Origin of the sequence: uncultured Comamonas sp. (assembly GCF_964277875.1) — a bacterium.
GTDB lineage: Bacteria > Pseudomonadota > Gammaproteobacteria > Burkholderiales > Burkholderiaceae_C > Comamonas > Comamonas sediminis.
Genome location: NZ_CAXYJV010000034.1, coordinates 57672 through 112743, shown reverse-complemented (window position 1 = coordinate 112743; position 55072 = coordinate 57672). Strand labels below are relative to the sequence as shown.

General features: G+C 62.0%; 54 protein-coding genes and 1 pseudogene (2 of these 55 only partly in view). 25 read left to right on the top strand and 30 right to left on the bottom strand.

Annotation, left to right across the window (positions count from 1 at the left end):
* Nucleotides 1-586 carry the 5' portion of a 23S rRNA (adenine(2030)-N(6))-methyltransferase RlmJ gene (locus ACHWUQ_RS12470; protein ID WP_312410947.1) on the bottom strand. 302 nt of this gene lie to the left of the window's left edge, so 586 of the gene's 888 nt are visible here — the first part of the coding sequence; its start codon is at nucleotides 584-586; its stop codon lies off the left edge, out of view.
* Between the two features lie 334 nt (nucleotides 587-920).
* Between ACHWUQ_RS12470 and rplM the strand changes: the two genes are divergently transcribed.
* The 4 genes from rplM to mdtD all read left to right on the top strand — a co-directional run bounded on the left by rplM (nucleotide 921) and on the right by mdtD (nucleotide 3839).
* Nucleotides 921-1349, top strand: a complete 429-nt coding sequence (rplM, locus tag ACHWUQ_RS12465; protein ID WP_230780412.1) for a 50S ribosomal protein L13 — start codon at nucleotides 921-923, stop codon at nucleotides 1347-1349.
* Between the two features lie 11 nt (nucleotides 1350-1360).
* Nucleotides 1361-1753 (top strand): 30S ribosomal protein S9, encoded by a 393-nt coding sequence (gene rpsI, locus ACHWUQ_RS12460; RefSeq protein ID WP_021026900.1) that lies wholly within the window; start codon nucleotides 1361-1363, stop codon nucleotides 1751-1753.
* Nucleotides 1754-1945: 192 nt separating this feature from the next.
* Nucleotides 1946-2311: an iron-sulfur cluster insertion protein ErpA gene (erpA, locus tag ACHWUQ_RS12455; protein WP_021026899.1), complete on the top strand. Its 366-nt coding sequence runs from the start codon at nucleotides 1946-1948 to the stop codon at nucleotides 2309-2311.
* Nucleotides 2312-2414: 103 nt separating this feature from the next.
* Nucleotides 2415-3839 carry a multidrug transporter subunit MdtD gene (gene mdtD / locus ACHWUQ_RS12450; RefSeq protein WP_394681322.1) on the top strand — a complete coding sequence of 475 codons (1425 nt, stop codon included), beginning with the start codon at nucleotides 2415-2417 and terminating at the stop codon, nucleotides 3837-3839.
* A gap of 3 nt (nucleotides 3840-3842) precedes the next feature.
* Here the strand turns inward: mdtD and ACHWUQ_RS12445 are convergent, their stop codons facing one another.
* Both ACHWUQ_RS12445 and ACHWUQ_RS12440 read right to left on the bottom strand, forming a co-directional pair.
* The gene (locus ACHWUQ_RS12445; protein WP_394681321.1) at nucleotides 3843-4964 is read right to left on the bottom strand and encodes an anhydro-N-acetylmuramic acid kinase; all 1122 of its coding nucleotides are present in this window, start codon (nucleotides 4962-4964) and stop codon (nucleotides 3843-3845) included.
* 78 nt (nucleotides 4965-5042) lie between these two features.
* A complete protein-coding gene (locus ACHWUQ_RS12440) occupies nucleotides 5043-6407 on the bottom strand; it encodes a peptidoglycan DD-metalloendopeptidase family protein (protein WP_312834094.1) in 1365 nt (454 codons plus the stop codon).
* 247 nt (nucleotides 6408-6654) lie between these two features.
* Between ACHWUQ_RS12440 and tyrS the strand changes: the two genes are divergently transcribed.
* Nucleotides 6655-7887 carry a tyrosine--tRNA ligase gene (gene tyrS, locus ACHWUQ_RS12435; protein ID WP_312461538.1) on the top strand — a complete coding sequence of 411 codons (1233 nt, stop codon included), beginning with the start codon at nucleotides 6655-6657 and terminating at the stop codon, nucleotides 7885-7887.
* 871 nt (nucleotides 7888-8758) lie between these two features.
* On the opposite strand, the gene ACHWUQ_RS12430 is transcribed toward tyrS, so the two are convergent.
* The 4 genes from ACHWUQ_RS12430 to ACHWUQ_RS12415 form a co-directional block, all read right to left on the bottom strand.
* Nucleotides 8759-10297: a hypothetical protein gene (locus ACHWUQ_RS12430; RefSeq protein WP_394681320.1), complete on the bottom strand. Its 1539-nt coding sequence runs from the start codon at nucleotides 10295-10297 to the stop codon at nucleotides 8759-8761.
* A gap of 405 nt (nucleotides 10298-10702) precedes the next feature.
* Nucleotides 10703-11686 (bottom strand): Bug family tripartite tricarboxylate transporter substrate binding protein, encoded by a 984-nt coding sequence (locus tag ACHWUQ_RS12425; RefSeq protein WP_394681319.1) that lies wholly within the window; start codon nucleotides 11684-11686, stop codon nucleotides 10703-10705.
* Between the two features lie 129 nt (nucleotides 11687-11815).
* On the bottom strand, nucleotides 11816-12772 hold the full coding sequence (locus ACHWUQ_RS12420) for a DUF4240 domain-containing protein (RefSeq protein ID WP_394681318.1): 957 nt from the start codon (nucleotides 12770-12772) through the stop codon (nucleotides 11816-11818).
* On the bottom strand, nucleotides 12769-13743 hold the full coding sequence (locus ACHWUQ_RS12415) for a LysR substrate-binding domain-containing protein (RefSeq protein ID WP_394681317.1): 975 nt from the start codon (nucleotides 13741-13743) through the stop codon (nucleotides 12769-12771). Before ACHWUQ_RS12415 ends, ACHWUQ_RS12420 begins: the two co-directional genes overlap by 4 nt.
* 277 nt (nucleotides 13744-14020) lie before the next feature.
* Here ACHWUQ_RS12415 and ACHWUQ_RS12410 point away from each other — a divergent pair, with 277 nt between their 5' ends.
* Both ACHWUQ_RS12410 and glmU read left to right on the top strand, forming a co-directional pair.
* The gene (locus ACHWUQ_RS12410; protein ID WP_313334311.1) at nucleotides 14021-14437 is read left to right on the top strand and encodes a DUF2917 domain-containing protein; all 417 of its coding nucleotides are present in this window, start codon (nucleotides 14021-14023) and stop codon (nucleotides 14435-14437) included.
* Between the two features lie 157 nt (nucleotides 14438-14594).
* Complete coding sequence (gene glmU, locus ACHWUQ_RS12405; RefSeq protein ID WP_394681316.1) at nucleotides 14595-16013, top strand: bifunctional UDP-N-acetylglucosamine diphosphorylase/glucosamine-1-phosphate N-acetyltransferase GlmU; 1419 nt, start codon at nucleotides 14595-14597, stop codon at nucleotides 16011-16013.
* Nucleotides 16014-16102: 89 nt separating this feature from the next.
* Here the strand turns inward: glmU and ACHWUQ_RS12400 are convergent, their stop codons facing one another.
* Nucleotides 16103-17206 carry a diguanylate cyclase domain-containing protein gene (locus ACHWUQ_RS12400; protein ID WP_394681315.1) on the bottom strand — a complete coding sequence of 368 codons (1104 nt, stop codon included), beginning with the start codon at nucleotides 17204-17206 and terminating at the stop codon, nucleotides 16103-16105.
* 287 nt (nucleotides 17207-17493) lie between these two features.
* A complete protein-coding gene (locus ACHWUQ_RS12395; RefSeq protein ID WP_394681314.1) occupies nucleotides 17494-18003 on the bottom strand; it encodes an Lrp/AsnC family transcriptional regulator in 510 nt (169 codons plus the stop codon).
* Nucleotides 18004-18139: 136 nt separating this feature from the next.
* Between ACHWUQ_RS12395 and glmS the strand changes: the two genes are divergently transcribed.
* Entirely contained in the window at nucleotides 18140-20029 is a 1890-nt protein-coding gene (gene glmS, locus ACHWUQ_RS12390; protein ID WP_312834089.1) for a glutamine--fructose-6-phosphate transaminase (isomerizing), read from the top strand.
* A gap of 221 nt (nucleotides 20030-20250) precedes the next feature.
* Here the strand turns inward: glmS and ACHWUQ_RS12385 are convergent, their stop codons facing one another.
* Nucleotides 20251-21300 (bottom strand): bifunctional helix-turn-helix transcriptional regulator/GNAT family N-acetyltransferase, encoded by a 1050-nt coding sequence (locus ACHWUQ_RS12385; RefSeq protein WP_394681313.1) that lies wholly within the window; start codon nucleotides 21298-21300, stop codon nucleotides 20251-20253.
* Between the two features lie 140 nt (nucleotides 21301-21440).
* Here ACHWUQ_RS12385 and ACHWUQ_RS12380 point away from each other — a divergent pair, with 140 nt between their 5' ends.
* Entirely contained in the window at nucleotides 21441-23879 is a 2439-nt protein-coding gene (locus tag ACHWUQ_RS12380; RefSeq protein WP_394681312.1) for a membrane-bound PQQ-dependent dehydrogenase, glucose/quinate/shikimate family, read from the top strand.
* Between the two features lie 253 nt (nucleotides 23880-24132).
* A complete protein-coding gene (locus ACHWUQ_RS12375) occupies nucleotides 24133-24423 on the top strand; it encodes a putative quinol monooxygenase (RefSeq protein ID WP_394681311.1) in 291 nt (96 codons plus the stop codon).
* Nucleotides 24424-24469: 46 nt separating this feature from the next.
* Here the strand turns inward: ACHWUQ_RS12375 and ACHWUQ_RS12370 are convergent, their stop codons facing one another.
* Together ACHWUQ_RS12370 and ACHWUQ_RS12365 are read right to left on the bottom strand one after the other, a co-directional pair.
* Nucleotides 24470-25339 (bottom strand): hypothetical protein, encoded by an 870-nt coding sequence (locus ACHWUQ_RS12370; protein ID WP_394681310.1) that lies wholly within the window; start codon nucleotides 25337-25339, stop codon nucleotides 24470-24472.
* 6 nt (nucleotides 25340-25345) lie between these two features.
* Nucleotides 25346-25939, bottom strand: a complete 594-nt coding sequence (locus ACHWUQ_RS12365; RefSeq protein WP_394681309.1) for an L-lactate permease — start codon at nucleotides 25937-25939, stop codon at nucleotides 25346-25348.
* Nucleotides 25940-26384: 445 nt separating this feature from the next.
* Between ACHWUQ_RS12365 and ACHWUQ_RS12360 the strand changes: the two genes are divergently transcribed.
* The 4 genes from ACHWUQ_RS12360 to ACHWUQ_RS12345 are packed head-to-tail and all read left to right on the top strand — an operon-like array spanning nucleotide 26385 to nucleotide 29767.
* Nucleotides 26385-27353 (top strand): Bug family tripartite tricarboxylate transporter substrate binding protein, encoded by a 969-nt coding sequence (locus ACHWUQ_RS12360; RefSeq protein ID WP_394681308.1) that lies wholly within the window; start codon nucleotides 26385-26387, stop codon nucleotides 27351-27353.
* A gap of 10 nt (nucleotides 27354-27363) precedes the next feature.
* A complete protein-coding gene (locus ACHWUQ_RS12355; protein WP_394681307.1) occupies nucleotides 27364-28209 on the top strand; it encodes a fumarate hydratase in 846 nt (281 codons plus the stop codon).
* Nucleotides 28210-28226: 17 nt separating this feature from the next.
* A complete protein-coding gene (locus ACHWUQ_RS12350; protein ID WP_312834084.1) occupies nucleotides 28227-28793 on the top strand; it encodes a fumarate hydratase C-terminal domain-containing protein in 567 nt (188 codons plus the stop codon).
* 59 nt (nucleotides 28794-28852) lie between these two features.
* Complete coding sequence (locus ACHWUQ_RS12345; RefSeq protein WP_312531092.1) at nucleotides 28853-29767, top strand: LysR family transcriptional regulator; 915 nt, start codon at nucleotides 28853-28855, stop codon at nucleotides 29765-29767.
* 97 nt (nucleotides 29768-29864) lie between these two features.
* Here ACHWUQ_RS12345 and ACHWUQ_RS12340 read toward each other — a convergent pair whose 3' ends face one another.
* Both ACHWUQ_RS12340 and ACHWUQ_RS12335 read right to left on the bottom strand, forming a co-directional pair.
* Complete coding sequence (locus ACHWUQ_RS12340) at nucleotides 29865-30482, bottom strand: nitroreductase family protein (protein ID WP_394681306.1); 618 nt, start codon at nucleotides 30480-30482, stop codon at nucleotides 29865-29867.
* 45 nt (nucleotides 30483-30527) lie between these two features.
* Complete coding sequence (locus ACHWUQ_RS12335) at nucleotides 30528-31400, bottom strand: EamA family transporter (protein WP_394681305.1); 873 nt, start codon at nucleotides 31398-31400, stop codon at nucleotides 30528-30530.
* Between the two features lie 64 nt (nucleotides 31401-31464).
* Here ACHWUQ_RS12335 and ACHWUQ_RS12330 point away from each other — a divergent pair, with 64 nt between their 5' ends.
* Nucleotides 31465-32010: a MarR family winged helix-turn-helix transcriptional regulator gene (locus tag ACHWUQ_RS12330; protein WP_394681304.1), complete on the top strand. Its 546-nt coding sequence runs from the start codon at nucleotides 31465-31467 to the stop codon at nucleotides 32008-32010.
* Nucleotides 32011-32082: 72 nt separating this feature from the next.
* Here ACHWUQ_RS12330 and ACHWUQ_RS12325 read toward each other — a convergent pair whose 3' ends face one another.
* Entirely contained in the window at nucleotides 32083-32604 is a 522-nt protein-coding gene (locus ACHWUQ_RS12325) for a DUF6314 family protein (protein WP_394681303.1), read from the bottom strand.
* Between the two features lie 347 nt (nucleotides 32605-32951).
* Here ACHWUQ_RS12325 and ACHWUQ_RS12320 point away from each other — a divergent pair, with 347 nt between their 5' ends.
* Both ACHWUQ_RS12320 and ACHWUQ_RS12315 read left to right on the top strand, forming a co-directional pair.
* Nucleotides 32952-33518 carry a hypothetical protein gene (locus ACHWUQ_RS12320; RefSeq protein WP_312461549.1) on the top strand — a complete coding sequence of 189 codons (567 nt, stop codon included), beginning with the start codon at nucleotides 32952-32954 and terminating at the stop codon, nucleotides 33516-33518.
* 201 nt (nucleotides 33519-33719) lie between these two features.
* Nucleotides 33720-34127, top strand: a complete 408-nt coding sequence (locus ACHWUQ_RS12315) for a BLUF domain-containing protein (protein WP_239809476.1) — start codon at nucleotides 33720-33722, stop codon at nucleotides 34125-34127.
* A gap of 88 nt (nucleotides 34128-34215) precedes the next feature.
* Here the strand turns inward: ACHWUQ_RS12315 and ACHWUQ_RS12310 are convergent, their stop codons facing one another.
* From ACHWUQ_RS12310 to ACHWUQ_RS12265, 10 genes are all read right to left on the bottom strand, one after another.
* Complete coding sequence (locus ACHWUQ_RS12310) at nucleotides 34216-34776, bottom strand: hypothetical protein (protein ID WP_394681302.1); 561 nt, start codon at nucleotides 34774-34776, stop codon at nucleotides 34216-34218.
* A 212-nt stretch (nucleotides 34777-34988) separates the two neighbouring features.
* Nucleotides 34989-35390, bottom strand: a complete 402-nt coding sequence (locus ACHWUQ_RS12305; protein WP_313334340.1) for a DUF3224 domain-containing protein — start codon at nucleotides 35388-35390, stop codon at nucleotides 34989-34991.
* Nucleotides 35391-35457: 67 nt separating this feature from the next.
* Nucleotides 35458-35670, bottom strand: a complete 213-nt coding sequence (locus ACHWUQ_RS12300) for a hypothetical protein (RefSeq protein WP_239809473.1) — start codon at nucleotides 35668-35670, stop codon at nucleotides 35458-35460.
* Nucleotides 35667-36236 carry a sigma-70 family RNA polymerase sigma factor gene (locus ACHWUQ_RS12295; RefSeq protein ID WP_394681301.1) on the bottom strand — a complete coding sequence of 190 codons (570 nt, stop codon included), beginning with the start codon at nucleotides 36234-36236 and terminating at the stop codon, nucleotides 35667-35669. The genes ACHWUQ_RS12300 and ACHWUQ_RS12295 overlap by 4 nt, the downstream gene beginning before the upstream one ends.
* 12 nt (nucleotides 36237-36248) lie before the next feature.
* Nucleotides 36249-36713, bottom strand: a complete 465-nt coding sequence (locus tag ACHWUQ_RS12290) for a DoxX family protein (RefSeq protein ID WP_394681300.1) — start codon at nucleotides 36711-36713, stop codon at nucleotides 36249-36251.
* Nucleotides 36667-36948 (bottom strand): putative DNA-binding domain-containing protein, encoded by a 282-nt coding sequence (locus ACHWUQ_RS12285; protein WP_312461553.1) that lies wholly within the window; start codon nucleotides 36946-36948, stop codon nucleotides 36667-36669. Before ACHWUQ_RS12285 ends, ACHWUQ_RS12290 begins: the two co-directional genes overlap by 47 nt.
* The gene (locus tag ACHWUQ_RS12280) at nucleotides 36921-37703 is read right to left on the bottom strand and encodes a DUF692 family multinuclear iron-containing protein (RefSeq protein ID WP_239809469.1); all 783 of its coding nucleotides are present in this window, start codon (nucleotides 37701-37703) and stop codon (nucleotides 36921-36923) included. The genes ACHWUQ_RS12285 and ACHWUQ_RS12280 overlap by 28 nt, the downstream gene beginning before the upstream one ends.
* 36 nt (nucleotides 37704-37739) lie before the next feature.
* Nucleotides 37740-38063, bottom strand: a complete 324-nt coding sequence (locus ACHWUQ_RS12275) for a DUF4148 domain-containing protein (protein WP_394681299.1) — start codon at nucleotides 38061-38063, stop codon at nucleotides 37740-37742.
* A gap of 83 nt (nucleotides 38064-38146) precedes the next feature.
* Nucleotides 38147-38374, bottom strand: coding sequence for a hypothetical protein (locus ACHWUQ_RS12270; RefSeq protein ID WP_239809467.1), 228 nt, complete (start codon nucleotides 38372-38374; stop codon nucleotides 38147-38149).
* Between the two features lie 224 nt (nucleotides 38375-38598).
* Nucleotides 38599-39222: a TetR/AcrR family transcriptional regulator gene (locus ACHWUQ_RS12265; protein WP_394681298.1), complete on the bottom strand. Its 624-nt coding sequence runs from the start codon at nucleotides 39220-39222 to the stop codon at nucleotides 38599-38601.
* Nucleotides 39223-39455: 233 nt separating this feature from the next.
* On the opposite strand from ACHWUQ_RS12265, the gene ACHWUQ_RS12260 reads away from it, so the two are divergent.
* The 7 genes from ACHWUQ_RS12260 to ACHWUQ_RS12230 all read left to right on the top strand — a co-directional run bounded on the left by ACHWUQ_RS12260 (nucleotide 39456) and on the right by ACHWUQ_RS12230 (nucleotide 49181).
* Nucleotides 39456-41234, top strand: a complete 1779-nt coding sequence (locus ACHWUQ_RS12260) for an ABC transporter ATP-binding protein (protein ID WP_394681297.1) — start codon at nucleotides 39456-39458, stop codon at nucleotides 41232-41234.
* Nucleotides 41228-42997, top strand: coding sequence for an ABC transporter ATP-binding protein (locus tag ACHWUQ_RS12255; RefSeq protein WP_394681296.1), 1770 nt, complete (start codon nucleotides 41228-41230; stop codon nucleotides 42995-42997). The genes ACHWUQ_RS12260 and ACHWUQ_RS12255 overlap by 7 nt, the downstream gene beginning before the upstream one ends.
* Entirely contained in the window at nucleotides 42997-43947 is a 951-nt protein-coding gene (locus ACHWUQ_RS12250) for an iron chelate uptake ABC transporter family permease subunit (protein WP_312807488.1), read from the top strand. The genes ACHWUQ_RS12255 and ACHWUQ_RS12250 overlap by 1 nt, the downstream gene beginning before the upstream one ends.
* Nucleotides 43944-44912, top strand: a complete 969-nt coding sequence (locus tag ACHWUQ_RS12245) for an iron chelate uptake ABC transporter family permease subunit (protein ID WP_394681295.1) — start codon at nucleotides 43944-43946, stop codon at nucleotides 44910-44912. The genes ACHWUQ_RS12250 and ACHWUQ_RS12245 overlap by 4 nt, the downstream gene beginning before the upstream one ends.
* Nucleotides 44909-45670: an ABC transporter ATP-binding protein gene (locus tag ACHWUQ_RS12240; protein ID WP_133857485.1), complete on the top strand. Its 762-nt coding sequence runs from the start codon at nucleotides 44909-44911 to the stop codon at nucleotides 45668-45670. The genes ACHWUQ_RS12245 and ACHWUQ_RS12240 overlap by 4 nt, the downstream gene beginning before the upstream one ends.
* Nucleotides 45671-45682: 12 nt before the next feature.
* On the top strand, nucleotides 45683-46723 hold the full coding sequence (locus ACHWUQ_RS12235) for a siderophore ABC transporter substrate-binding protein (RefSeq protein WP_394681294.1): 1041 nt from the start codon (nucleotides 45683-45685) through the stop codon (nucleotides 46721-46723).
* A 187-nt stretch (nucleotides 46724-46910) separates the two neighbouring features.
* Nucleotides 46911-49181 (top strand): TonB-dependent receptor, encoded by a 2271-nt coding sequence (locus ACHWUQ_RS12230; RefSeq protein ID WP_394681293.1) that lies wholly within the window; start codon nucleotides 46911-46913, stop codon nucleotides 49179-49181.
* Nucleotides 49182-50225: 1044 nt separating this feature from the next.
* Here the strand turns inward: ACHWUQ_RS12230 and ACHWUQ_RS12225 are convergent.
* The 5 genes and pseudogenes from ACHWUQ_RS12225 to ACHWUQ_RS12205 form a co-directional block, all read right to left on the bottom strand.
* Entirely contained in the window at nucleotides 50226-51332 is a 1107-nt protein-coding gene (locus tag ACHWUQ_RS12225) for a beta family protein (protein ID WP_394681292.1), read from the bottom strand.
* Nucleotides 51333-51337: 5 nt separating this feature from the next.
* Nucleotides 51338-52567 carry an ImmA/IrrE family metallo-endopeptidase gene (locus ACHWUQ_RS12220; RefSeq protein ID WP_394681291.1) on the bottom strand — a complete coding sequence of 410 codons (1230 nt, stop codon included), beginning with the start codon at nucleotides 52565-52567 and terminating at the stop codon, nucleotides 51338-51340.
* A complete protein-coding gene (locus tag ACHWUQ_RS12215) occupies nucleotides 52564-52833 on the bottom strand; it encodes a hypothetical protein (protein WP_394681290.1) in 270 nt (89 codons plus the stop codon). The genes ACHWUQ_RS12220 and ACHWUQ_RS12215 overlap by 4 nt, the downstream gene beginning before the upstream one ends.
* A gap of 148 nt (nucleotides 52834-52981) precedes the next feature.
* Nucleotides 52982-53623, bottom strand: coding sequence for a plasmid pRiA4b ORF-3 family protein (locus tag ACHWUQ_RS12210; RefSeq protein WP_394681289.1), 642 nt, complete (start codon nucleotides 53621-53623; stop codon nucleotides 52982-52984).
* 14 nt (nucleotides 53624-53637) lie between these two features.
* A pseudogene (locus ACHWUQ_RS12205) lies at nucleotides 53638-53763 on the bottom strand (transposase domain-containing protein); the annotation flags it as partial.
* Nucleotides 53764-53850: 87 nt separating this feature from the next.
* Between ACHWUQ_RS12205 and ACHWUQ_RS12200 the strand changes: the two are divergent.
* On the top strand, nucleotides 53851-55072 hold the 5' portion of the coding sequence (locus ACHWUQ_RS12200; protein ID WP_394681288.1) for an anti-phage dCTP deaminase. 374 nt of this gene lie beyond the right edge of the window; the window shows 1222 of its 1596 coding nt (coding positions 1-1222); the start codon lies at nucleotides 53851-53853; its stop codon lies beyond the right edge, outside the window.

Genomic DNA, 55072 nt, shown 5'->3' with positions numbered 1-55072 from the left:
CATAGGTGCCGGTGGGGAAGCGCTGCATGCTGTCGGCCACCATGTCGAGCACGCGGCCATAGTCGGTCTTCATCTCGTAGCTCGGGTCGCACAGCAGGAACGCGCGGCGCGATGGCGGGGGCAGGAATTTCTTCACGCCTTCAAAACCGTCTTCCAGCAGCACCTGGACCTGGCGGCCGGCCTTCAACTGCGCGATGTTGCCCGTCAACGAACGGCAGTCGGTGGGGTGCAGCTCAAACAGCTTGAGCTTGTCGCGGTCGCCCAGCAGGCGCTGCGCGATGAAGGGCGAGCCCGGGTAGACCTTGTAGGTGCTGCTGGTGTTGAAGGCTTTGACCATGTCCACATAGTCTTGCAGCATGGGGCACAGGTCCTTGGCACCTTCGAGGCGGCGAATGCCTTCGTCGGCCTCGGCACTGGTCGTGGCGTAGTCGCCGTCCAGGCGGTACAGGCCCGCCCCGGCATGGGTGTCCAGCGCAACCAATGCCGCCTCTTTTTGCGTCATGTATTGCAGGGATGCAATCAGGATGGTGTGCTTGAGCACATCGGCGTGATTGCCGGCATGGAAGGCGTGGCGGTAACTGAACATAGGGCGCCAATGGTAGCGATATGCGCCGTGCTACGGCGCCAAAGGGGCATGCGGCAGCGGTTATGGACGCCAAAAAACCCCGGAATACACCCGAACCCGGCCCTTTGGGGGATGTGAGGAGGCACTTTACGCTTTGCGCAAAAGCTTTTATAATGGAGAGCTTCGCAGCGATTTTTATGAATCCCGCGGCGAAGACTGGTTGCAGTGGGCCCGCAAGGTTACGCGGCAACCGGGTATCCCGCCTAAGAGGCTTCCTGCGCAAGTTCCTGGCGTCTAGAAGAAGCACCGACCGCGGAAAAGGATTCGCCAAACCCTCTATTGAAAGAGAAAACTCATGTCTACATTCAGCGCAAAACCCGCTGAGGTGCAACACGAGTGGTTTGTGATTGACGCCACCGATAAGGTGCTCGGACGTGTCGCCAGCGAAGTGGCACTCCGTCTGCGCGGCAAGCACAAGGCCATTTACACACCTCACGTTGACACCGGTGACTACATCGTCATCATCAACGCCTCCAAGCTCAAGGTCACTGGTACCAAGAACACGGACAAGGTGTACTACCGTCATTCGGGCTTCCCCGGCGGCATCACTGCCACCAACTTCCGCGACCTGCAAGCCAAGTTCCCTGGCCGTGCGCTCGAGAAGGCTGTCAAGGGCATGCTGCCCAAGGGTCCTCTGGGCTACGCCATGATCAAGAAGCTGAAGGTCTACGGTGGTGATGAGCATCCTCACACCGCCCAACAGCCTAAAGTGCTGGAAATCTAAGGAGTCCCGAGATGATTGGTGATTGGAACAATGGCACCGGCCGTCGCAAATCCAGCGTCGCCCGTGTGTTTCTGAAGAAGGGCTCCGGCAAGATTGTTGTGAATGGCAAGGACATTCAACAATATTTCGGCCGCGAAACCTCGATCATGATTGCAAAGCAGCCTCTGGTGCTGACCGGCAATGTCGAAACCTTCGACATCCAGGTCAATGTGCACGGCGGCGGTGAATCCGGCCAGGCCGGTGCCACCCGCCACGGCATCACCCGCGCTCTGATCGATTACGACGCAGCACTGAAGTCGCAACTGAGCCAAGCTGGCTTCGTGACCCGTGACGCACGTGAAGTCGAGCGTAAGAAGGTCGGTCTGCACTCTGCACGCCGCGCAAAGCAGTTCTCCAAGCGTTAATTGCTGGCTACTTGCCAAGAACCGCCCCTCGGGGCGGTTTTTTTATGGCTGTTGAGACCGTCAACACGTTCTCGGAACCGATCGGGGTATTCCCACACTGCAATTGGCGTCACCCGGCGGGCGGGCTGCGTGAAGGTGGCGATTGGAGTACCATTCTTTGCAGTACATCAAATAAGACAGGAGTCGTCTCCCATGAGCGAAGTTGCAGAAAACACCATGACGGAAATGCCCACCCCGATTGTCTTTACCGACAGCGCAGCGGCCAAGGTGGCCGATCTGATTGCCGAGGAAGGCAATCCGGATCTGAAGCTGCGCGTGTTCGTGCAAGGCGGTGGCTGCTCGGGCTTCCAGTACGGTTTCACCTTTGACGAGATCGCCAACGATGACGACACGACCATGACCAAGAACGGCGTGTCGCTGCTGATCGATGCGATGAGCTACCAGTACCTGCTGGGCGCCGAGATCGATTACAAGGAAGACCTGCAGGGCGCACAGTTCGTGATCAAGAACCCGAACGCCACGACCACTTGCGGTTGCGGATCGAGCTTCTCGGTATAAGCCGCGCAGCACGTGATGGAAGGCATGGTGGCTCTGCTGCTTGCCTTCTGGTCCACCACCCCTTGCCTCAAGCCGCTGTTGACCAGCGGCTTTTGTTTTGCCCATGTCCGCTGAACTGACCCCACGCCCCGTCGCGCCCCACAAGGAGCGCCTGCTCTGGCTGGTGGCGATTGCCTTTTTTCTGCAGTCGCTCGATGCCACGATCCTGAACATTGCGCTGCCGGCGATGGCCCATTCGCTGGGCCAAAGCCCGCTGAAGATGCAGTCGGTCATCGTGGCCTACTCGCTCACCACGGCCATGCTGATTCCAGCATCGGGCTGGATTGCCGACCGCTTTGGCACGCGCCGCGTCTTCATGTGGGCGATTGCGCTGTTTGTGCTGGGCTCGGTGCTGTGCGCGCTCTCGCCCAGCCTGGGCTTCTTGATTGCTGCACGCGTGGTGCAGGGCGTGGGTGGGGCGATGATGCTGCCGGTGGGGCGCCTGGCGGTGTTGCGCAGCCACCCGAAAGGGGATTTCATCCGCGCGATGAGCTTCATCGCCATTCCCGGCCAGATCGGACCCTTGCTGGGCCCGACCCTGGGCGGCTGGCTGGTGGAGGTCGCCACCTGGAACTGGATCTTCTGGATCAATGTGCCGGTCGGCCTGTTCGGCGTCTGGGCGGCGCGCCACTGGATGCCCGAGACCACCTGGTCGGTGCCGCGCAAGTTCGACGGCCTGGGCTATGCGCTGCTGTCGTTCGGCATGGTGGCTATCTCGGTGGCGCTCGATGGCATGTCCGGCATGGGCCTGGGCATGGCCTTGGTGGTGGTGCTGATGGTGTTTGGCCTGGCCAGCCTGGCCAGCTACTGGATGCATGCGATGCGCGTGCCCGAACCCTTGTTTCCTTCGATGCTGTTTCGTGTGCGCTCGCTGCGCGTGGGCTTGCTGGGCAATCTGTTTGCCCGCTTCGGCACGGGGGCTGCGCCGTTTCTGATCCCGCTGCTGCTGCAGGTGGGCCTGGGCATGGCACCGATGAACGCCGGCATGATGATGCTGGCCACCGTGCTGGGCAGCATGCTGGTCAAGCGCTTTGCTGTGCAGACGGTGCAGCGCTTTGGCTACCGCCGCGTGCTGCAGGTCAACTCGGTGATGGTCGCGCTCATGCTGGCCAGCTTTGCCTGGGCCAGCGCCAGCCAGCCGCCGTGGTTGCTGCTGCTGCAGCTGTTTGTGTTCGGCGGCTTCAACTCCATGCAGTTCTCGGCGATGAACTCGGTCACGCTGAAGGACCTGGATGGCGAGTTTGCCAGCAGCGGCAACAGCCTCTTGTCGATGGTGCAGATGCTGGCCATGGGCATTGGCGTGGCCCTGGCTGGCGCGCTGCTGTCGGGCTACGCCGACCGCTGGATCACCGACCCGGACAAGTCGCTGCGCGCCATCCACGCGACCTTCCTGACCGTGGCCTTGATGACCTTGGCTGCCACCTTGGTGTTCAGCCAGCTCGACAAGGATGAGCCGGTCAAGCCGGCGCCCGATGGCGGGGATGCCTGACCGCTAGCGCGGGTAGATCGCGCCCAGCACCCGGGGCCCGCGCGCCCCGGTGACCGCCGGCAGGTTGCCGGGCAGGCTCTGCCAGCACTGGCGGGCCAGCCAGGCAAAGGCGCTGGCCTCGACCTGCACCGGAGGCAGGCCATGCTCGGCCGAGCTGTCCACGGCGATGCCGGGCAGCAGATCGGCCAGGCGCTGCAACAGATGCTGGTTGAGCGCGCCGCCGCCGCAGACGATCAAGGTCTGACCCTCGGCTGCGCCGTGGCGCTGCATGTCCTGCGCAATCGCCAGCGCGGTGAAGGCGGCCAGGCTGGCCTGCACATCGGCAGGCGCTGCACCGGGTGCATGGCGCTCGAGCAACGGCGCCAGCCAGGCGGGGTTGAACAGGTCGCGCCCGGTGCTCTTGGGGGGCGGCAGCTGGAAGAAGGGCTCTTCCATGAAGGCCGCCAGCAAATCCGGAATGACCTGGCCGCTAGCCGCCCAGCGGCCGCCGTCGTCATAAGGTTCGCCAGTATTCAGCTGGCACCAGTGGTCCATCAGCGCATTGCCGGGGCCGCAGTCCCAGCCCCGGATGTCGTCGCCTTCAAGGCGGCTGATATTGGAGATGCCCCCGATGTTGAGCACCCAGCGTGGGCTGCCCAGCGCGCCGGCACCGCCAAACACACTGTGGTGGAAAGCAGGCACCAGCGGCGCACCCTGGCCGCCTGCAGCCACATCGCGGCTGCGGAAATCGGCCACCACGGTGATGCCGCTCAGCTCCGCCAGCAGCGCGGGGCTGTTCAGCTGCAAGGTATAGCCGGTGCCATCCCACAAGCCTGGCTGGTGGCGCACGGTCTGGCCATGGGCACCGATGGCGGTGATATCACCGGGCTGCAACTGGCTGCGTGCGAGCAGCCGATCGACCACCTGCGCATAGCTGCGTGCCAGTGCATTGCCGGCCAGTGCAGCGCGGTGCAGCTCATGCTCGCCAGCGCTGTTGAGCGCCAGCAGCTCGGCCCGCAGCTCGGGGGCAAAGCCGGTGCTGGCGTACTGCAGCACCTCCATGCGGCCGTCCTGCCACTGGGCAATCACACCATCCACCCCGTCCAGCGAGGTGCCGGACATCAGGCCAATAAAGCGTTCAGTCATTGTTGTTAAGCCTGCAAAAGCAAAGGCCCCAACAATACCAAGATTGTGGGGGCCTGGGGGCGGGGGCGCCTTACAGGTTTACTGGTTGGCGTTGGTCTCGAGCATCAGCATCTGGTCGTTCAGGGCCAGGCGCATGCTGTTGGCGAGGTTGTCGAACTTGGCGCGGGCCTGGCGGCTGATGGGCTTGCTGGTTTCGCTCTCGGCCACCATCGCCAGCGGGTCACGCTGCTCGCCGGCGACGCGGAACTCAAAATGCAGATGGGGGCCCGTGGCCCAGCCGGTCTGGCCGACGGCGCCGATTTCGTCGCCCTTGCTGACACGTGCGCCTTGCTTGACGGCGATGCGGCTCAGGTGGGCATAGACGGTTTCGTGCTTGTTGCCATGGTCGATGTAGATCACATTGCCGTAGCCGTTTTGCACGCCGGCAAAGGTCACCAGGCCATCGCCGACAGTGCGCACCGGCGTGCCTTGAGGGGCTGCCAGGTCGGTGCCTTTGTGGGCGGACCAGGTCTTGTGGATGGGGTGCACGCGCATCGCGAATGCGCTGGAGACGCGGGTGTACTTGACGGGCGAGCCGATGTAGCTGCGCTCGCCGCTTTCGCCGGCAAAGTTGTAGTACGCGCCCTTGTCCTTGGGGGAGTCCTGGAACCACAGCGCCTCATGGGTCTTGCCGTTGTTGCGGAACTCGGCGCTCAGCAGACGGCCGGTGCCCAGCACTTCGCCATCGGCTTCGAGCGTTTCGTAGACCAGCGAGAAACGGTCACCGGCGCGCAGCGCACGGCGGAAATCGATCTTGTCGGCAAACACTTCGACCATCTGGTTCGAGACGTTGTCGGGCAAGCTGGCGGCATCGGTGGCTGCATACAGCGAGCTGCGGATGATGCCGCCCGACAGGCGCGTGCCACGGGTCAGCGGCAGGAATTCGGTCAAGGTGTCGAACTTGCCGTCGGCCTTGCGGATGCTGAAGCGCTGGAACACATCGCTGTTCTCGCCCGCCCAACGCACCGTCAGGGTCGTCAGTTCGTGGCTTGGCGTGGTCTCGGCGGTGATCTGGCGGCCAGCCTTGCCAATGATGGCGCTGCGGGCCTTGGCGTTGCTGCGGATGAAGGCCGCGGCAGCCGGGTCAGCCACGCCCAGGCGGCGCAGCAGGGACTCTGGCGTGTCGTTGCTGCGCACCTCATCGGTGCGGTACAAAGAAAAACCCGGTCCGTCGACCAGGTCTGCAATCGAAATGTCCGAAGCCAGCGATTCGACCGGGTATTCCACGGTCTGCACAGGCATGTCGGACGGATTGGGGCCCAGCTCTGCCACAGCGAAAGCGGCGCCGCCACCGGTCATCAACATGACGGCCAGTGCAGCAGCGAGACGCTTGGGGTGTGCTTGGGCGGTATTGACCAACTGGCGAATGACGAGGCTGCCAGCGGTGATGAATCCGTTGTTCAATGTTCCATCCCGGTTATGGAATGCCTCTTGCCGGCTGCGTTTACGGAGCCAAAACAAACCGCGTCTGCAGGCGCGGTGGGTGGTTTTTTAACAAGAAGGCACAAAAAAAACTTCATGTGCAGCGTTCGCGGGCCTGGATGAAGTCCCCTTGGGACATCGTCTGACAGACGCGGCTAGAATAAAACGCTGCAACGCAAGGGACGCAGTATAACGCCCTCGGCTTTGCTGGCAACCTGAGAAACCCCATATGAATCAATCGACTGTTACAACTTACCCTGTTACCGAACGTGTGCAAGAGGCTTTGCAGGTAAGTCTGCGTGGGGTGGATGAGCTGCTGCCACAGGAGGAATGGGTCAAAAAACTGGCCAAATCCGAGGCGACAGGCGTGCCGCTGCGCATCAAGCTGGGCCTGGACCCTACGGCCCCGGATATCCACATTGGCCACACGGTGGTGCTCAACAAGATGCGCCAGCTGCAGGATCTGGGCCATACCGTGATCTTCCTGATCGGCGATTTCACCACCTTGATTGGCGACCCCTCGGGCCGCAACAGCACCCGTCCGCCGCTGACCGCCGCGCAGATCCAGGTGAATGCCGAGACCTATAAGGAGCAGGCCTACAAGGTGCTCGACCCAAGCAAGACCGAACTGCGCTACAACAGCGAGTGGTGCGACAAGCTGGGCGCACGCGGCATGATCGAGCTGTCGGCCAAGTACACCGTGGCGCGCATGATGGAGCGCAACGACTTCCACACCCGTTTCCACGAAGGCAGCTCCATCAGCCTGCACGAGTTCCTGTACCCGCTGCTGCAGGGCTATGATTCGGTCGCGCTCAAGAGCGACCTGGAGCTGGGCGGTACCGACCAGAAGTTCAACCTGATGATGGGCCGCCATCTGCAGGCCGAGTACGGCCAGGAATCCCAGTGCGTGCTGACCATGCCGCTGCTGGTGGGCCTGGACGGCGTGCACAAGATGTCCAAGTCCAAGAACAACTACATCGGCATCACCGAAGACGCCAACACCATGTTTGCCAAGGTGCTGTCGATCTCGGACGATCTGATGTGGGACTGGTTCACCTTGCTGTCCTTCATGAGCCTGCCGGAAATCGCTGCGCTCAAGCTGGAGATCGAAGGCGGCCGCAACCCCAAGGACGCCAAGGTGCTGCTGGCCAAGGAAATCACCGCGCGTTTCCACAGCGCAGCAGCGGCCGATGCGGCCGAGCAGGATTTCATCAACCGCAGCAAGGGCGGCATTCCGGACGACATCCCCGACGTCGCGCTGAGCGGTGCGCCGCTGGGCATTGGCGCGCTGCTCAAGCAGGCCAACCTGGCCCCTTCCACCAGTGAAGCCAACCGCCTGATCGACGGCGGCGGTGTGCGGGTGGATGGCGTGGTGATCGAGGACAAGGGCCTGAAGCTGCCCGCCGGCACCTTTGTCGTGCAAGTGGGCAAGCGCAAGTTTGCCCGGGTCACCTTGGCCTAAGGCTGGGTTTGCCGGGCTGGTTTGGCCCGGCTGGCTGCTTTGTATAAAAGAGCCACTTCCCTTTGTGGGGGAGCGGCTCTTTTTTCTGAGCGCCTATTTTGGACTGCTGCTGGCATGCACCAGTGTGCCCACGGTGCCCCAAGCCTGGGCAAAGCCGGCCTCGAACGCGCTACCCTCTGGGCAGTGACTCCCGCCAGCGGTTATAGCCAAGCGGAGACCAGCTGGCAATGACGTGGCTATGTCGCCCGAGGACATGCAGATGCTGCGTGCGCGGTTAGGGCAGCTCCTGGCCAGCCGCGCTGCTTGGTGTTACATAGGCAAGGCTATGGTGGGAGTGAAGAATCGGTAGCTGCAGAGCACTATGGCATTCAGAAGCTCGTTCCGCATGGCCTCCCGCGTTAGTTAGGTACTGCTGACCAGCAGTTTGCTGGGCGTTGTGGGACCTAGCCGCAGTACTCGCTGTGAAAAGACCTGCTCTCCGGCGACAGGATGATGCGCGCTGATCTGAAGCGAGGCGTACACCACTGTACTGGTATCGGGAAACCCGCTGCCAAGCACACGCTGGTGCAGATTCGGCGCCGGCTAGGCATTCTGGCAGCAGTGGCCGTTACCGATAACCCTCGAACTGGGCATCAGCCTGTTTTGCAATCTGAACAAGCTGCGCATTCGCAACTGCAACCCCTTCATCGCCACCCGCACCATTTACTGGTGCCCACAGGAGGTGGCGCTGTTGCTGGTGGATACCCGCGCCACGGGACACACGAGTCTTCGAGGGTCACCTCGGTGTCCGCAATCCGGCCAAGTTTTGAATATTATTTGATTTGATATGTACTACCTTTTTGAAAGTTGGTGGTATTGTCTTTTTATTTAACTATATGGTGCGTTGTGAGAATGGTGTAGCTGTATTTAAATTGCAAAGCCCGCTTGAATAAAGTGCTTTCAATGCCTCAGAAATTTGCGATGCTGCGCTGGATTGAGGTGTGCTCTGTGCAACCACAATATACGTCTGAAGAGGAATCACATTTGGCTTTGTGAAATTGGATTTTATATTGAACACCATGTTTAATCCGGTTGTTGGGTCCAAATTCAATGGCCCTCCCCCTGTCGTGGCCGTCGTGATTACATTTCCAAAATTATCCCCTGGTCCTGTATATGATTTGGTACATGATGCAATTGCGTGGGCTGCTGATTTTAATGCGCCAATTGATAATACAATAGGAAGACTATTGCTTTGGCATTGAGAATATCCTGCAAAGCAGTTGAAGTGAGAAATTTCTGTATAGCTGTCTGGTGATATGTCTATCGACCCAGAAATTTTTCCCGATTGATGCCCTCCATAATAAACATTATGAAATATTTTATTTTCTGTAGGGTTATATATGGATGCTGTGTTGAAATCAATCGATAAATTCATGCTTGGTGCAGCTATTGTAGTGTAGTTGCCTGGAATGTCTGCTCGCAATAAAATGCGTGATGAAAAATCAATAATATTAGTGTAATATTTTTCATTCACTTGAGTGCCGATTTTTACCACTTTGTTGAAATCAATGTCGGACGCAACCACTGTTGTATTTACAGCCGGGGTGTAATAATCTCCGTTGCCGGTAACACAGGGGCTTGTTAAATCTTCTGGATGTTCCCAGAATGCAGGGTTATTACTGGTGGTTATGGTATTCCCGTTGGCGTTGCTTGAATTAAGTATGCTACTGGTGGCATCTCCCCTGTCATCTAAGCAATTTCCCGCTTCCGTTGGATTCCATCCTTGCCCATGAGCAGTGGCAACTAATGCAAGTTGAGCTTGACGACCATGGTCAACAGAATTGACGTACTCAACGTTGTTAACCACTAAACTGTCGATCGCTCCTGCAGTTCTTCTGCTGGTGGATATATAAATTTTGTAGTTCGCTGAACCATCATAGTTGGAGATGGTTGATCGTCCAAAATTTTTATTAATCCCATCATCGGTATAACCCACTCTACCTTCATTGAAACCATGGCTAATCCAGTGATTTATTGCTTGATGATATCTGTTTTGTAGTGTAGGTTTTTCTATATCTGGATTGTTGAATAAATATTGAGATGAGCTGAAGCCTGGGTGGGCCTGTCGGCCCTCTAGAAAACCATTATTTACCCAGTGGGTGCAGGCTGTGGTAGGAGTTCTAAATCCTCCAATGTTTAAATCTGTGTTTGAGTTCAGGTAAAAAAGCCAATTGAAAACTCTGTTGTCTACAATACTTGAGTAAGGGAAAGGTTCGCAGCCAATAGCTTTTTGTTCGGCTTGTGATGGCGTTGATTGAGTCGCTAGTAGTGTCAAAATTGCCAAGCTATATAAATATATTTTGGGACTTTTCACAATATCACTCCTTGGTGAAACTGAATTGATGAGATTTAGGATTTTTGCTTCCTGCATGTTTCAAATCAATATTTAATTTTTGTTTTTACTATTGTTTTGTGATTTTGTGATTTTTGATGATTGAGTTTCACCTTTGCTGACAGTGTTGGACGTGCTTTTAACTATTGGTTAATGCTTTTTTGTATAATTCTATGCTTAGATTTTTTTGAAAAATGTTTGTATTTAATCGTTCGATGATGTAGGGTTGTGTTAAAAATAATAAACCGCCCATCTGACTTTGGGTCAAATAGACGGTTTATAGATAATTTAAATTTATATTTTGTTATTTTGTTTAGTGGTAGCTTGTATTTTTGGTTTTGGTGTGTAGTTGTTTTGATTAAAGGTTTGGATGTTTAATAAATAAATTGAAAATTATTACTTTTGAAAAATATGGGAAATAGGTATATTTAATTTTTTGGTTGGTCACTGCAGCTCGATCTTGGCCTGGGTCGCAATGCGCTTCCACAGCGCAATCTCATCGGCCTGGAACTGGCGCATCTGCGCCGGGCCGCCGCTCATCGCCGTGGCGCCCAGGTTGGCATAGAACTGCTGGGTTTCGGGCTCGGCCGCAATCTGCATGAACCAGCCCGCCAGCCTGGCGCTGATGTCCTCGGGTGTCTTGCTGCTGACCATCGCCCCCACCCAGGTGTAGGCCTCGATGCCAGGCAGCCCCGCTTCGCGGGCGGTGGGCACGTTGGGCAGCGCGGCCACGCGGCTGTCGGAGGCGACGGCCAGGCCCGTCAGGCGCCCGGCCTTGATCAGCTCCTGCACCGAGGTGGCCTCGGCAAAGGCGTAATCCACCGTATGGCCGGCCACGGCGGTGGCGACCTCGCCCGCGCCCTTGAAAGGCACATGCACGGTCTGCACCTTGGCCACATCGTTGAACAGTTCGCCCATCAGCTGGTAGCCGGCCGAGCCCGCGCCAAAGTTGATCTTGCCGGGGCTGGCCTGAGCCTTGGTCACCAGATCCTTGAGCTGCTTGGTATCGGCATCGCCCGGCGCCACGACGATAGCGGGCGCGCGCATCATCATCGTCAGCGGCGCAAAGTCCTTTTGCGGGTCATAGGGCAGCGCTTTGAACAGCGCCGTGTTCACCGCCAGGGTGGAGTTGCTGCCAATAAAGACCGTGTAGCCATCCGCCGGGGCCGACAAGGCCTGCTTGACCGCTATGAAGCCATTGCCACCCGGCCTGTTTTCCACCACCACCGGCTGGCCGCTGAGCTGCTGCAGCTTTTTGGCGTAGTAGCGCGCTGATGTATCGGTGCCGCTGCCCGGCCCGAAGGGCACGATGAATTTGATGGGCTTGCTGGGAAAGTCCTGGGCCTGCAGTGCCGGGCTGGCCGCGCCAGCGAGCAGCGCCGCACACAGCGCCAGCGCCCGCCGGCGGCCAAAGCGAGGGTGGAACATGGCAGTCTCCTTGTGTCGTTATAGGTGGCTGCCTGCGGGTATGGAACGCGCAGGCAGCCGCTTTGACTGTAGGGAGGGTGCTCAGGCCTGTCTATGTGCGATTTGCTTGGGGTTGATACGTCAGGTGTATCAAGAGGCCGGCCGGGACCAGAGCGCATTGCCAGGCTCGGTCGGCCCCAGCTGCATAGTGCGCTCTTGGTCGTCAAAGACCATGATGGCATTGACGTGCAGCCCGTCTTCGGTAAACAAGGTTTTGACACGGGCCGGCCCATAGCGCTTGTGAACCAGAACATCGCCCAGCGAAACGGTGCCCAGGCTCGCGACTGGAAGCGATTCCGGGCTTTGATAGGCGTCGATGGCGGCTTGTACGGCCAGGTCTGAGTCCTGCTTGTCCTTGCCAAATCTTGCCCACAGGCGTGGCAGGCGCTGCTCCAGAACCAGGTCGCTGTAGTCCTGCCAGTTCCATGTGGGTTCAGGCATGCCTGTGGATGGTCGGGTGGGCATTGCGTCAAACAGGTCTTTGCCCGTCGCTGCCTGGTAGGCATAGTAAGGGGCAGTACCGTAGGTTCCCCACTCGGCAGCCTCATCGGCGTGGCTGGCCACAACCTCTGCCAGTTCAGCCAGCGAGTCGGCATCGGTCAATGCGCGCTCGTACACGGCTTGCCCTTGCCCGATCAGCCATAGGCGAAAGTATTCAAAGCCACTGTCCGTCCCATGGCCCCGGTTGAGCAGTAGCCCGGCAGCCCAGACATCCCCTAGATCCGCCTTTCCACGCAACCGCTCAAGCTGCATTTGAAAATCGACAATATCTTGCGGTGGGCGCTGTGCCAGCAACTGCGCAAGGCGCTGTGCGTGCTCCGCATCGCCACCTGGGCCTTTGGCCTGTTCAATCAATGTCCAAAATTGTGGTTCGGTCATGGCGCTTTCGCTGTCGGGTGAGGTTTTGAGGTGGTTCAGTACATAGGGCGCCAGCAAGGCGGCCAACGTCATCAAGACCACCGGCACCCCCAGCAGCCACCATAGCCTCAGCTTGCCCTCGCGCCGAAGGTGCTGGTTGATGCTCGGCGGCTCGCGCTCCTCGCTCATGGCGCCGGTCGGTCGCCAATGGCCGTGCGCGTGGCGGCCGCCTGCAACTGCAGCCAGGCGCAAAAGGCGGTGACTTCGGGGCGCTGCTGGCTGCGCGGGCCGATGATCAGCCAGTAGGCGAGGGGGGAATCCATGCGGAACTCGGGCAGCACCTCGACCAGGTCGCCATTGGCCAGCGCATCGGCGACCAGCGGCATGCGCGCCAGCGCCAGGCCCTGGCCGGTCAGGGCGGCCTGCGCAATCTGGTGGGCATAGTTGAGGAACAGCCAGCGTTTGGGCTGCAGATTGCCGCAGCCATGCAGCTCCAGCCAGCGCTCCCAGGTCAGCCAGTCCAGGTGCTGCAGGCGGTGGGTGTCGCCTGCTTCAATGAGGGTATGGCGGGCCACATCGGCGGGCTGGCTGATGCGCGGGTGGCTTTGCAGCAGCCAGGGGCTGGCGACGACGGCCAACTGCTCGCCAAACAGGCGCTGCGCGTTGGCAGTGGCGTGCTGGGGCAGGCTGTAGCGCAGCGCCAGGTCCACATCCGAGGTTTCCAGGTCGAGCACGTTGTCGGTGGCATCGATGCGGATGTCGATTTCGGGGTTGTCGCGCTGAAAGGCCTCCATGCGCGGGATGAGCCACATCGACGCAAAGCTGGCCCAGGTGGTGATGGCCACGCTCTTGCGGCCGCTGGTCTGGCGGATCAGGCGCACGGCCGAGTCGATACGCTCGATGGCGGGGGATACCGCGCGTTGGAGCTGGGCGCCGGCGCTGGTCAGTTCCACCGCGCGGGTATGGCGCAGAAACAGCGCAATACCGACCTCATCCTCCAGCGCCTGGATCTGGCGGCTGACGGCCGACTGGGTCAGCGCCAGCTCCTCGGCAGCGGCGCGAAAGTTCAGGTAGCGGGCCACCGCCAGAAAGGCGCGCAGATGGCCCACGGCAATGGGCCGGGTGCGGAGCAAGGAAGGCGGCAGAGGCAGGTCTGGCATGGTGGAGGCACTGTAGCAAGAAGTACACACTGCGCCAGGGTGTATCCCCGGGGCAGGCGTCCATCATGCTCCTGCTTCGATAGCTGCCGCTGGCTTGGCGCGGCCCGGGGGCCGCAGAAACTCCAAAACCTAGGGTAAACCATTAATGCCGTGGCTGCATTGATCGGCCCTCTTTTATTCATTGGACGCCGGCGTGGCCAAGGCGCAAGATACGCATATCGGGTAAACCCTAGGATCGCTTCGATACCAGGGCCCTGCAAAGGAAACCACCATGGCTATGTCTGCATCTCATGTTCTGTCCGCTGGCACCATCGCTGTGCGCCCCGCGCGTGCCAGCCGCGCTGCGTCGGCTGCCGCCGAGATGCGCATTCTGCCCACTGGCAAGGCCATCAGCTTTGTGCCCCAGCGTGACGTTGTGCTGCGCATCTCCGAAGGCACCGCCTGGATTACCCTGGGCCTGGGTCTGAGCAACGAAGCCAGCCTGCAGGCCGGTGATCTGGTGCTGCACGCCGGTCACACCGTGGTTCTCAAGGCAGGCCAATCGGTCGTCATCGAGAGCAAGCGCCAGGATCCGCTGGTCTACCACTTCCCCAAGAACCAGGGCGGCCAGCCCAACCTGGATGAGCAGCCAGCCCGCTGGTTCACCCGCTTCCAATGGGGTAAGACCGACGGCAGCATGCTCTATAACCTCTAAGCTCTGCGCCATACCGATCAACAGCCTGCCCCGTGCAGGCTGTTTTTTTGCCTGACAGCGGCCGCGCCGGTGCAGGCCCGCAGCCGTTGGAGCGCGCGATAATCCCAGGGTTTTGTCTTTTAAGAGGTGGCGCCCGGCGCCGCCTCGCTGATTCACCATGAACGCTCCACTCGACATCATCATCATGGCCGCTGGCAAGGGTACGCGCATGAAAAGCCGCCACCCCAAGGTTTTGCAGAAGCTGGCCGGGCGTGCGTTGCTGCAGCATGTGCTCGATACCGCTGCACAGCTGCAGGCCCGCTCAGCGGTGGTGATCACCGGCCACGGCGCCGAGCAGGTGGAGGCGGCGATCGGCCAGAGCAGTGCAGGCAGCACGCAGTTGGCCTTTGCGCGCCAGGAGCCGCAGCTGGGCACGGGCCACGCCGTGCAGCAGGCGGTGCCGCTGCTGGCCGACGATGGCATGGCGATTGTGCTGTCCGGCGATGTGCCGCTGACGCAGGCAGACACCTTGCAGGGCCTGCTTGATGCGGCGGGCAGCGACCGCATGGCCTTGCTCACCGTCAACATGCCCGATCCCACCGGTTACGGCCGCATCGTGCGCAATGCCGAAGGCACGGTGCAGCGCATCGTCGAGCAAAAGGATGCGAATGCGCAGGAGCGCGCGATCACCGAGATCTACAGCGGCATCATGGCCGTGCCGGCACGCTGGCTCAAGCCCTGGCTGGCCCGGCTGAACAACCAGAATGCCCAGGGTGAGTACTACCTGACCGACATCGTGGCGATGGCCGTTGCCGATGGCGTGGCCGTCGAAGGCCATTGCATCTCCGATGTGCTGCAGGTGGCCGGCATCAACAGCCCCCAGCAGCTGGCCGAGTTGGAGCGTGCCCACCAGATGCGCCAGGCCCAGGCGCTGATGGCCCAGGGTGTGCGCATGGCCGACCCGGCCCGTTTTGACCTGCGCGACGATGCGCGCGGCGGCAAGGCGCAGCTGCTCTGCGGCCAGGATGTGGAGATCGATGTGGGCTGCATCTTTGGCGGCCAGGTGCGCATTGGCGATGGCGCGCGCATTGGCGCCTACTGCCATATCAGCAATGCCAAGATCGCGGCCGATGCGGTGATCCACCCCTTTACCCATATCGATGGCGAGGCCGCTGGCGCCCAGGTGGGCGAGGGCGCGCTGGTCGGGCCCTTTGCCCGCCTGCGCCCCGGTGCCCAGCTGGGCAAGCAGGTACACATCGGCAATTTTGTCGAGGTAAAGAACTCGCGCCTGGCCGATGGCGCCAAGGCCAACCACCTGGCCTACCTGGGCGATGCCGAGCTGGGCGAGCGGGTCAACTACGGCGCGGGCAGCATCACCGCCAACTACGACGGCGCGAACAAGCACCGCACCGTCATCGAAGCCGATGTGCATGTGGGCAGCAACTGCGTGCTGGTGGCCCCGGTGACCATTGGTGCCGGCGGCACTGTGGGCGGCGGCTCCACCATCACCAAGAACACGCCGCCGGGCGCCTTGAGCGTGGCGCGCGGCAAGCAGGTCAGCATTGCGAACTGGCAACGGCCGCAGAAGAAGTCTTGAGCCACAGAGCGCCTGGGCATATCGGCACAGGCGCCTGGCGTCGGGAGAAGAGCCACCACCCCCGGCGCCTGAGGGGATGAAGGCTGTGGTCAGGCGCCTGCGGGGGCTCCGGGGCCTGGCATGCTGGCCAGCTCCGCCAGGTGGGCGGCCGAGATGGGTTCCAGCGTGGCATGGCTGCCGTAGCTGCGGGGCGCGCCCCGGGCCTGCTCCAGCGCGGCCTCGGCCTGGTGGATCCAGTCGTCCACCGACTGGTGGTACTTGGCCAGGCTGGCGATGCCGATGCTGACGCTGATCTGCACATCGGGCCAATCGCGCAGTCGGCGGTTGAGCGCCTGGCTGTGGATGCGGTCGGCGATCTGGTTGGCGATGTCCAGGTTCACCCCGGACAGCAGCACCGCAAAGGAGTCTCCGCCAAAGCGGCAGGTGGCATCACCCGGCCGCACGCAGGTGCGCAAGGTGTTGGCCACCGCAATGATGACCTCGTCGCCGGCGGTATCACCATGGCGGCTGTTGAGCTCGCGGAAGTTATCCACATCTACAACGATGAGGAAGGCAGGGATGTCCTTTTGCTTGGCATAGGCGAACAGGCGCGTCGCAAGGTCCTGCCAGTACATGCGGCCAAAGAAGCCGGTCATCGCATCGACCCGGCGCATCACCATCAGCATCTGCTCTTTGTGGGCCAGGCTGCGCAGCAGGTGGCCGGTGGCAATGCCTTGCATCGCCAGGTAGAGGGCGACTGCCAGCAGGCTTCCGACGATGGTGAAGCTGCTCGTGCTGTGCTGGACGTCAAACGAGGTGAGCAGCCCGGCAACGGCGACGCCTGCGATGGCCCCCGCAATGGCCAGCACGGCATGGCGCACGCTTTGCATCGCGTAGGCGCAGTGGACCAGCACCATCAGCATGATCGCGCTGGTCAGCAGGTGGAAATGCACCAGCGCGACCCAGACGCCGATCACCAGACCGTCGACAAAGGACAGGATCACGTCATTGATGTCGGAGCCGCCTGTGCGGTGCGTACGCCAGCGGGCCAGCAATGGCCAGGCCACCAGTGGCAGCACGATCGCCAGCCACACCGGCCAGGAGGCATTGCGCTGCCACAGGGCCCCCGCAGCGGCCAGCGCACAGGACGCCAGAAAAACAATGCGGCCCCAGTCGCTGCGTTGCTGGGTGTTGTCCATTTTGATATGCACCATGGTTAGCCTCTCTTGCCCGATGAGTCATTTCGCCCATGCATCGAAGGACCCGCCTCACGATGTTACTGTTTGATACTCATGGCGCCAGTATGAGGCCGGACTATCGCCGCGACAAGCTTGTAGGCTCCGCTGACATTTGTTGAAGATTTATGTCATTCACGCCCGCTGCAGAGTGGTCACGCACATTGCTGTGGCCTTTGTCGGGGCCGGTCTTCCCGGTGAAACCGCTGCAGCCAATGCCCGTTGTCTCAATCGGGTAATACCCTTCCGAGACGGGAGTCCTGCGCTCAGCTGTGCAGCGACAGGTGCGGCCCTTTGGGCAGCGGAATGCGGGTGACGAATTTGCTGCGCTTGGTGGCGAAGTAGGTTTTCACATTGCGCACATTGCTCTGCGAAGTGAACAGCTTTTGCGTCAATGCCAGATAACCGGGCATGTCATGGGCGTAGACCACCAGCACAAAATCCGGCCCGGGGCTGACCCGCCAGCACTGCTGCACCTGGTCGTTCTGCACGACGAAGGCCTCAAAGGCATCCAGCTCTTCAGCGCCCTGCCGGTCCAGGCTGACCTCCACCAGCGCAAACAGGCCAAAGCCCTGCACCTGGGCCAGCACATCGTGCGATAGCAGGGCCACCTCGGCGGCGATCAGCCCCATCTCACGCAGCCGCTTGGTGCGGCGCAGGCAGGTGGGGGGCGAGACATGCACCTTGTCGGCCAGCGCCAGGTTGCTGACGGAGGCATCCTTTTGCAACGCGTCCAGCAGTTGCAAATCGATGATGTCCAAGGTGAAATCATTCATTTCATTGTCCATTTTGAAATTTTATTTCAATGAATATATTTGTTGAAATTTTATTTCATTTGGCATGAAAAATGGAAAGAAAATAATACGACCACCTGTCTACACTGCTGCCATTGTGGATCAAGGAGTGAAAGCTATGTGCGGCATTGTTGGTGCAGTTTCTACGCGCAATATCGTCCCGGTGCTGGTGCAAGGCCTGCAGCGGCTGGAGTACCGTGGCTATGACTCCTGCGGTGTGGCCGTGCATGAGGCCAGCCTCGACGGCCGGCAGCCCGGCGGCCTGCGCCGCGCCCGCAGTACGGCCCGTGTGGCCGAGCTGATGGAGCAGGTGGCCAGCGAACAGGTGCAGGGCGCCACCGGCATCGCCCATACGCGCTGGGCCACGCATGGCGCACCCGCCGTGCACAATGCCCACCCGCATTTCAGCGCCGGCCCGGGCGTGGCCGATGTGCAGGCAGTGGGCCGTGTGGCCCTGGTGCACAACGGGATCATCGAGAACCATGAGGCGCTGCGCGCCGAGCTGCAGGCCAAGGGTTACCAGTTTTTGAGCCAGACCGATACCGAAGTGATTGCCCACCTGGTGGACAGCCATTACGACGGCGACCTGTTCAGCGCGTTGCAGCAGGCCATCAAGGCGCTGCGTGGCGCCTATGCGATTGCCGTCATGCACAAGGACGAACCCCACCGCGTGGTTGGCGCGCGCGCAGGCTCGCCGCTGATCCTGGGCGTGGGCAACAACGAGAACTTCCTGGCCAGCGACGCGATGGCACTGGCCGGCGTGACCGACCAGATCGTCTACCTGGCCGAAGGCGATATGGTCGATTTGCAGATTGGCCGCTATTGGGTGGTGGATCACCACGGCAAAACGCTGGACCTTGCCGAGCGCCCGGTCAAGACCGTGCATGCCCACAGCGGTGCTGTGGAGCTGGGCCCCTACCGCCACTACATGCAAAAGGAGATCTTCGAGCAGCCGCGCGCGATTGCGGAAACCCTGGAGGGCGTGCAAAGCGTTGTGCCCGAGCTGTTCGATGGCCCGGATGGCACCGCCGCCTGGCGTATCTTCAAAGAGATTGACGAGGTGTTGATCCTCGCCTGTGGCACCAGCTACTACAGCGGCTGCGCCGCCAAATACTGGATGGAGGGCCTGGCGGGCATCCGCTGCAATGTGGAAGTGGCCAGCGAGTACCGCTACCGCAAGAGCGTGCCCAACCCCCGGGCGCTGGTGGTCACGATCAGCCAATCGGGCGAGACGGCCGACACCCTGGCGGCGCTGCGCCATGCGCAGAGCCTGGGCATGACCAACACCCTGACCATCTGCAACGTGGCCACCAGCGCGATGGTGCGCGAGTGCAAGCTGAGCTACATCACCCGCGCCGGCATGGAAATCGGTGTGGCCTCCACCAAGGCCTTCACCACGCAGCTGGCAGGCCTGTTCCTGCTGACCCTGGCGCTGGGCCAGAGCAAGGGCCAGATCACCGAGGCGCAGTCCGATACCTACCTGGAAAAAATGCGCCACCTGCCCGTCGCCTTGCAGGCCGTGCTGGCGCTGGAGCCCCAGGTGGTCAGCTGGGCCGAGGATTTTGCGCGCAAGCAAAACGCGCTCTTCCTGGGCCGGGGCATCCACTACCCGATCGCACTGGAAGGCGCGCTCAAGCTCAAGGAGATCAGCTACATCCACGCCGAAGCCTACCCAGCCGGCGAGCTGAAACACGGCCCGCTGGCGCTGGTGGACAGCGAGATGCCGGTCGTCACCGTGGCCCCCAATGACGAACTGCTGGAAAAGCTCAAGAGCAATATGCAGGAAGTGCGGGCGCGTGGCGGCGTGCTCTATGTGCTGGCCGATGCCAACACCAACATCGAGAACGCCGAAGGCATGCATGTGATCCGCATGCCCGAGCACTATGGCGTGCTCAGCCCCATCCTGCATGTGGTGCCGCTGCAGCTGCTGTCGTACCACACGGCCGTGGCGCGCGGCACCGATGTGGACAAGCCGCGCAACCTGGCCAAGTCGGTCACGGTGGAGTAAGCGCTGCCGGCATCGTTGCCCCATGGTTCTGGGTCACTCAGGCCGCGAAGCCGCATGACGCGCGCATGCGGCTTCTCGTCACAGCCGTAGCGTGGCAAAGGCGAGGGGCGCGATGGTGCTTGGGCTTCCAGCAGAAACACGGGCGGACCTGGCGGGTTGGCGTCAGCGGCCCGTCCTCCGGTGCATTGCGCTCGATGCCGGTCCTCTACCGCAGAGGCGGATTAGGCCTTGTTCTGCAGTCCTGCTCGCGCATTCCGCACGCGAAGAAAGCGCCTTTCGGTGGTTTCCACTCCCCACCGCGTCACGGAGCGGGCAGACACCTGCGCAAAACCCTGAGAACCGTAGAGCGCGGCTGTGGCGCTGGACTCGCCCAGGTCCGCCAGATGGATTTCGTCGAAATGCAGGTCCGCCTGGGCCAGTGCTTTTACCAGAAGGCGCTTGCCAATGCCCAGGCCACGCAGACTGCTGTCCACAATGAACCACCGCAGCCGCCCCACGCGCGTGAGCGGATTGCCCTCGAGCACGATGCAGCCCAGCACACGCGTGTCTTCCCGGTAAAGCCACATGCCGTTCCCTTCGTCCAGCGGCGACTGCAGAAAGGCCGAGAGCTCCATCGCGGTGTGGCATTCGCAGGCCTTCGCATCCATGCCTTGCGCAGCAAAATGCCGCGCCAGCATGGCAGACACATCGCCCAGCATGCCGGGCGTATATCCGGACGACAGCTGGCGCTCGATCTGGGCCGGCCGGTCCACATGGGCGTTGTCGCGTGACAGCGCAGAGGCGTACAGGGACAGGAGCCGGTTCAGCGCATCGTGCTCATGAGGCTCCAGTTGTTGCAGCACGCGCGTGACCTGTGCGGTGCCAAAGTGGTCGATCCGAACCTGCAAGTCCCGTCCCTCGTCCGTGAGAAACAAGCGGGAAGAACGGGCGTCGTCGGCGGCCGATTCTCTGCGGACCAAACCCATGGCCTCCAGCTTGGCCAGCTGCCGGCTGGTGTTGGATTTGTCCAGCCGCAGCAGCGCAGCCAGATCGCGGGCCTGGAGACCAGGCTGCGCGCCTATCTCGATGATGGCGTGGACAGCAGACGGAGCCAGCTCACTGCCACCAAACGGTGACCGTAGATAGCCCAGCTCACGCACCAGCTGGCGAGAAAACCCCCGCAACTGGTGGACGACGTCGAGGGGGATGGAAGGGGCAGGGCGGGGGCTTGTCATTGTTTTAGTTGCGTTTCGCAATTTGCTGATGGCCAATATGGAGATGATCTCACTCAAACATAGACATTAAATTACAATAAAAGTTGCGCATCGCAACCAATGACAGAGCGGTACACCAGGAACGCCTGCTGCGGTGCGCCATCCAGACCGGAGCATGGGGCTCGGGTCTGGTGCATATATCTTCGGAGATCTTCTGTATGTCAGCCAGTCAGCCCGCACGGGCTCCGCGCGCCGCCCGGGTGTTCGCGGCCATCCTGGGCGTCATCGCTATCGCGTTGGGCGCCTATCTTGCCTATGGTGGCCTTCAACTCTTGCAGCTTGGGGGCTCTTTTTATTATCTGCCGGTGGGACTGCTGGTTCTGGTGGCCGGTGTCTTTCTGGTCCGAGCGGATGTACGTGGCGCCTGGCTCTATGCCGCCTGCTTGGCCATTACCGTCGTCTGGGCCTTGTGGGAGGCGGGATGGCATTTCTGGCCGCTTGCGGCGCGCATCGGCCTGCCCGCCGTGCTCGGTATGTTGATTGCGCTGGTGGTGCCCTACCTGCGCGGTAGCGAGCGTTGTGCCCATATCAAAGGCGCGTCTCGCGGCACGGCTGCGTTGCTTGCGCTGGGGATTGTTGGGGCCTTCGTCGCCGCCTTCCAGCCCATCTGGACGGTGAAGCCCGGGGCCGAGCCCGAAATCGCACAGGGCTACCAGCCCGGCGATGACCATGCCAACTGGACCAACTACGGCCGCACGCCGGATGGCACGCAGTTTGCCACCGCTGACCAAATCACACCCGGCAACGTCAAGGGCTTGCAAGTGGCCTGGACCTTCCGCACTGGAGACTTCGCCTTCGGCGGCAAAGAAAACCAGAATACCCCGCTGCAGATCGGCAATGTGCTGTATGCCTGCACGCCATCCAACCAGGTCTTCGCGATCGAGGCGGATACGGGCAAGCAGCTGTGGACGTTCGACCCCAAGGTGAATTCGGGCTTCAGCCCCACCTGGCAGCGCTGCCGCTCACTGGCGTATTACGAATTGCCCCAGGCTGCTGAATCGGCCTCGGCCCCAAAGACCCCGGCTGCCTCGGCATCCGCTACCCCGCCCAGCGGCGCATGCGCGCGTCGCATCTACCTGACCACGGCTGACATGCGCCTGATCGCGCTGGATGCTGCCAGCGGCCAGTTCTGCAGCGACTTCGGCAAGAACGGCCAGGTGTCGTTGGCCACCGGCATGGGCGACATCGTGCCCGGCTTCTACAACCCCACGGCAGGCCCTGTGCTGGCCGGCGACCGCCTGCTGGTGGGCGGCTGGGTGATGGACAACCAATCGGTCGATGAACCTTCAGGCGCGGTGCGCGCATTCGACGCCGTGACCGGTGACCTGGCATGGGCATGGGATGTGGGCCGTCCCGGCGTGACCACGGCGCCGGGCCCCGGCGAGCACTACACCCGCGGCACACCCAATACCTGGGCCGCCCCTACGTACGACGCCGAGCTGGGCCTGGTCTACCTGCCCACGGGCAACGGCACGCCCGACATGTATGGCGGCCACCGCACCCCGGAAACCGACCGTGTCAGCTCCTCGGTCGTGGCATTGGATGCGCGGACGGGCGCCGAACGCTGGGTGTTCCAGACCACGCACCACGACGTGTGGGATTACGACCTGCCTTCCAAGCCCGTCCTCTACGACGTGCCTGGCGACAACGGAGAGCGGATTCCCGCGCTGATTCAGACGACCAAGCGTGGCGAGATCTTCGTGATCGACCGCCGCTCTGGCAAGCCGATCGCAGAAGTGCAGGAAAAGCCGGTGTCCACCGAGGGCTTGCCAGGCGAGAAGCTCGCTGCCACGCAACCCTACTCGGTAGGCATGCCGCAGATTCGCCAAGGGGTGTTGACCGAAGCGCAGATGTGGGGCATTACGCCCATCGACCAGTTGGCGTGCCGCATAGCGTTCAAGCAGTTGGAATACAAGGGCGACTTCACACCGCCAAGCACCAACTGGTACATCCCCCACCCATCGCCGTTCGGCACGATGAACTGGGGCGGTATCTCCATCGATAAGGTCCACGACTACCTCATCGTGAACGATATGCGGATCATGATGAAGGCCCGGCTTCTGCCACGCGCGGAAGCCGACAAGGCCCTCATCGCCTCCGGCAAGACCACGCCGAGCGTCGCTGGTGTGGTGCCGATGGAAGGTACCCCTTACGGTGTAAACCGTGTGATGGTCACCTCGCAGATTGGCGTGCCCTGTACCGATCCGCCTTTCGGCATGATGACCGCCATCGACCTGAAGACGCGCAAGATCGCCTGGCAGCGTTCATTGGGCACCGTAGAGCAGATGGGCCCCATGGGCATCAAGACCGGTTTGCCCATCCCCATCGGAATGCCCTCCTTGGGCGGCCCGGTGGCGACCGCATCCGGTCTGATCTTCTACACGGGCACGGCTGATTACTATCTGCGTGCCATGGATGTGAAGACCGGCGAAGAGATCTGGAAGTCGCCCCTGCCCGTGGGTGCGCAGTCCACACCGCTGGTGTTCAAGTCCCCCAGCTCCGGAAAGCAGTATGTGGTGGTGACGGCAGGCGGTGGCCGCACAGCCCCCGATCGCGGTGACTACATCATTGCCTACGCCTTGCCGGACGCGAAGTGACCGGCCTGCGTACAGGCTGCAACTGAGAATGGCCCGTCGCCATGGAAGTTGCTAGTTGGGACGGATAAAAAATGCCGGAGCCATCCGGCCCATGACGCCCGGTGCACTGCATCGGGCGTTTGCATTTTTAGCCGCTACACGGTTGCGGTCGATCGGCGTTGACCGCCCCCGCTGCGCCTGTATGCGCATCAATGCTAGGCTTGTATCGATGACTCTGTTGAACCACAACGCCATCTCATCCAAGGAGCCAGAATTGACTGCACCGCTGAACCTGATCGTCACCTTGCAACCCCTGCCCGGCCATTTGCCGGACGTCGTCTCTACGCTTACCACCTTGGCGCGGGCCAGCCGGCAGGAGGCTGGCTGCCTGCGCTACGACCTTGCGGTGGGCCAAGAGCTGGTCTATCTCTTTGAGGCATGGACCGACCGCCAGGCTTTGGCGGCGCATGAGAAGGAGCCGCACTTTGTGCAGGGCGTGGCGGCGCTGAACCGCCTGTGCGCATCCCAGAAGATGGAATTTGTCGAATGGCAGGCGCAGGGCTAACGGGCTCTGGTGCGCATCGCGCTCGCCACTTAACCGGCTGCGTGGGTCACCAGGTCTGCATAGCGCTGAGCCAGGCAAAACAGGTCATCACCGCGAACGCCGCCAGCGCAAACGGCAGCAGGAACAGGTAAACCGACCGCTCTTGCGCAGCCCCATGGCTGAGCTTGGCCGCAATCGACATGCGCACCGGTGAGAAAAAGCCCAGTGCCAGCCCGGAGACATGCACCACCGCGCCGGTAGCCAGCAGGCTGATGCCGGCCTGCGCAGCCAGGGTGGAGAGCGGCGGCAGCAGCAGGCTGTTGCCGGCATTACCGGTGTTGGCAATGATGCCCAGCGCGCCCGCCAGCGCAGGGGTGAGCACCATGGCATCGGGGCCCAAGGCGGCAAAGAGGCCCTGGGCCAGGCCTTGCGCAATGCCCGATTTATTCAGCATTTCCGCCATCATCGCAAACAGAAACACCGTCCATACCGCCTGCTTGCCGGTGGACCAGGAGGCCACGATCTCGCCTTTGAGTGTATGCGTGCGCTTGCGGAAAGCCGCTGTCAACAGCGCAGCCACCAGGAACCACAGCCCGGAATGCATCAACGGCAATAACATCGGCAGATCGGGAAAGGGCCGGAAAAATACCAATGTCGACAGCCAATCGCGCAGGCCTGCGAGGAGCCGGGTGGCGGCCAGCCATCCAATGATCAAGCCATAGGGCAGGCAGGCGATGGCGCGTTGGCGCAGCGCCTGCCCATTGGGGCGCTCATCCACCAGGTAGCGAACGATGATGAGCGGGCTGAAGGCGGCAAGCAGTGCCGTCTCCGGACCCAGCAAATACGTGCAGGCGACGAGGCTGGCCAGACTGGCCGCGACCCAGAGCAGCTCCCATCCGCATTCGGCGAGGGAGATATTCTCGTTAGCCTGGCGCAAGGTCGCCTAGAACAGCGTGAGCCAGAGCAGCATCAGGGTCGCGACAGGCACGGAGGAATAAAGGGCCAGGTCCGTGGGCGACACGCGCAGATAAGTGGCGCCCAGCAGCGTGCCGCTGCTCATCGCACCCCAGGGAATAAAGGTCTGGCTGAGCAAGGCGAACACCATCAGATGGCGCGGCGCCAGGCCCAGGTGGCGCAGCATCATCACCGTGCCCACCATGCCGACGCCAAAGCCGGTGGCGGACTCGGCGAACGGGCCGACCAAAAAACAGGCAAAGAACAGCCTTCTGCGGCGGGCATGGGGATCGAGTTCTGCCGCAGGGGCGTCCGCATCATCGAGCGCATGCTTGCTGGACGCCACGCGCCAGAACAGCAGGCCGCCCAGGATGTAGGGCGCTATGGTTCCGCCAATCCAGGAGCCCCTCAGGAGCGATTCAGCGAGTTTGTCGAGAGAGAACGGAATGGGGCCGGTGAAAAACGCAATGGGCACTGTCAAGGCCAGGCCCAGCAGTGCGGACCTGGCCGCGTTCCACTTCAAAAAGGCGATGGCCAGCGCCACGACCAAGGTGGGCGTTGCCCACAGCAGATAGCTATGCATTGCAGCGCTTGAGATGGGAAGATGCTGGTTGCAAACAGAGCGCTTTTATTGTCATGCCTGGCATACAAGAGAAGATGCGTTGTTATTTGTTGAGATGATTCTCCGAGCTTCCCAGCGCTTACCCAGTCACCTTGGCTGCTCTCGCCTGCGGTAGCCCGTCAGGCGCGCAACCATGCGTAGCGCTTGTGGCTCCTCATCGCTCCAAACGCCTTTGCCGTCCTCTGCGCTTTTCCCGCACCTTCGAATTTCTCGAACACCCCTCTGCGAAGTAGCCATTCCGCAAGCTGACGGCCATCCCTAGCATAAGGATCACCGGACGCAGCCGGGCGCTCCTGCCCATGCGATTGCGTATGAGCGACCTGGAAGCGGGACGACAGGAGCTGGCCAGAAGTCCAGACGCACAAGTCGCGAAGACAGCGCACGATAAAAAAAGGAGACAAACCCCATGAGAATGAAAGCAATCACTGCGGTGGCAGCGGCCGCATTGGCCTTGGCCAGCGGCGCCGCCCATGCGACCTGGCCCGCAGGCCCGGTGACCATCGTTGTGCCGTTTGCCGCAGGGCAGACGGGCGACATCGTTGCCCGGATGGTCAGCAAGGAGCTGCAGGCCAGGTTCAAACAGGCCTTCATTGTGGACAACCGCCCGGGCAGCGGCGGCCGCATTGGAACCACCTTTGTCGCCCGGGCCAAGCCCGATGGCAACACCTTGCTGCTGACAAGCTCCGGCCCCTATGCCATTGCGCCGGCCCTCTATCCCAAGGACACCAAGTACAACCCCTTGACCGATTTCAGCGGCATCGCCGAGACAGGCTCGACGCCACAGGTGATTGCGGTATCCAATGCCTCGGGCATCACCAGCTTTGCCGATCTGGTCAAGCAGGCCAAGGCCAAGGACATGTCCTATGGCTCCGCAGGCAACGGGTCGCTGCAGCACCTCACGATGGAGCTGCTGAAAAAGGAAATCGCGTTTCCGATGGTCCATGTTCCTTACAAGGGAAGCGCAGAGTCCAAGACCGCCGTCATCAGCAACACGCTCGAAGTGACCTCCGACTCCTTGCCGCCGCTGCTGACCAGTATCGGCAGCCGGCAACTCAAGGCCATCGCCGTGGTGGATGACAGCCGCTCGCCCTACATCCCCGACGTGCCCACGCTCGGCGAGCTGGGTTATCCCAAGTTGAGCGCGGTGGCCTTCTTTGGACTCGTCGCTCCCAAAGGCACGCCCCAAGAGATTGTGGAGGCCCTCAACCGCGAAGTCATCGCGATGTTCAAGACACCGGCGTTTCATGAGCAGATGAAAGCGCAGGCGCTGACCCCGCCGGTCGAGCGCACGCCGGAGCAATTCAATGCCTATCTCGCCGGTGAGGTCGCACGCTGGAAAAAAGTAGTGGAAGACGCCAAGGTCAGCGTGGAGTAATGGGACATCTATGATTCGAGAAATAGCCACAAGCCATATCACCGACACCGTCGCCCAGCTCTGCATCGACGCATGCCACCTGCTGCCGGACAACCTCATCCAGGGCTTCCACCACGCGGCTGAAACGGAGGTGTCACCGCTGGGCAAGTCCGTACTGCTCAAGCTCATCGACAACGACAGGATTGCCCGCGAGAACCAGGTGTCTTACTGCCATGACACGGGCTTGACCATTGTCTTTGTCGAGCTGGGCCAGGACGTTCACGTGCATGGTGGCAGCTTTGAAGAAGCCGTGCAGGCAGGCGTGCGCAAGGGCTATGCCGGAGGCTTCATGCGCAAGTCCGTCGTCTCCGACCCCTTGCTGCGCATCAACAGCAATGACAACACGCCAGCGGTGGTGCATACCGAGATTGTTCCGGGCGACCAGATCCACTTCACCGTGGTGCCCAAGGGGGGCGGCAGCGAGAACTGGAGCACGATGAAGTTCCTGCTGCCTGGTGAAGGGGCGGAAGGCGTGAAGAAGTTTGTACTCTCGGCCATTGAAGCGGCGGGGGGCGCTGCCTGCCCGCCGCTCACCGTGGGGGTTGGTATTGGTGGCAGCTTCGACAAGGTGACGGCCATCGCCAAAAAAGCGATCTTGCGGGATATCGGCGACCACCATCCCGAGCCGCATATCGCCCAGCTGGAAGCCGAGTTGCTGGCGCTCATCAACCAGACCGGTATTGGCCCCCAGGGCTTTGGCGGCTCCACGACCGCGCTGTGGTGTGCCGTGGAAACCTATGCCTGCCACATCACTGCGCTGCCCGTGGCCGTGAACATCCAGTGCCATGCCAGCCGGCGCGCCACTGCAACCATCTGATATTGAGGGACCCGTGCATGGCGACTCACCATCTTCAAACTCCGCTGGATGACGCGGCGGCGCTGCAACTCCAGGTAGGCGACGAGGTCTACCTGTCCGGCATCATCTACATGGCGCGCGATGCCGCGCACAAGCGCTTTGTCGACACGCTCAACGCAGGGCAGACGTTGCCGGTCGACCTGCGTGGGCAAGTCATTTTCTATGGCGGCCCCGGCCCGTCCAAGCCCGGCCATGCGATAGGGGTTGTGGCTCCTACGTCCGCGTATCGCATGGACCCCTATGCCACGGTGCTCTTCGACTACGGTGTTCGCGGCGCTATCGGAAAAGGCCCGCGCGGGCCGGCCATCCGCAGCTCCTGCCAGCAAAACCGTGCCGTCTGCTTCTCTGCGATTGGCGGCATTTCCGCGACGCTTTTTGCCTGCATCCGCTCGGCAGAAATCATCGCCTACGACGACCTCAAGACCGAAGCGGTTCAGCGGCTGGTGATCGAAGATTTCCCGCTGCTCGTGACCAATGACGCACACGGGCGCGATATGTACGCCGAAGAAGTCGAGAAGTACCGCGCGCTGCTCAAAAAGGCGTGACAGCCACTGGCGCCCAGTCGGGGGATACTCATGCGGCCCCATCTTCCCATGAGACAACCATGCTTCCCGACCTCGACTCTCTTGCGCTTTTTGTGAAGGCTGCCGAGCTGCACAGTCTGACGCGCGCTGCGGAGGCGCAATCCATGGGCCTGGCAGCCGCGAGCCGGCGTATTTCTCTGTTGGAGCATCGGCTCAAATGCACGCTGTTTGACAGGTCACACAAGGGGGTGGCGCTGACGCCCGCTGGCAAAACCTTGCTCCACCATGCCACCCAGCTGCTCATCCAGCTCAACCAGATGCAGGTGGATCTGGAGGAGCATGAGCAGGGGCGCAGGCGCGCGGTCCGCATCCAGGTGAACACCTCGGCCATGGCCCAATACGTGCCCTCGGACCTCGCGAGCTTTACTGCGGCCAACCCCGACATTCGGCTGACGGTCAAAGAGCGCTGGAGCAAACAAATCGTCGAAGCCTTGTTGCTCGGCGAGACGGACGTGGGTGTCATCAACCCTGGCGGCTCCATTGAGGGCTTGGAGTGCCATCCCTACCGCTCGGACCACCTCACGGTGGTGCTGCCGCCCCATCACCCATTGGCGGCCTTTGATGAGCTGTGGTTTGGACAGGTACTCGACTATCCATTGGTGGGCCTGGAGCACGCGACTTCGTTGATGGACCTGCTTGCTGCGCAGGCAGGCCTGGCGCAAAAAGCACTCAAGCTCCGGGTCGAGATGCAGAGCTTCGAGGCGGTGTCCCGCATGATTGAGGCAGGTATGGGCATTGGTGTGCTTCCTGAGGTCGCTGCGCAGGCTTACCTGCATGGCATGAACCTGCAGACCCGCGCGCTCAAGGACGAGTGGGCGAAGCGGCAGATGATGGTGTGTACGGCACGAGGAAGAGAGAAGTCCGAACAGGTGGACCGGCTGATGCAGGCTTTGCTGCATGCGGCCCGCCATGCGGACACTGTAAGCCAGCGCTGAGTGCCGCTGGCCGGGAGGCTGAACTCCATGAGGCTAGAGGGGCCTGCAGATGGGGTCTGCTCTGGGCACGCTGGCCTGGGCTGAATCTGACCTCGGGCTACACCATCTCCAGCACCTCATGCACCGCCTTGCGCGGCTTCTGAGGTCCTTGTTCTTTCGCAGGGTAGCCCACGGTGACCAGCACCACTGGCACCTCGTCCTGCGCCAGCCCAAAGGTCTGGTGCAAGGCCGGCGCATCAAAGCCCACCATCGCGCAGGACCCGAGCTGCTCGCCTTGCGCTGCCAGCATCAAGGTCATCGCTGCCAGCGATACCGAGCGCAGCGCTTCATCGCGCTGCAACTGCGCATCTCCCTCATGGGCCTGGATGGCCTGGGCGACCCAGGCATCGGCGGTGCGCTGGGGCAGGGTGCCGGCATCCACACTGGGCTGCAGGGCGGCGGCCAACTGGCGGTGTGCCGCCAAGGTGCCGCAGACGATAAAGGCCACCGCCGCATCCACCACCTTTTGTTGGCCATAGGCCACCGCCTGCAGGCGGGCCTTGGCCTCGGCAGAGCGCACTGCGATGAAGCGCCAGTTCTGCATGTTGTAGGCCGATGGGGCACGCGTGGCCTGTTCGATCAGGGCATGGATGCGGGCGTCATCCAACGGAGGGCCATCGACATAACGGTGCACGGAGATACGGTCTTCAATGGCTTGTTGTACGGGATTGGTCATGGTCAGGTGGAAAGGATGAAGGGTTTAAACATGAAAGCGCTTGCGTTAGCGAGGCGGCGCTGCCGTCCCCTGCACGGCCAGCACGCTGACCAGCACGACAACCAGGCCGGCCAGCGCCATGCCGCCCATCGATTGGCCCAGCAGCGCCCAGCCGAGCACGACGGCAGTGAGCGGGCTGAGCAGGCCCAGCGAAGCGACGGCCACCGTGGGCAAGCGCGCAATTCCACGAAACCACAGCGCATAGGCCAGCAGCGCGCCGGCCAGGCAAAGGTAGGCATAGGCCAGCCACTGCAAGGTACTGAGGGGCGGCAGCGGTGCATCGAGCCACCAGGCCAGCGGGGCGAGCATCAGCCCGCCCAGCAACAGCTGCCAGCCGGTAAGTGCCATCACGGGCAGTTCCAACTGCCAGCGACGGGTCAGCCAGACCCCGCTGGCCATGCAGGCCGCACCCAGAAAGGCTGCGGCAATGCCGATGGGCTCGAATACTGTCTGCGGTGAGATCAGCAGCAGCGCCATGCCCAGCACCCCAGCCACTGCCGCAGCCAAGGTGCTGCGGGCGGGCGATTTGCCATCGGCCCACCAGGCCAGGGCCATCACCATCAGCGGCTGGATGGCGCCCAGCACGGCGGCCAGGCCACCCGGCAAGCGGTAGGCCGCTACAAACAGCAAGGCCTGGAAGGCGCCGATATTGAGCACACTCAGGATCAGTAAGCGCAGCCAGTGCTGCTGCGCGGGCAGCCGGCGCATGGCCAGCACCAGCAGCAGGCCGGCGGGCAGCACCCGGATCAGGGCGGCGGTGAAAGGGCGGTGCGGCGGCAGCAGCTCCGAGGCCACGATATAGGTGGAGCCCCAGACCATGGGGGCCAGGGCGGTGAGGGCGATGTCTTGCCAGCGGGATGACTGCGAAGGGGCTTGCATAGGGTTTATCTTCAATTCAAGATAAAATGGATGCTAACGCTTAAATATCTTGATATCAAGACAAATGCCAAAGAAACCTTTGTCCCCTGCGGGTGATGCCGTGGACGCGATCCTGGCGCAATGGGCCCGCGAGCGGCCCGATCTGGATGCCAGCCCCATGGGCCCGATTGGCCGCATCAAGCGCTGTGCCGCGCTGATCGAGCAAAGCCTGGACGCCAACTTTGCGCAGTTCGGCCTGAGCTTTTGGGAGTTCGACATGCTGGCCGCGCTGCGGCGCTCGGGCGTGCCCTACCGGCTCAGCCCCACCGAGTTGTTCTCGACCCTGATGGTGACCTCGGGCACCATGACGCACCGGCTCAAGCGCCTGGAGGCCAGTGGCTGGATCGAGCGGGTGCCCAATGCGCTGGATGCGCGCAGCATGCTGGTGCAACTGACCAAACCAGGTCTCAAGCTCATTGATGCCGCCGTCACGGTGCATGTGGACAAGGAACGCGCGCTGCTGCAGCCGATGTCTGCTGCAAGCCTGGCGGCCCTCAATACGCATCTGTCTGCATTGCTGGCAGTGTTGGAAGGCGGCGCAGGCAGCACAGAGGATGCGCAGTGCTGTTGATGCGCTGTTGAGGGGTCAGCGTTGAAGGCAACGGACTTTTGATCCGCTGCTCAAAGCCGCCTTTTATCTTTCTCAGATCGCTGTGCTGGTGTTGGTCGGGGCGCCCGTCAGCCGCTCATACAGCGTATGGCTGCGGTACGACTTGTGCGGTCCGCGCACCTGGTGCTCAATGACAAAACTGCCGTTGCTTAAAAACGCGTAGTGGCTGTCATAGCGGTCCGCGATGCACAGGTGCGAGCTGCTGGCGCTCAGCTGCCCCTGCGGGTCCAGCGCAGGGCGCAGTTGGTGAAAAAGGCGCTGCTGCTGCGCATCAAAGTAGATGCACAGGTCAGCCCCTTGCTGGCTGAAAAAATAGCTGCTGCTGGCGCGAAAGGATTGGCCGTTGTGCAGCACCATCTGGCCGTTCTCTGCATAGTGGGCCGTGCTGGCGCTCTCGGGTGTGAAGTGTGCCTGGCCTTGCACGGTGCCAATGGGGTGATGGCTGACGAGGTCCTGCAGGCTGCGGGTAAAGCGCCATTCGCCTTGCAGCGCAGCCAGCAGTTGTTCTGCCACCCAGGGTGGCTGGCGCTCGTGGGTCATGGCGGTGTGTTCCATAGGCGATGGTTGTCTGGCGCGGGCCGCTCTGCGCGTGGCCCAAGGGCTGCGACACACAGGGGGGCGGCCCTGAATTTTGCCAGCGTTTGAGACACTGCCCAAGGGCCCTTTCCCGAGTCGTAACGGTGCGTTGCACCGGTAGGTGAAATCTGACCATGGGTCCGTCCTGCCACCCACAGCATGCCTGCCAGTGGCTGCTGATAATTCATTCACGCCATTGAGGCCAGCAACGCAGCCATTGTGGCGGTATTGCATGAATGACATGCCAGGAGATTATTTTTTGCGCTTCATTGATGGGTGCAAAAAATAGTCAGATCTTTCACCATAACGATCCAAGGAAAAAAACCATGAAGCTCCAACCCACTATCGCCGCTCTGTGTGCCGCCGCTTTCTTCTCCGGTGGTGTCTTTGCCATGACCTCGGCCGAGCAAAAAACGGAAAAGGATCGCATCGAGGCCGAGTACAAGGCTGCCAGCGACCAGTGCAAGCCCATGAAGGGCAATGCCAAGGATGTCTGCAAGAAGCAAGCTGATGGCCAGAAGAAGATTGCGCTGGCCGATCTGAAGCACCGCGCCGAGCCTACCGAAGGCCACCGCCACGACCTGGCCAAGGCCAAGGCCGATGCGGAATACGATGTTGCCAAGGAAAAGTGCGATGACGCCACCGGCAACACCAAGGATGTCTGCCAGAAGGAAGCCAAGGCTGCCCACGTGAAGGCTCTGGAAGCGGCCAAGGTTGCCGAAGTCAGCGCCAAGCCTTCGTCCAACACGGCTGACGTGGCTGATGCCCGCAAGGACGCTGCCGAGAAGAGCCGTGAAGCCGACTACAAGGCCGCCAAGGAGCGTTGCGATGCGATGGCCGGTGATGCCAAGGACGCCTGCGTTGCCGATGCCAAGCGCAAGTTCGGCCAGTAATTGCCGCTGATTGAGCGCCGACCGTAGCGCTTGCCGCTTGCCCCTGGTCAGCCGTGTCTGCACGGCTGCCAGGGGCAAGCCGTGTCTGGGCACGGGCCCGTTCACCCACCGCCCTGGCGACCTACAAAAACGCCCCTCCTTGGGTGCTGGTTGCTAAGGGAACAAGTACATTGAATGTTCATTGACAGCGAAAGCGCATCCATGCCTACCAGCCTCCGGTCCCTTCTCTACATCAGCAGGCTGGCGGCCGGCTACAGCTCCACCGAGGTGGGGCGCATCGTCAAACAGGCCCGTGAAATGAATGCCATCCATGGCATCACGGGCGTGCTGGTGTTTGACGGCGACTGGTTTGCGCAGTATGTGGAAGGCGCTCCGGAAGCGATGGCTTTGCTGGAGGCCCATCTGCGCGCCGATCCCCGGCATTCGGATTTCACCGTGGTCGATGCAGGCCTGTCTGGCCCTGAGCGCCGCTTCCCCGGCTGGGTGATGGGGTATGCGGACAGCGATCTCGGCAGCAGCGGTCTGGATATCCCGTCGCTGGCCCAGACCCAACCCTGCGGCGCGCTGGAGCGCTTTGCGGGCGCCATCAGGACACTCGATATTTTTTGAAGGGCTGGGTGAGGTGCAGCGCTGCGGGTCTGCAGCCCGAACGGCACAAGGTTCGTCTCCCAGCCCATTCGCCCCTTCAGTCTGGTTTTCAACGCGTTTGCGGGTCTGCGTGCGCACCATCCGACCCTGGCGTGGGGGCCATCGGTGTCGGCAGGGGTGGCTGGTGCTGCAGATGGTCAGCAATGCGCTGGCACCAGTCCTGGGCCTCTGCCTGCCACCCAAAACTGCCCAGATGCATCGCACGCTCGCCTCGAACGGCTAGACGCACAACATAGTGCGGCCCGTCCTCGGAGCTGCGCTCCAGCACGCTGGGCGGATCGATCTGCGCATAGGGCACGGCCTCGGGATGCCGTGGCCAGGGAAAACGCCGGTGGCGAAGCATGCAGCGCTGGCGGCTGTCAAAATGCAGCCGCAGGCAGCGCCCCCCGGCCAGGCTCAGAAAAAACAGCCCCATCAGCGCTGGCACCGCCACGCAGGCTGCCAGCAGCAGCCATTGCCACCAGCGCAGGCCCCCGTGGGCATGGTGCACAAAGGGGACCGGAATCAGGAACATCGCCAGGCCGATGGTGGCGGCAAACAGCCGCATCGGCCCGCTGATGGACTCCGCGTAGCGCAGGCCGTCCGGTGCATCGCGGAAGCCATGGGTCATGTCATGCCTTTTTGCGCGGTGTGCGGTGGTCGCGCAGAGGTGGGAACGCCCTGGGCATGTGGGCCAGGGAAGGGTGCAGGGTTCGCTCTGCATTCTACGGAGCAGCGGCGCACCCTGCCCACCGTGAAAACGCCGCGCCCTGCAAAAAGTCCCAGTCCTGCATGCCATCGCAGCGCCGGGACAGGTCCGCCACCGGCGATGCGCAGCGTGGCTCAGGTCTGCGGCAACTGGTACGCAAAGCGGTAGGAATGCTGGCCGTTGTCGATGGTGATCTGCATCGTACCGCGCAGGCCTTGCAGTGCATCGGTGGCCGAGTCGGGTACGACGGTGATGTGTTGGCTAGCCTCGCCCTGGGCCATGCTGGCGCTGTGCTGCAGCACAAAACTGCCATGGCGGCCATGCAGATGGCCTTGCACCCGCTCCATGGCCACATAGCCGGCTGAGCCGGCGGTGCCGCTGCGGAAAGACAGCATCTCGCCCTGGCTCGTTGCCTGCAGATCGCCGCTGAACTGCTTGTTCAGCGAGAGCCGGCCCAGGCCGGTGGCCTCGGCGACGGGGCTGAGGGCTTCTGGCTGCAGCGTGATGTCAAAGGATCCGGTGGCGATGTGGTCCATGGGCATGTCCAGGCAAAAATGGCATTCTGGCACGGGGCTGTATTTATGTACAGTATCTCACTGTTGCCTAGTTGTCGGAGGGCTCGGCAGGTGGGGTCTGCGGGGTCTGGAGGTGGTCACCATAGCCCTTGAGCATGTCTTGCAGCGCCGCATCATTGCGGGTGAACGCGCGGCAGCGCCAGCAAATCATGCGATGCTGCCAGGCAGCGATCTGGGTGGCCGTGCCCGCGTCCTCCAGTTGACCGGAGGTCAGTTGAAAAATGTAGTCGCGGCACTTCATGGCGCCCTTTCTTGCTCAAACCAGTTGTGGTGCAGGCAGAGCTGCAGCTGCTTGCGCGCGCGGCTCATGCACTGCCAGTAATCGGCCTTGGTGATGCCCAAGGTGCTGCAGATCTCGTCGGCTTCACAGTCGAGGAACTCCTTCATCGAAAACACCCGTGCCGGCTTGGCGGGCAGCTTGTGCACACACAGATCCACAACGAGGAAGAACTGGTCGTTCTGCAACTGCTGCTGGGGATTGACCCAGGAGGCCGGTGCCACGCCATCGACCCAGTGGCCGCGTTTGTCGAAGAGGACCTGGTCGAGGTCATCGTTGAAGGCCTCGGCGTAGTTCAGCGGTGCGCGGTATTTCTGGCGCAGCCGGTCATTGATCTTGTTGCGCAGGATGCCGAACAGGTAACTCTTGGCCTGGGTGGCGTCAAAGCTGGCGCGGTCCAGCAGCAGCAAGGCGGTCAAGGTGTCCTGAACGGCGTCCTCGGCCTCTTCACGCGAAGGCAGGTGCAGCATCGCAAAGCGCAGCATGGCTTGGCGCCATTGGACGGTGATATCTGCTGCGATAGTGTGCATTCCTGCCCTTGGTTATGGCCTGCGCCAGCTGTCGAACGACCAGCGGCCCGGTCCCTGGGTAACGATGGCCACCAGCATGAGGGCCAGCATCAGCGGCACCTTGAATCCCAGGCCATCATCGCTGTCGATCTGGTTCCACCCGGCCCAGCCGAGGTCGAAGTGAACACTGTACACAGCCACATAGGTGATGAACAACAGGCCCAGTGACGCGGTGCGCGAGGCAATACCCAGCACCAGTGCAATGCCCAGTAGCAGTTCGGCAACACCGGCTATACCCCAGTTGAGGCTCGCGGGCAGCCAGCCCACAAAAATGGGGAAGTCGAGGCCCGCAAACCAGCTGGGTGCCGTCCAGCCTGACGAGAGCTTGCGGAACCCTGCCAGCGCGAACTCCTGCCCCGCCCACAGGCGCAGCAGCAGCAGGCCCAGGCCGTCAATCTTCTCGCGTGCTCTCGATGGCAATGAATTCGAGGAATGCATCTTTCATATCTCCATAGTAGGCCGAGCTCCAGCGCGAATCGCGTACAAAGGCTGCGATCAGTTCGCGCCATGCGTCCTCGCCCAGTTGCTCGCGCAGTTCGGGAAAATGGGCCTCCACCATCTGGCTGGCCCCGACATAGACCAGGTGCCGGTAGGCGCGCATGCCGTTGGGGCTGTAGCCCAGCGGAACCTGGTCCGAAATGCCTCTCACGTAGTCATAGAAGTTCGCAGACATGACAATTCCTCGTTGATCACATCGATGCCGGGAACATCGTTGTCCCACTCCAGCAGCACCGGCGTGCCGTGGCGCTCCGCCAGGCGGGTGGCCAGCTGCTGGGTGTGTGCTTCGACCGGCTGGCTGTGGGTGTCCATGAACAGGTCAAAGCGTGGATCGAACTCATGGCCCGCCACATGCATGTAGCTCACCCGCCCCATGCCCAGGCGTTGCACGAATTCGCTCGGGCTGAGCCCGCCATGGTTCTTGTGGTTGACTGACAGGTTGTTGAGATCCAGCAGCAGTTGGCAGTCGGCACGCTCGAGCACCATGCCCAGGAAATCGGCCTCCGGCATCGTGCCGATATTGGTGTACCAGGTGGTGTTCTCGATCGCGATGCGCATGCCCAGCGCATCCTGCACCGCGCAGATGCGATCGGCAACGCGGCGTGCCTGTGGCGCGGTAAAGGGCACGGCGAACAGGTCGTACAGCTGGTGGCTGTCCCCGCTGGCGGCCAGGTGGTCGGAGTACAGCGGGCGGCCCAGTGCATTGATCAGCTTGCGCAGATCGCGCAGGAACGACTGGTCCAGTGCCGCAGTGCCACCCAGGTTCAGTGCCACGCCATGCAGATGCACCGGGCGGCCTGACTCGATCAGCGCATGCAGCGGCGCCAGATCCCGGTATATCCAATTCTCGGGTGCGACTTCAAAGAAGTCGGCCTGGACGGCGGACATGTCCCAGTCCAGCATCTCACGTCGAAAACCAAGGCCAATCATCATGTCTCCCTCGGGTGGGTGCAGCAGCAGCCGTTGTTACTCGCCAAAACCATCGCCGTGCGGCAAGGTGCCATCCATGCGGGCCTGGGTGGCTGCACGGATCACCTCTGCGCGGCTCAGGGGCATGCCTTGTGGCGTCATGGCGGTCTGGAACTCGTCGCCCTTGAGCAGCAGCATGCCGCTGTTGCGGGCCTCGGTGAACTCGGCCCGGACCTGGGCACGCGTCAGCTGGCTGGGCTCTTCCAGGTAGGGGGGGTAGTCCGAGCCATTGCCGACGGGGGCGGTGCTCATGGCATGGGCGCCACCGGCCAAGGCCAGGCTGGCTGCGACGATGGTGCGGGTGCGGATGAGATTGAACATGGTAGGGGTGCTTTCTTGTAGGGGAGGCGGGTGAGGGAGTGGAGCTCACCCGGTGCCTCGGTAGTGGATGTCGTGGGACGGGGTCAGTGGGCTTTTTCGCCATCCTTCTTGGAGCAGCCACCATCCTTTTTGGAGCAACCTGCGTCCTTCTTGGAGCAGCCGCCGTCTTTCTTGGAGCAGGCGGCGTCCTTGGTGCTGCTTTCCTTCTTGCCGCAGGTGCCGGCGCCGCATTTGCTGTCCTGGCTGCCAGCAGCCCAGGCGGAGGTGGCGAGTACAGCGGCGGCCAAAGTGGTGAGGGTCTTGAGCTTCATGGGTATTTCCTGTTGATGAAAGGTTGAACGTGCACAGCACAGCGCTGCCACGTGGAGGGAGTCGTTCGACCCCATCCCTTCCTGACATCTTTTTGAAAATATTTTTTTGGCGCCCGGGAGCAACTTGGGCGGCAGAGGCGCCGCAAGCGCTGAGGGCGGTGTGCCCCTGGTGAAGGGGCAGCGTGGCGCAGAGGGCTCAGCGCCGCTTCAGGCAACTTTTCCTGTCAGGGCTTCAGCGCAGGGTCCAGCTGCAGCTGGAGCAGCGCGCCGGCGATCAGCGCATGCATGCCCTGGGCCAGATCGCCTTCCATCTCGGCGGTCTCGGCCTCGTAGCTGGTCTGCACCACGGTCTCCTGACGCGCGGCGGAGTAGACCGAATCGGCAGCGGCCAGGCCATGGAAGGCGATGGTGGCCAGCAGCTGGCGCGACTGGTCCTTGTCGATGCGGTAGGCCTGCGCGACCTCTTGCTGGTGCGCATCGATCTTCTCCAGCATGGCCGGGGTGGCGACCAGCCTGCGGATCACATAGGGCGTCACGCCCGGGTAGGTTTTGGCGAACTCGCGCACCGAGTCGCTGAAGCGGACCAGGTAGTCCTGCAGACCCTCCTGTACGCCCACCTTGGGCAGAGAAAACTCCCAGCGCCTGAAGATCTCCTCGGCCACCATGTGCTTGAGCTCGGCCAGGCTCGGCACATGCTTGTACAGCGCCATGTGCGTAACGCCCAGCGCGCTGGCCACGCCCACAAAGGTGATGTGGGGCAAACCGATCTCAATGCCTGCATCGGCAATGCGCTCTTGCGTAATCAGGCGCGGTCGCCCGCGGGGGGATGCTTTTTTCTCGGGGTCCATGGTCTCTCCGGGTGCTGGCCAATTGTCTGTCAAACCGCATTGGCGATAGCTGTAAAAGATGTACGGTAATTTATTAGTTTAGTATGATGCAACTAATTATTATTCCTGTTGCGTTTCGCGTTGCTCTTGCCTGTCTTTTGGAGAACTGGCACATGAATCACGCAGTGCCCGCGCCTTGATGGCAGCGGCGCATGCACGGGGCGTTGCTATGTTTCTCTCCAGGTCTTGCTCCCATGCATGCTCATGACGCGGCAGCTGCCGCAGCCCCAGGGCCCGGCCCCATTCGCCGGGTGCTCCACCCGATTCGCGCGCGCTTGGCGCTGGCCGCACTGCTGTCAGGCCTGGGGGCCATGCTCAGCCTGGTGCCGCTGGCGGCGATGGTGCGTATCGCGCAGCTCGCGCTTGCTGAGCCCGCAGATACCGCCGGCATCTGGGCTTTGTTGTGGCCAGCGCTGGGCAGCTTGTTTACTGCCGCGTTGCTGATGCTGGCGGGCGAGGTGCTGGCCCATATGGCAGACAACCGGCTCACCCATGGCCTGCGCAAGGCCGCCGTGCTGCGGCTGGGCCAGGTGCCGCTGGGCTGGTTCAGCAGCCGCTCGTCGGGCGAGGTCAAGCAGGTGCTGCAAGACGACATCGCCACCTTGCACAGCCTGAGCGCGCATTTCTACACCTCGGTGGCACGCGCAGGCGGCGCGATTGTGGTGGCGGTCGCCTACCTCGTGGTGCAGGACTGGCGCATGGCCTTGATCGCGTTGCTGCCGTTCCCCGGCTATGTCTGGTTTCTGCGCCGCGCGCTGCAGTCCAGTGGCGCGCAGATGGGCGTGTTCGCCGGCCATATGGGCCGCATCCAATCGGCGGCCGTGGCCTTTGTCGCCGGCATGCCCGTCATCAAGGCCTATGGCAACAGCGGACAGGGCCAGGCCAGCTACCAGGGCGCGGTCGATGCGTTTGCGCAGGCGTTCAGAGATTTTGTGCGCCCCCTCGTCGGCGCGATGGCCCATGCCCATGGCATGGCTGCCCCGGTCACCGTGCTGGGCTTTGTGCTGGCCGGTGGCTGCCTGCTGGGCAGCCTGGGTGCGCTGGCGCCGCTGGATCTGCTGCCCTTTGTGCTGGTCGCCCCCGGCATCTGCGCGCCGGTGCTGCTGCTGCACACCTTGCTGCATGACCTGCAGGGCGCCACCGCTGCAGCGGAGCGTGTATTGACATTGCTCGACATCCGTGTGTTGCCACAACCCGCACCCAACGAGCAGCAGCAACCGCTAAACAACGGCATTAATTTTGAGCAGGTGGGCTATGCCTATGCGCCGGGCCAGCAGGTGCTGGCGGGCATCAGCTTCGAGCTGGCGCCGGGCACGGTTACGGCCATTGTTGGCCCCTCGGGCGCCGGCAAAACCACCATTGCGCGTTTGCTGCTGCGCTTTTTTGATCCGACCGAAGGCCGCATCACGCTGGGCGGCGCCGATCTGCGCGCCATCGGCAGCGCCGAGCTCTACCGGCGCATCGGCTTTGTGCTGCAGGATGTGCGCCTGATCCATGCCAGCCTGCGCGACAACATCGCGCTGGGCCGGCCCGGCGCCAGCCAGGCCGAGGTGGAAGCCGCCGCACGCGCCGCCGATGTGCATGACTGCATAGCAGCGCTGCCACGCGGCTATGACGCGGTGCTGGGCGAGGACGCACAGCTCTCTGGCGGCGAGCGCCAGCGCATCAGCATTGCCCGCGCCGTGCTGATGGATGCGCCCATTCTGGTGCTGGACGAGGCCACCGCCGCTGCGGATGCCGACAGCGAGGCCGCCATTCAGCACGCGCTGTCGCGCTTTGCGCAAGGCCGCACGGTGCTAGTGATCGCCCACCGGCTGGACACCGTCATGCAGGCCGACCAGATCCTCGTGATCGACGAAGGGCGCCTGGTGGAGCAGGGCCGCCATGCCGATCTACTGGCCCAGGATGGGCGCTACGCCCGCCTGTGGCGCGAAGGTGGCTATGCCGCTGCGCCGGAGGCTACTCCATGCTGAAAACCTTGAACCTGCTGCTGGGCGAGCAAGCCCCTTTGCTGCGCCGTTACGCCTGGATGGCGGCGCTGTATGGCGTGCTCTGCGGCCTTTGCACGGCCTTGCTGCTGCCGCTGATGGCGCAGCTGTTGCAAGCCCAGTGGCGCGGCGCTGGCGCCTGGCTGCTGGCCTTGTTGGCCGCCGTGGTGCTGGCCTGGTGGTGGCGCGGCCGGGTGGAGCAGGCCGGGGTGGGCGTAGGCGTAGCGGTATTGCAAACCGGCCGCCACCGGCTGGGCGCCCATGTGGCGCGCTTGCCGATGGGCTGGTTCAACGCGCAGAACACCGCCAAGGTCAGCCACCTGGTCACCCAGGGGATGATGGCCGTGGCCCAGCTGCCCGCCCATGTGTTCACCCCTGTCATCAGCGGTGTGGTGGCGCCCTCGGTGGTGCTGGCGCTGCTGTTTGTGCAGGACTGGCGCCTGGGCCTGGTGGGGCTTGTGGCCTTGCCCTTGCTGCTAGGCGTACTGCTGTTGACCGCCCGCATGGGCCGCTGGGCCGATGCCGCGTTTCAGCGCGACTTTGCCCAGGCCGGCCAGCGCATGGTGGAGTTTGCGCAGGCCCAGTCGGTCTTGCGCGCTTTCCAGGGCGGCGGCCAGAGCACCCGCTTTGTGGCGCAGGCGATCGACCAGCAGCGCCAGTCGGCGGGGCGCTTGATTGCGGTGTCCGCGCTGTCGTCGGTGCTCAATGTCTGGGCCGTGCAGGCGGTGTTTGCGGCCTTGCTGGCCGCCGTCGTGATTGGCATCGATCAGCACAGTGCCCAGGCCTTGGCGCCCAGTCAGGTCATCGCCACCGTGCTGTCCATGCTGCTGATCAGCCGCTTTGTCGAGCCGCTGCTGGAGCTGGTCGGCTATGCCGAGGCACTGCGCACGGCGCGCGGCCAGCTCGATGCGATGGATGCACTGTTTGCGCAGCAACCCCTGCCGCAGCCGCAGCAGCCGCCGCACCCCCAACTGCCGCGCGATGCATCGATCACCTTGCGCGATGTGCATTTCTCCTATGGCGCAGACCAGCCCGCCGTGCTGCGCGGCATCAACCTGCATGTGCCGCCGGGCAGCATGACGGCCTTGGTGGGGGCATCGGGATCCGGCAAGAGCACGCTGGTGCGGCTGATGGCGCGCTTTTGGGATGTGGACCGGGGCGGGGTGTTGATTGGCGGCAGCGATGTGCGGCAGATGGACGAGGCCCAACTGGCCGCGCAGATCAGCCAGATCTTTCAGGACAGCTATTTGTTTGCCGGCAGCATCGCCGACAACATCCGCATCGGCCGGCCCGGTGCCAGCGATGCCGAGCTGTGGGAGGCCGCGCGCCAGGCTGGGGTGGACAGCATCGCCCAGCGCCTGCCCGGCGGCATGGACAGCCCCGTGGGCGAGGGCGGCGCCCAGCTCTCGGGTGGCGAACGCCAGCGCATTGCGATTGCGCGCGCCCTGATCAAGGATGCGCCCATCCTGCTGGTGGACGAGGCCACCGCCGCGCTCGATACCGAGAACCAGGCGCTGATTGCCCAGACCCTGGAGCGGCTGCGCGGCCAGCGCACCGTGGTGGTGATTGCGCACCAGCTGTCGACCATTGCGATGGCCGACCAGGTGCTGGTGCTGGAGGGCGGCCAGGTGGTGGAGCAGGGCACACCGGCGCAGCTGGCGGCGCATGCGGGCCGCTATGCGCAGTGGTTGGCCCAGCGCGCGCAGGCCCAGGGCTGGCGCATGGCGGCGGGCGGGGAGCCGGTGTGATGCGGCTGCGCTGGTGGTTGGGGTTTGCGCTGCTGTGCCTGGCGTCCCTGTTGGTGGGAGCGCGCCAGATGGCCTGGTCGCAGTTGTGGGCCTTCTCGGGCGGTTCCGGTGATGCCTGGCTCACCTTGACAGCCAGCCGCCTGCCGCGCCTGGCCGCGCTGGTGCTGACCGGTGCAGGCCTGGCCGTCTGCGGCGTGATCCTGCAGCACATCGTGCGCAACAAATTCGTGGAGCCTGGTACCTCGGGCGGGCTCGATGCCGCCAAGCTCGGCATCCTGATCGCGATGACCCTGGTGCCCTCTGCCGGCGCCCCGGGCCGTATGGCGCTGGCGCTGCTGTTCTGCTTTGCATCCAGCCTGCTCTATGTCGCCATCATCGCGCGCATCCGCTTCAAGAACACCGTCCTGGTGCCCGTGATCGGGCTGATGTACGGCAGCGTGCTCAGCGCCGTGGCCGAGTTCTATGCCTACCGCAACAACATCCTGCAAAGCATGCAGGGCTGGCTGCTGGGCGATTTTTCGCGCATCGTCCAAGGCCATTACGAGATGCTCTACATCATCCTGCCGGTGGTGGCGCTGGCCTATCTGTATGCGCAGCGCTTTACCGTGCTGGGCATGGGGGAGGAGATGGCGACCAGCTTGGGGCTGGGCTATGCGGCCACTGCCACCTTGGGCCTGGTGCTGGTGGCCGTTACCGTCTCGGCCACCGTCATTGCCGTCGGCGCCATCCCCTTTGTCGGGCTGGTCGTGCCGCAGCTGGTGGCCTTGTACAAGGGCGATCACCTGGCCCGCACCCTGCCGCTGGTGGCGCTGGGCGGTGCCAGCCTGCTGCTGGTTTGCGATATCGCCGGCCGCCTGCTGATCTATCCGTTTGAGGTGCCCATCGGGCTCACCGCCGGCGCCTTGGGCGGCGTGGTGTTCCTGGTACTGATTCTGCGGGGCCGGCGATGAAGCGCACGATCACGATGAAGGCCGTGAGCACCAGCCATGCGCTGTGGCTGGGCATCGCCGTGCTGGCCCTGGGCTTTGTGCTGCTGGGCTCGGGCATGGATCTGGGCTATGTCATCCCCCGGCGTTTGCTGCGCCTGGCCGCCATTGCGCTGGGCGGCATCTGCGTGGCGGTGTCGGCCATCGTGTTCCAAACCCTGATGGGCAACCGCATCCTGACCCCCGCCATCATGGGCTATGAGGCGGTGTTCTTGCTGTGGCAGGCATTGCTGCTGCTGGTGCTGGGCGCGCAAGGCATGGGCGTGCTGGGTGAGCGCGGCAATTTTCTGGTGTCGGTGGCGCTGATGCTGGGCTACTCCTGGGCCTTGCAGCGCTGGCTGCTGCGCCGGGGGCAGGGCGATATCTATGTGCTGCTGCTCGTCGGCCTGGTGCTGACCATGGTGATCGGCACCTTCACCCAGTTTGTGCAGCTGCGCATCAGCCCGGGCGAGTTTGCGGTGTTCCAGGGCATGAGCTATGCATCCTTCAACCGCGCCCGGCCCGATACCCTGGCCTATGCGGCGCTGGCCGTGGGGGCGGTATGCCTGGTGCTGCACAAAACCCTGCCGGTGCTGGATGTGATGGCGCTGGGCCGCGAGCAGGCCATATCGCTGGGCGTGCCCCATGCGCGCTGCATGCGCCTCTACCTGGCCTTGGTGGCGGTGCTGGTGGCGGTGTCCACCAGCCTCATCGGGCCGACGGCCTTCATGGGCATCTTTGTGGCCAACATCGTCTACGCGCTGGCACCGCAATGGCGCCACCGCAGCACCTTGCCGATGGGCTGCGCCGTCGCCATCGCCATCTTCCTGGTAGCGCAGCTGCTGGTGGAGCATGTTTTCAACTACAAGACCACCGTCAGCATCCTGGTCAACCTTGTCTGCGGTGCTTATTTTCTGGCGCTGACGGTGCGCGGCCGAGCTCTCTCATGATCATTGTCAGCAACCTCCATAAATCCTATGGCAGCCGCGCCGTGCTGTCCGGCGTCAGCACCGCCTTCCCGGCTGGGCGCATCACCTCGCTCATAGGCCCCAACGGCGCTGGCAAATCCACCTTGCTGATGATGATTGCCCGCCTGCTGGCGCCCAGCAGTGGCGAGATCCAGCTCGATGGCCGCAGCATTGCCACCATCTCGGTGGCGCACTATGCGCTGCGCATCGCCACCCTGCGCCAGTCGCCCGGTTTTCAGATGCGCTTGACGGTGGAAGAGCTGGTCGGCTTTGGCCGCTTTCCGCACCACCGGGGTACGTTGACGAGCAAAGACCAGCAGGCCGTCGATGAGGCCATCGCCTTCCTGTCGCTGGAGCCGCTGCGCCACGCCTATATCGACGAGATCAGTGGCGGCCAGCGGCAGATGGCCTTTTTGGCGATGACGATTGCCCAGCAGACCGATGTGCTGCTGCTCGACGAGCCGCTGAACAACCTGGACATGAAGCATGCCGTGCAGATCATGCGCGCGCTGCGCAGGCTTTGCGACGAGGCCGGCCGCACGGTGATCCTGGTCATCCACGACATCAACTTTGCCGCCAATTACTCGGACCATATCGTTGCGCTCAAAGGCGGAATGCTGTGCTTTAGCGGGCCCAGCGATGACGTCATCTCCGAAGCCAATCTGTCGCAGCTGTTCGAGCTGCGGTTTGACATCAGCCGCACCGCGCAGGGATGCCTGTGCAACTACTTCAAGACCTAGGAAACCTTTGCCATGCAACGCAACCGCAACCGCACCCGCACCTGCGCCCGCAACTTTCTGCGGCCCCTGTCTACGGCCATTACCGCAGCCGCCGCTGTCACCATCGCCCTGGCCCTGAGTGGCTGCGAGCGCGCATCCAGCTCGGCCGCTGATGCGCCATCAGCCAGCACTGCAGCCAGCAGCCCACCGGCCGCCGCGCCCATCACTGTGCAGCACCAGCTGGGCAGCACCGTCATTCCCCGCACCCCGCAAAGGGTGGCTGCGCTGGAAATGAATGAGGCTGATTTCCTCGACCAACTCGGCGTGCCGATTGCCGGCATGGTCAAAGACTATGTGCCGCACTTTCTGGCCAAGTACAAAGCCGATGAGGCCGTGCAAGACCTGGGCGCCATCGTGCAACCCAACCTGGAGCGCGTGCATGCGCTCAAGCCCGACCTGATCCTGATCACGCCCCTGCAGGCCAACCACTACCAGGCGCTGAGCGAGATCGCACCCACCATCCACCTGGATGTGGATTTCAAGGACAGCCATGCCCGGCATATCGCGGTCGTCAAAGAGCATTTGCTGACCCTGGGCCGCATCTTTGACAAAGAGGCGCTGGCTGCACAAAAGGTGGCCGCATTGGATGCCAAGCTGGCGCAAGCCCGCCAGCGCATCGAGGGCAGCAACGACAAGGCCTTGATCGTGCTGCACAACAACGGCGCCTTCAGCTCCTTCGGCCCGCAGTCGCGCTACGGCTTTGTGTTCAGCGATCTGGGCGTCAAGCCTGCCAGCACCGATGCCGAGGGCAGCCTGCATGGCCAGCCCATCTCCAGCGAGTTCATCCAGCAGGCCAACCCCGACATCCTCTATGTGGTGGACCGCAGCGCCGTGATGGAGCGCCACGCGGTGATGACCGCCGACCAGCTGGCCAACCCCTTGTTGCGCGAGACCAAGGCCTGGAAGAGCGGCCGCGTCGTCTTTGTCGATGCCGACGCCTGGTACACCACCGGCGCCAGTCCCACGTCGCTCAGCCTGCTGATTGACGACGTGCTGCGCGGCTACCCAGGCTGATCGCTAGCCAGCCGTCAGCCAGCCACCAAGCCCAGCTTCTCTTTTTCCCTCCCGTTGTAGCCAGGTTCCGACCCAGCCAAAAAACCTCCAGGCGCATTGCGCTGGGCACCGCCGTGCGCCAAGCACCGGCGCCCGCCAGCGCGCCGCCCTTGCTTTTTCTGTAGTCATCACATCTAAGGAACCAGGCATGTCTCAACGCCTTCAACCCCAGCACCGTGCCGCCCGCGCTTTGCGCAGCGCAGGCCACGCCGCGCCGCTTGCAGCACCTTTCCCTCTGCGCCGCAGCGCGCTCAACCCCCTCAGCCCGCAAGTGCTGCTGGGCCTGACCATTGGCGCCATGCTGGTCGCAGCGCCGCTGGCCAACGCACAAACCAGCAGCGCGGCCGAGCCGGCAGCAGCGGCAGACAACGCCGTCACCCTGGCACCCATAACGGTGCAAGAAAAAGCCGCCCAGGTCGCAGCGCCCTACGCCGGCGGCCAGGTCACCACCGGCGGCCGCGTGGGCCTGCTGGGCGACAAGGATTTCATGGAGACGCCGTTCAGCACCATCGGCTACACCGAGAAGTACATCGAAGACCGCCAGGCGCAGAACATCACCGATGTGATTGCAGCCACCGACCCTACGGTGTTCAGCAACGGCGTATCCGGCGCCTGGGCCGAGAACTATTCGATCCGGGGCTTCTCGTCCAGCTCCACCGACATGACCTTTGGCGGCCTCTACGGCATGGCGCCGTACTACCGCACCTCGCCCGAGATGTTTGAGCGCATCGAAGTGCTCAAGGGCCCATCGGCGCTGCTCAACGGCATGCCGCCAGGCGGCTCGGTGGGCGGTGCCGTCAACCTGGTGCCCAAGCGCGCCGGCAACGATCCGCTGACCCGCTTTACCACCACCTACATGTCCGATTCGCAGTTTGGCGGCCACCTGGACATGGGCCGCCGTTTTGGCGACCGCCAGCAGCTCGGTGTGCGTTTCAATGGCGTCTACCGCGATGGCGATGGCTCCATCCAGGACCAGCAAAAGAAGGTGCAGCTCGCATCCCTGGCGCTGGATTGGCGTGGCGACCGCGCCCGCCTGTCGGCCGACTTCTATGCCAGCGACGACCGGGTCAACGGCGTCAACCGGGGCATCAGCCTGTCGCCCGGCCTGCCCATCCCCAAGGTGCCCAAGGGCGATACCTTGCTGAACCCCGATTGGTCCACCGTGCGCACCAAGGACAAGGCCGCCATCCTGCGCGGCGAGTACGACCTGAACGACCAGGTCATGGCCTATGCCGCCTTTGGCATGAGCAAGACCGACTACCAGTACAACGGGGCGATGTCGGCCCTGGTGCTGAACACTGCAGGCGACTTCCGCACCACGATGGGCCAGCTCGCCTTTGATGTCAAAAAGCAGTCGGGCGACGTCGGCATCAAGGGCCGCACCCAGACCGGTGCCGTGGGCCACCAGTGGGCCATCAATGCCACGCACTACGCCCACAAGCAAAACGACTACGGCCGCCGCAGCGTGCCCGGCGCCGACTGGACCACCAATATCTACAACCCGGTATGGGGCCCGGCGGCCGACTTTGTTGCTCCCCACATCTCCCACACCGAGGTGCGCCTGGCCAGCTATGGCATCGCCGATACCTTGTCGATGGCGCAAGACCGCGTGCAGCTGACCCTGGGCGTGCGCCGCCAGCAGGTGATCAGCGACACCTACAACATCACCTCGGGCGCGCGCACCTCGCGCTATGACGAAAGCGCCACCTCGCCCGCCGCTGCGCTGCTGGTCAAGGCCAGCGACAACCTCTCACTCTATGCCAACTACATCGAAGGCCTGAGCCAGGGCGCCACCGCACCCATGACTGCTGCCAACGCCGGCGAAGTGTTTGCGCCGTACAAGAGCAAGCAAAAGGAGATGGGCCTCAAGCTCGACCTGGGCGACTTCGCCCACACCGTCAGCGTGTTTGAGATCACCCGGCCCAGCAGCTACACCGACCCTGTGACCAACGTCTACTCGTTCGGCGGCGAGCAACGCAACCGTGGCATTGAGTGGAGCTTCTTCGGCAACGCCATGCACGGCCTGCGCCTGATGGGCGGTGTGGCCTACACCGCGCCCAAGCTGACGCAAACCGCTGGCGGCGTCAACCAAGGCAAGCTCGCCACCGGCACGCCCAAGTGGCAGGGCAAGCTGGGTGCGGAGTGGGATGTCCCCGGCGTGCAAGGCCTGGCCCTCAACGCCAACGCCACCGCCGTATCCCGCCAGTACATCAGCGCCGACAACAGCCTCTGGGCCGCCGGCCGCACCACCTACGACCTGGGCGCCCGCTACAGCACCAAGGTGGCCGACAAGCCTGTCACCTTGCGGGCGTCTGTTCTGAATGCGACCAACAAGTCCTACTGGGGCATGCCCCAGCTGTCCAGCCTGGCGCTGGGCGCGCCGCGTACGTTTGCGCTGTCGGCATCGGTGGATTTTTAATTGAGTCAGAGCCGCTAACACGACCCAGCAAACCGAAGGTTTGCGGTTGAGGCTGGGCGCCCCCGAAAAGGCATCAAGCCGCAGACAGTACAGGCGTGCGACAAGGCTTGAGGCGGCTGGCTAGGCATCGACGTATCAAGGGTTGTGTTAGCGGCTCTTAGTAGCTACCTTGCTGCAGCGCTTGCCGCTGCGTTGGGTGTGGTGAGTAGGCCCAGATTGCTGCTGCCGTTGGTAGGGGTGATCTGGGCTTTTTTGTTGGGCTGGGGCGGTCTTGCGCGCAGATGCAGTCCATGCGAGGCACTGTGCAGACGCAAAAAAACATGCCCTGGGCATGTGTATGTATAGAGAGATCAGGGGAGGGTGGACAGAAGGCCTGGTGGTGCTGGCTTGCCAACCATTGGCAGGGCAGAGCAAAGGCGCTGTCAGAGACTGGATCGCTGCGCTGCAATGGCGCTATCGAAGCCGGTGTTCATCGCAAAAAAATGCGTGGCTAGTGTGAACCATTGGCTGGCAAAAACGACTTCCGGACAGTTCCGGTAAGTCGCCCCACGATGAACCTTGGAGTAGCCGCAATTGCTACGCCATGGGTGCAGTATACGCTCAATTGAGAATCATTCGCAAATAAGCTTTGGGGTTGTGGGGTGATTGGGGTCTTGGGCGCCGGTGGATCGTAAATCGCAATTCGTCGAGATCGACTCCGAAGAGGCTTGAAGTTATTGCGAAGGGTTGGCGATGCATTTCAGCCGGTATCGAAGTGTCGATTGGCAGTGATCATGCTTCGATATCCGTTTTAGGCTGCACTGACTCAGTCACAGCCAGCGCTCTGAGTGACCGCCGCAGTCATCACCGGTCGTTAAATGATCAGCTATTCGTATAGTCGCTCTGCAGAGTCTTGGCGCTCGGCTGCTCCTATCCAACAATACCGCCCAGCAGTAAAACTTTCCGGCTACCAAGGCTAGCGTTGACAACGTGCAACTGACCAAGATGCGCCCTTGAACACGTTGCCCCTTACCTCAGCGGCCATGCTGCCGAACGGTCTTCCACTTAAGTCACTTCTTTATATCCAACTGCCGATTCCGTCGCGGTCCGGACTGCCACTGCCATCTGCCTAACGGTCATGGCAAGGTGGATCTCCGTTGTGTAAGCCACCCAATCTGTGTTGTTGCCCCTCTTGCCGCGGTGTCCTGTCGCGATCTCCCTGATGTTCTCTGCGCCCCATCCGAAATCATTGGGTTGGAACCAAGTAGCGTTGACCAGTCTTCGGGCGATTTTGTAGTACTGGCTCGCTTCCCCTCTCTTAGGCAAGTGCCCTTTGATAATCTGCCAACGCGTGGGCAAGGTGTACTTCGCCTTAGGTGCCGGGATGGCCATGCCAGAGTGTGGGATGTAGACAGATGTCGGATGGACGATGCCATAGTCACCAAACATCAGTGCTGGTACGGCGGGCCGCAGCGCTTCCCAGATGTCAACTTCAAGTCGCCGAACCTCCAACTCATCGTCTTTCGGTAGATTCTGCGACTCGGGCATATTCGATCCCAACACGACGAGCCGTCCAAAGCCCCGTGCCGCCAGGTCCTTGAAGCGCCCCTCCAACACGGACGCGTCTACCACCTGTGGGCCGCGGAGGGACTGCATGTCAGCAATGACCATCAGTCGCTCTGGTGCAATGCGTAATGCCGCACGCAGGGCATTCAGTCGGCTGAACGTTTCCTCCCACAACAGCAGGTCATGCTGCTGCAGCCGGAACGCAGCTTTCGCCGATTCACCTTGTCCCCGCACCGCGGCTAAGAACGCGGCTTCATAGGCGTCGTCGCTGCGATCAAAGGCAAAGCACATCGTCGGCTGGAACAACGCCTGTTCAAATGCCATCGCCAGATACCGGAGCGGATGCATTCCGCTGGCGGTGCGGAGATCTGATGCTAGCTGAGAAATGTCCAGCAAGAACTCTTGCTTGGTTGCCCAGGCTTCGCGAACGAACTCCACAGCTATCTCGAGCTGATCGTCAACGGGCGCACCGGATTCAGGCGCCTGCACGTCAAATAGTGGCAGCAGCCTCGCCTTGTCTATCGGCTCAAGGTTGAGCAGCGCCTGCTTCTCACCGTTTTTCGTCCGAAGTACCGGCATATAGACCGGGGCCATCCCTATTTTCATGATTGCTAGTCCCACACAACGTTCGGGAAATGACGCCGAACCTCGCCCTGACCCAGGTATTTGGTCAGAATTTTCCAGTTGTTCGTTTCTCGCCGGATCCTCCCAGCCACGATGGCGGGGCTAATCCGCAATTCACTCGCCAAGCTCTCTATAGCGTCACCCGTACGACGGCGTGCCGCATCTGAGCGCGCCCATACTGCGCGCGGAATCATGACTTCAGCAGCTATTGCATCCGCCTCGCGCTCTCTCTGATCAGTCGAATCGACATTACCGATGTCATCCACAAAAGCAATAGCTTGGCTCCCCAGATGCCTTTGCAAGTGGGCCAGCTCGTGCATCAGGGTAAACCAGAATGAATCCAGCCGATCATGGCGCAGCGTCATGCCAATGATGGGCGAACCGTCATCGTCGCGAACCACCGCACCGTCCAGCTTCATGCCAGAAAGCTCCCGCTCTACCACGAGTGAGATGCCCTTCATGGCCAGAAACTCTTGCGCCAGGGCTGGTCCCTGGTCCGTGCAGCTCAGCTTAGCGACCTGCTGCATAAACTCTGTCGACAATGAGTTGGGAATGAACCGCGTGCTATGGCGCTGTTCCTGGCGTGCGCGCAAAACGACCCGGGAAAGCCAGGCGTAGGTGCTTAGGCGCGTGCCCTCGTCGATCCCGCCATACACCGACCGACGCATGAACACAGGCGTCGCGCCGAGCGACACCCGTGCGAGGAAGTCTTTGACCTGTGCCAAGGCCCCCTGAGCATCCAGGGATTGACTGCCTAACCAGCCACGCCGAACCATCTCCTTCAGAGGCAGCTTCTTTAGGTCCTCGTCCGTGAACGTGTCGCCAGGCTGGGACTGGCCGATCAGCACCTCGGCCGGAATCTTCAGTTCACGATGCAGCACCCGGATGTGCTCAATGCTCAGCGGACGCTTGCGATTGAGAATTTCGGAGGCGCGAGAGGCACTGCCAAGCGCAGTTGCCAGATCCTTTTGACTCCAGCCGAGCTCGGCCATCTTAAGGGCAATGGCGTCTACCGGATCGATGGACGTGAGTGCATAGCGCTCCTCCTCGTAGCGTTCAAGAACCATGGCCAACAGCTCCAGCTCGTCATTTGGCTTGGCACCATTGCTAGCAGAGGCCATGAGGGAGCGCAGCAGTTGCAGGCATTCCTCGTACTGGCTCTCATTACGAATTACACGGATCTCGATGTCCGCAACGGGGTTTTCGGCCCTCTTCACACTGAAAGTCCTTCCACAACGCCAACTCGCTCGATGCAAACTACAGCCGCCGAATAGCAAACCAGCGCTTCCACGTAAACGCCCTGCGCGTCGAAGTTGAAGCGCACCGTATCGCCGCTTGCACGCGCCCGAGGATGCTGCTCCAGCAGATCCTTCAGGTCGCGCCACTTCGCCGCGCTGACTTCCTTGCACCACAGCGTCAGCCGGCGCCTCGCCAGTACAGGTGCCTCAAAGTCTGCAAGAGCGTTTTTTCCAACGAGCTTCATGGTCTGAACTCTATCACATTCCCAAAACGGGAATTGCGAAATTAAATTGGGAAAAATCATTCCAAGCGTTTAACCGCAGTGGCGGTGACCAAGGTCAGTGCTGTGACGCATAGCGCCCTTCTGGCAGGCCATGGCTTTCAAGTCAGGATTAGGCTTGCAATGCCGCTGGCGCAGGATAGATGGCTGGGCCGCTGCGCAATTGATCGAGTACCGCTTCAACGGTGTCGAGCCGGTCTTTGGTCTTGATGGTGTCGAAGGCCAATGGATCCCAGGTATAAGCACTGATCCATTCGACCATGTTGTCGTGCTCGGGATCATCTGGGTTGGCCATCGCCTGCACGACCTGAGCATAACCTAGCGCACCTCCACAATCTTCCGGTGGCGCTGAACAGGCGCCACCGGCGCACAATGGCAGGGGCAGCAGCGGATCCGATGCGAGCTTCTTCTCGACCTTTATGCGTTGGTCCCAGTAGTCCCCGAAGTCGTAGACATGGCTCAACGTCGACCGGTTCAGCGCGGTGGTCAGTCGCGTGCTCTCGCTGGTGATCGAGCCAGGCTCGTCATACAGCGGATCGGGCGTGCCATAGCGCTCGCCGTAGCTAGCGATGAACTCGTGCAGGTGCGAGTGGCCCCAGCCAAAGGTTGCCTGGATGACCTGGTGCAGCTTGATCAGGGTGATCGTCTCTTGTACCAGGACACGCCGCCAGACCTTAGGCCTGATGCCGCGCAATTCGTTATGCAGTTGCAGGATCGCCGTCGGTGTCTTGATCCATTGTGCCTTGCTTGCCATGCTCAAGCTGCTCTTCAGTGGTCTTCGGCGTGTCGGCCGATGTTCCACGGCAGCAACTCGTCGATGCGGTTGATGGAATGCTCTGCAATGCGCGTCAGCACATCGCGTAGATAGGCCTCGGGATCAAGCACGTTCAACCTTTCGGGGGCGTCCGGCCATCAAGACGGAAGCAGCGTCGGGTACTTGGACTTATACTCACGCGTAACGAGACGTCACTACCCACACCCATGGCCCTACCTGCAACTGTTCCCATCAGTAACATCAGCAATTCGCACCGTACACGAGCGAAATTCAACGATCTGGCTGCTGATGAATTAGTTTTTGCCGTCGTAGGTCCAGTTGGGTCCGGTACCACTTTTGTTGCTGATGCACTGGAGCGATTAGTAGCAAGTCAATTCGAAGGCTCAAAAATTCATCGTATTAAGGTGAGTCAGATCATTGAGAAATCGATCGATTCATCAGAGCTTGACCGGTTGAAGGCGGGTTCTCGTCTTCGCCGTGCAACTGCATTTCAAGATGCTGGTGATGGCCTTCGCGCAGGTGATGAGGCTGCGCTTGCAGTAAGAATTGCGGAGATAATCAAAGAAAAACGCGACAAGCCTGATGATGTTTCCGCAGTTACTCGGATTAAAGAAGAAAAAAGTAAGCCGTTGACGGTTCATATCGTCGACTCGCTTAAACACCCCACTGAGGTTGAACTGTTGCGCGGGTTGTATAGAGAGGCCTTCTGTCTGATTGGAGTCGTGTGCGAGGAAAGCACTCGGCTTAGCCGCCTACGCGAGAAGAAATGCAGTGACTCCTCAACTGATGAAATCAAGTCGTTTATGCGGCGCGATGAAAATGAAGAGGGGAAGAAACATGGCCAGAAAGTTTCAGAAACCTTCCATTTGGCAGATTTTTTTGTCGACAACACGCCATCGCGTCTAACGGATGATTCAAAGGAAAATCCGGAGTGGAATGTTGCGGATAAACTTGGACGACTAATTGATATTCTTGGCGGCAAGAAAATCATTCGACCTGATGCTAGCGAAACGGGAATGTTTCATGCGGTCGGCGCTCAGTTCCGGAGTGCATGTTTGTCTAGACAAGTGGGCGCTGCGCTAGTTGATCAGAGCGGATCTGTAATTTCCACAGGAACAAACGAAGTGCCGGCGGCTGGCGGAGGAGTATACGGTTTTAATTTTGAATCTGGTGATGGCTCGGGCATGGAAATTCCTGACCATCGCTGCTTCTCCACCAATAGATATTGCAGCAATAACAGAGAGCAATCTGCTATTATTGCTGAAGTCATATCTGCCATCCCTGAGTTAAATCAGGCGGCAGATCCATCCAAGGTCGCAAATCAACTTAAGGGAACTGCATTAGGTCGACTTTTAGAGTTTAGCCGCGCAGTGCATGCAGAGATGGATGCGCTTCTGACTGCTGCACGTAAGGGCATGTCAACAGTGG

Bases quoted from the DNA above. Each gene is read 5' to 3' on its own strand.
- ACHWUQ_RS12365 (WP_394681309.1), bottom strand. From the start codon at position 25,939: ATGCATAGCTATCTGCTGTGGGCAACGCCCACCTTGGTCGTGGCGCTG.
- ACHWUQ_RS12210 (WP_394681289.1), bottom strand. From the start codon at position 53,623: ATGGCAAGCAAGGCACAATGGATCAAGACACCGACGGCGATCCTGCAA.
- ACHWUQ_RS12320 (WP_312461549.1), top strand. From the start codon at position 32,952: ATGAAGCTCCAACCCACTATCGCCGCTCTGTGTGCCGCCGCTTTCTTC.
- ACHWUQ_RS12240 (WP_133857485.1), top strand. From the start codon at position 44,909: ATGATCATTGTCAGCAACCTCCATAAATCCTATGGCAGCCGCGCCGTG.
- ACHWUQ_RS12395 (WP_394681314.1), bottom strand. From the start codon at position 18,003: ATGAATGATTTCACCTTGGACATCATCGATTTGCAACTGCTGGACGCG.
- rplM (WP_230780412.1), top strand. From the start codon at position 921: ATGTCTACATTCAGCGCAAAACCCGCTGAGGTGCAACACGAGTGGTTT.
- ACHWUQ_RS12340 (WP_394681306.1), bottom strand. From the start codon at position 30,482: ATGACCAATCCCGTACAACAAGCCATTGAAGACCGTATCTCCGTGCAC.
- ACHWUQ_RS12430 (WP_394681320.1), bottom strand. From the start codon at position 10,297: ATGCAGGAAGCAAAAATCCTAAATCTCATCAATTCAGTTTCACCAAGG.
- ACHWUQ_RS12445 (WP_394681321.1), bottom strand. From the start codon at position 4,964: ATGACTGAACGCTTTATTGGCCTGATGTCCGGCACCTCGCTGGACGGG.
- ACHWUQ_RS12305 (WP_313334340.1), bottom strand. From the start codon at position 35,390: ATGGACCACATCGCCACCGGATCCTTTGACATCACGCTGCAGCCAGAA.
- ACHWUQ_RS12415 (WP_394681317.1), bottom strand. From the start codon at position 13,743: ATGCCAGACCTGCCTCTGCCGCCTTCCTTGCTCCGCACCCGGCCCATT.
- ACHWUQ_RS12300 (WP_239809473.1), bottom strand. From the start codon at position 35,670: ATGAAGTGCCGCGACTACATTTTTCAACTGACCTCCGGTCAACTGGAG.
- ACHWUQ_RS12290 (WP_394681300.1), bottom strand. From the start codon at position 36,713: ATGCATTCCTCGAATTCATTGCCATCGAGAGCACGCGAGAAGATTGAC.
- ACHWUQ_RS12250 (WP_312807488.1), top strand. From the start codon at position 42,997: ATGCGGCTGCGCTGGTGGTTGGGGTTTGCGCTGCTGTGCCTGGCGTCC.
- ACHWUQ_RS12350 (WP_312834084.1), top strand. From the start codon at position 28,227: ATGGCGACTCACCATCTTCAAACTCCGCTGGATGACGCGGCGGCGCTG.
- ACHWUQ_RS12420 (WP_394681318.1), bottom strand. From the start codon at position 12,772: ATGAGCGAGGAGCGCGAGCCGCCGAGCATCAACCAGCACCTTCGGCGC.
- ACHWUQ_RS12425 (WP_394681319.1), bottom strand. From the start codon at position 11,686: ATGTTCCACCCTCGCTTTGGCCGCCGGCGGGCGCTGGCGCTGTGTGCG.
- ACHWUQ_RS12255 (WP_394681296.1), top strand. From the start codon at position 41,228: ATGCTGAAAACCTTGAACCTGCTGCTGGGCGAGCAAGCCCCTTTGCTG.
- ACHWUQ_RS12330 (WP_394681304.1), top strand. From the start codon at position 31,465: ATGCCAAAGAAACCTTTGTCCCCTGCGGGTGATGCCGTGGACGCGATC.
- glmS (WP_312834089.1), top strand. From the start codon at position 18,140: ATGTGCGGCATTGTTGGTGCAGTTTCTACGCGCAATATCGTCCCGGTG.
- ACHWUQ_RS12235 (WP_394681294.1), top strand. From the start codon at position 45,683: ATGCAACGCAACCGCAACCGCACCCGCACCTGCGCCCGCAACTTTCTG.
- ACHWUQ_RS12230 (WP_394681293.1), top strand. From the start codon at position 46,911: ATGTCTCAACGCCTTCAACCCCAGCACCGTGCCGCCCGCGCTTTGCGC.
- ACHWUQ_RS12325 (WP_394681303.1), bottom strand. From the start codon at position 32,604: ATGGAACACACCGCCATGACCCACGAGCGCCAGCCACCCTGGGTGGCA.
- ACHWUQ_RS12360 (WP_394681308.1), top strand. From the start codon at position 26,385: ATGAGAATGAAAGCAATCACTGCGGTGGCAGCGGCCGCATTGGCCTTG.
- ACHWUQ_RS12315 (WP_239809476.1), top strand. From the start codon at position 33,720: ATGCCTACCAGCCTCCGGTCCCTTCTCTACATCAGCAGGCTGGCGGCC.
- ACHWUQ_RS12285 (WP_312461553.1), bottom strand. From the start codon at position 36,948: ATGTCTGCGAACTTCTATGACTACGTGAGAGGCATTTCGGACCAGGTT.
- ACHWUQ_RS12265 (WP_394681298.1), bottom strand. From the start codon at position 39,222: ATGGACCCCGAGAAAAAAGCATCCCCCCGCGGGCGACCGCGCCTGATT.
- mdtD (WP_394681322.1), top strand. From the start codon at position 2,415: ATGTCCGCTGAACTGACCCCACGCCCCGTCGCGCCCCACAAGGAGCGC.
- ACHWUQ_RS12295 (WP_394681301.1), bottom strand. From the start codon at position 36,236: ATGCACACTATCGCAGCAGATATCACCGTCCAATGGCGCCAAGCCATG.
- ACHWUQ_RS12355 (WP_394681307.1), top strand. From the start codon at position 27,364: ATGATTCGAGAAATAGCCACAAGCCATATCACCGACACCGTCGCCCAG.
- ACHWUQ_RS12245 (WP_394681295.1), top strand. From the start codon at position 43,944: ATGAAGCGCACGATCACGATGAAGGCCGTGAGCACCAGCCATGCGCTG.
- ACHWUQ_RS12410 (WP_313334311.1), top strand. From the start codon at position 14,021: ATGTCTGCATCTCATGTTCTGTCCGCTGGCACCATCGCTGTGCGCCCC.
- erpA (WP_021026899.1), top strand. From the start codon at position 1,946: ATGAGCGAAGTTGCAGAAAACACCATGACGGAAATGCCCACCCCGATT.
- ACHWUQ_RS12270 (WP_239809467.1), bottom strand. From the start codon at position 38,374: ATGAAGCTCAAGACCCTCACCACTTTGGCCGCCGCTGTACTCGCCACC.
- ACHWUQ_RS12215 (WP_394681290.1), bottom strand. From the start codon at position 52,833: ATGAAGCTCGTTGGAAAAAACGCTCTTGCAGACTTTGAGGCACCTGTA.
- ACHWUQ_RS12310 (WP_394681302.1), bottom strand. From the start codon at position 34,776: ATGACCCATGGCTTCCGCGATGCACCGGACGGCCTGCGCTACGCGGAG.
- ACHWUQ_RS12400 (WP_394681315.1), bottom strand. From the start codon at position 17,206: ATGGTGCATATCAAAATGGACAACACCCAGCAACGCAGCGACTGGGGC.
- ACHWUQ_RS12335 (WP_394681305.1), bottom strand. From the start codon at position 31,400: ATGCAAGCCCCTTCGCAGTCATCCCGCTGGCAAGACATCGCCCTCACC.
- ACHWUQ_RS12345 (WP_312531092.1), top strand. From the start codon at position 28,853: ATGCTTCCCGACCTCGACTCTCTTGCGCTTTTTGTGAAGGCTGCCGAG.
- ACHWUQ_RS12275 (WP_394681299.1), bottom strand. From the start codon at position 38,063: ATGTTCAATCTCATCCGCACCCGCACCATCGTCGCAGCCAGCCTGGCC.
- ACHWUQ_RS12260 (WP_394681297.1), top strand. From the start codon at position 39,456: ATGCATGCTCATGACGCGGCAGCTGCCGCAGCCCCAGGGCCCGGCCCC.
- tyrS (WP_312461538.1), top strand. From the start codon at position 6,655: ATGAATCAATCGACTGTTACAACTTACCCTGTTACCGAACGTGTGCAA.
- glmU (WP_394681316.1), top strand. From the start codon at position 14,595: ATGAACGCTCCACTCGACATCATCATCATGGCCGCTGGCAAGGGTACG.
- rpsI (WP_021026900.1), top strand. From the start codon at position 1,361: ATGATTGGTGATTGGAACAATGGCACCGGCCGTCGCAAATCCAGCGTC.
- ACHWUQ_RS12380 (WP_394681312.1), top strand. From the start codon at position 21,441: ATGTCAGCCAGTCAGCCCGCACGGGCTCCGCGCGCCGCCCGGGTGTTC.
- ACHWUQ_RS12225 (WP_394681292.1), bottom strand. From the start codon at position 51,332: ATGAAAATAGGGATGGCCCCGGTCTATATGCCGGTACTTCGGACGAAA.
- ACHWUQ_RS12280 (WP_239809469.1), bottom strand. From the start codon at position 37,703: ATGATTGGCCTTGGTTTTCGACGTGAGATGCTGGACTGGGACATGTCC.